This window comes from Paenibacillus allorhizosphaerae (assembly GCF_042659105.1).
Lineage (GTDB): Bacteria > Bacillota > Bacilli > Paenibacillales > NBRC-103111 > Paenibacillus_G > Paenibacillus_G allorhizosphaerae.
Genome location: NZ_JBHSRV010000001.1, coordinates 1671822 through 1729492, shown reverse-complemented (window position 1 = coordinate 1729492; position 57671 = coordinate 1671822). Strand labels below are relative to the sequence as shown.

General features: G+C 50.8%; 57 protein-coding genes and 1 other annotated feature (2 of these 58 cut by a window edge). Of the genes, 38 read left to right on the top strand and 19 right to left on the bottom strand.

Features of this window, described 5'->3' with window-relative positions:
• Window positions 1–1011 carry the 3' portion of a proline--tRNA ligase gene (locus ACFQI7_RS07600; protein ID WP_218098660.1) on the top strand. The gene continues 714 nt to the left of window position 1, outside the view, so the window shows 1011 of its 1725 coding nt (coding positions 715–1725); its start codon lies beyond the left edge, outside the window; the stop codon is at window positions 1009–1011.
• A 128-nt stretch (window positions 1012–1139) separates the two neighbouring features.
• On the opposite strand, the gene ACFQI7_RS07595 is transcribed toward ACFQI7_RS07600, so the two are convergent.
• On the bottom strand, window positions 1140–1997 hold the full coding sequence (locus tag ACFQI7_RS07595; protein ID WP_218098659.1) for a DUF3298 and DUF4163 domain-containing protein: 858 nt from the start codon (window positions 1995–1997) through the stop codon (window positions 1140–1142).
• A 1-nt stretch (window position 1998) separates the two neighbouring features.
• A complete protein-coding gene (locus ACFQI7_RS07590) occupies window positions 1999–2502 on the bottom strand; it encodes an RNA polymerase sigma factor (protein ID WP_218098658.1) in 504 nt (167 codons plus the stop codon).
• A gap of 664 nt (window positions 2503–3166) precedes the next feature.
• On the opposite strand from ACFQI7_RS07590, the gene ACFQI7_RS07585 reads away from it, so the two are divergent.
• Window positions 3167–4858 carry an ABC transporter ATP-binding protein gene (locus ACFQI7_RS07585; RefSeq protein ID WP_377516755.1) on the top strand — a complete coding sequence of 564 codons (1692 nt, stop codon included), beginning with the start codon at window positions 3167–3169 and terminating at the stop codon, window positions 4856–4858.
• 56 nt (window positions 4859–4914) lie between these two features.
• Here the strand turns inward: ACFQI7_RS07585 and ACFQI7_RS07580 are convergent, their stop codons facing one another.
• Window positions 4915–6198 (bottom strand): ABC transporter substrate-binding protein, encoded by a 1284-nt coding sequence (locus tag ACFQI7_RS07580; RefSeq protein WP_218098656.1) that lies wholly within the window; start codon window positions 6196–6198, stop codon window positions 4915–4917.
• Between the two features lie 635 nt (window positions 6199–6833).
• Between ACFQI7_RS07580 and ACFQI7_RS07575 the strand changes: the two genes are divergently transcribed.
• On the top strand, window positions 6834–7814 hold the full coding sequence (locus ACFQI7_RS07575) for an aldo/keto reductase (RefSeq protein ID WP_218098655.1): 981 nt from the start codon (window positions 6834–6836) through the stop codon (window positions 7812–7814).
• 112 nt (window positions 7815–7926) lie between these two features.
• On the opposite strand, the gene ACFQI7_RS07570 is transcribed toward ACFQI7_RS07575, so the two are convergent.
• The gene (locus tag ACFQI7_RS07570) at window positions 7927–8499 is read right to left on the bottom strand and encodes a peroxiredoxin family protein (protein WP_218098654.1); all 573 of its coding nucleotides are present in this window, start codon (window positions 8497–8499) and stop codon (window positions 7927–7929) included.
• Window positions 8500–8567: 68 nt separating this feature from the next.
• Window positions 8568–9167, bottom strand: coding sequence for a Crp/Fnr family transcriptional regulator (locus tag ACFQI7_RS07565; protein ID WP_218098653.1), 600 nt, complete (start codon window positions 9165–9167; stop codon window positions 8568–8570).
• Window positions 9168–9431: 264 nt separating this feature from the next.
• Between ACFQI7_RS07565 and ACFQI7_RS07560 the strand changes: the two genes are divergently transcribed.
• The 4 genes from ACFQI7_RS07560 to ACFQI7_RS07545 are packed head-to-tail and all read left to right on the top strand — an operon-like array spanning window position 9432 to window position 12290.
• The gene (locus tag ACFQI7_RS07560) at window positions 9432–9986 is read left to right on the top strand and encodes a GNAT family N-acetyltransferase (RefSeq protein WP_218098652.1); all 555 of its coding nucleotides are present in this window, start codon (window positions 9432–9434) and stop codon (window positions 9984–9986) included.
• Window positions 9987–10001: 15 nt separating this feature from the next.
• Entirely contained in the window at window positions 10002–10799 is a 798-nt protein-coding gene (locus ACFQI7_RS07555; protein ID WP_218098651.1) for a hypothetical protein, read from the top strand.
• A 25-nt stretch (window positions 10800–10824) separates the two neighbouring features.
• Window positions 10825–11907 carry a DUF5050 domain-containing protein gene (locus ACFQI7_RS07550; RefSeq protein ID WP_218098650.1) on the top strand — a complete coding sequence of 361 codons (1083 nt, stop codon included), beginning with the start codon at window positions 10825–10827 and terminating at the stop codon, window positions 11905–11907.
• Complete coding sequence (locus ACFQI7_RS07545; RefSeq protein ID WP_218098649.1) at window positions 11904–12290, top strand: DUF5050 domain-containing protein; 387 nt, start codon at window positions 11904–11906, stop codon at window positions 12288–12290. The genes ACFQI7_RS07550 and ACFQI7_RS07545 overlap by 4 nt, the downstream gene beginning before the upstream one ends.
• 268 nt (window positions 12291–12558) lie before the next feature.
• Here the strand turns inward: ACFQI7_RS07545 and ACFQI7_RS07540 are convergent, their stop codons facing one another.
• Window positions 12559–13578, bottom strand: coding sequence for an aldo/keto reductase (locus ACFQI7_RS07540; protein ID WP_218098648.1), 1020 nt, complete (start codon window positions 13576–13578; stop codon window positions 12559–12561).
• Window positions 13579–13768: 190 nt separating this feature from the next.
• Here ACFQI7_RS07540 and ACFQI7_RS07535 point away from each other — a divergent pair, with 190 nt between their 5' ends.
• The 7 genes from ACFQI7_RS07535 to ACFQI7_RS07505 all read left to right on the top strand — a co-directional run bounded on the left by ACFQI7_RS07535 (window position 13769) and on the right by ACFQI7_RS07505 (window position 18635).
• Window positions 13769–14620 (top strand): helix-turn-helix transcriptional regulator, encoded by an 852-nt coding sequence (locus ACFQI7_RS07535; RefSeq protein ID WP_218098647.1) that lies wholly within the window; start codon window positions 13769–13771, stop codon window positions 14618–14620.
• 48 nt (window positions 14621–14668) lie between these two features.
• Entirely contained in the window at window positions 14669–15118 is a 450-nt protein-coding gene (locus tag ACFQI7_RS07530) for an NUDIX hydrolase (RefSeq protein ID WP_218098646.1), read from the top strand.
• Complete coding sequence (locus ACFQI7_RS07525) at window positions 15118–15873, top strand: isochorismatase family cysteine hydrolase (protein WP_218098645.1); 756 nt, start codon at window positions 15118–15120, stop codon at window positions 15871–15873. Before ACFQI7_RS07530 ends, ACFQI7_RS07525 begins: the two co-directional genes overlap by 1 nt.
• 26 nt (window positions 15874–15899) lie before the next feature.
• Window positions 15900–16124 (top strand): GNAT family N-acetyltransferase, encoded by a 225-nt coding sequence (locus ACFQI7_RS07520; protein WP_218098718.1) that lies wholly within the window; start codon window positions 15900–15902, stop codon window positions 16122–16124.
• Window positions 16125–16284: 160 nt separating this feature from the next.
• On the top strand, window positions 16285–17163 hold the full coding sequence (locus ACFQI7_RS07515; protein ID WP_230414881.1) for a phosphotransferase enzyme family protein: 879 nt from the start codon (window positions 16285–16287) through the stop codon (window positions 17161–17163).
• A gap of 73 nt (window positions 17164–17236) precedes the next feature.
• Complete coding sequence (locus ACFQI7_RS07510; protein ID WP_230414865.1) at window positions 17237–17992, top strand: GNAT family N-acetyltransferase; 756 nt, start codon at window positions 17237–17239, stop codon at window positions 17990–17992.
• Window positions 17993–18137: 145 nt separating this feature from the next.
• Window positions 18138–18635: an effector binding domain-containing protein gene (locus ACFQI7_RS07505; protein WP_218098643.1), complete on the top strand. Its 498-nt coding sequence runs from the start codon at window positions 18138–18140 to the stop codon at window positions 18633–18635.
• Between the two features lie 105 nt (window positions 18636–18740).
• Here ACFQI7_RS07505 and ACFQI7_RS07500 read toward each other — a convergent pair whose 3' ends face one another.
• Window positions 18741–19526: a class I SAM-dependent methyltransferase gene (locus ACFQI7_RS07500; protein ID WP_218098642.1), complete on the bottom strand. Its 786-nt coding sequence runs from the start codon at window positions 19524–19526 to the stop codon at window positions 18741–18743.
• 211 nt (window positions 19527–19737) lie between these two features.
• Between ACFQI7_RS07500 and ACFQI7_RS07495 the strand changes: the two genes are divergently transcribed.
• Window positions 19738–20286 (top strand): GNAT family N-acetyltransferase, encoded by a 549-nt coding sequence (locus tag ACFQI7_RS07495; protein WP_218098641.1) that lies wholly within the window; start codon window positions 19738–19740, stop codon window positions 20284–20286.
• Between the two features lie 16 nt (window positions 20287–20302).
• Window positions 20303–20674, top strand: a complete 372-nt coding sequence (locus ACFQI7_RS07490) for a winged helix-turn-helix transcriptional regulator (RefSeq protein ID WP_218098640.1) — start codon at window positions 20303–20305, stop codon at window positions 20672–20674.
• Window positions 20675–20714: 40 nt separating this feature from the next.
• Here the strand turns inward: ACFQI7_RS07490 and ACFQI7_RS07485 are convergent, their stop codons facing one another.
• Complete coding sequence (locus tag ACFQI7_RS07485) at window positions 20715–21626, bottom strand: alpha/beta hydrolase (protein ID WP_218098639.1); 912 nt, start codon at window positions 21624–21626, stop codon at window positions 20715–20717.
• 92 nt (window positions 21627–21718) lie between these two features.
• On the opposite strand from ACFQI7_RS07485, the gene ACFQI7_RS07480 reads away from it, so the two are divergent.
• Entirely contained in the window at window positions 21719–22054 is a 336-nt protein-coding gene (locus ACFQI7_RS07480) for a hypothetical protein (protein ID WP_218098638.1), read from the top strand.
• 224 nt (window positions 22055–22278) lie between these two features.
• On the opposite strand, the gene ACFQI7_RS07475 is transcribed toward ACFQI7_RS07480, so the two are convergent.
• Complete coding sequence (locus tag ACFQI7_RS07475) at window positions 22279–22989, bottom strand: YwaF family protein (protein ID WP_218098637.1); 711 nt, start codon at window positions 22987–22989, stop codon at window positions 22279–22281.
• Window positions 22990–23162: 173 nt separating this feature from the next.
• Between ACFQI7_RS07475 and ACFQI7_RS07470 the strand changes: the two genes are divergently transcribed.
• Both ACFQI7_RS07470 and ACFQI7_RS07465 read left to right on the top strand, forming a co-directional pair.
• On the top strand, window positions 23163–23999 hold the full coding sequence (locus ACFQI7_RS07470) for a helix-turn-helix domain-containing protein (protein WP_218098636.1): 837 nt from the start codon (window positions 23163–23165) through the stop codon (window positions 23997–23999).
• Between the two features lie 178 nt (window positions 24000–24177).
• Window positions 24178–24921, top strand: a complete 744-nt coding sequence (locus tag ACFQI7_RS07465) for a phytanoyl-CoA dioxygenase family protein (protein ID WP_218098635.1) — start codon at window positions 24178–24180, stop codon at window positions 24919–24921.
• Between the two features lie 171 nt (window positions 24922–25092).
• Here ACFQI7_RS07465 and ACFQI7_RS07460 read toward each other — a convergent pair whose 3' ends face one another.
• Together ACFQI7_RS07460 and ACFQI7_RS07455 are read right to left on the bottom strand one after the other, a co-directional pair.
• The gene (locus ACFQI7_RS07460) at window positions 25093–26331 is read right to left on the bottom strand and encodes a Gfo/Idh/MocA family protein (protein WP_218098634.1); all 1239 of its coding nucleotides are present in this window, start codon (window positions 26329–26331) and stop codon (window positions 25093–25095) included.
• A 160-nt stretch (window positions 26332–26491) separates the two neighbouring features.
• A complete protein-coding gene (locus ACFQI7_RS07455; RefSeq protein ID WP_218098633.1) occupies window positions 26492–27376 on the bottom strand; it encodes a helix-turn-helix domain-containing protein in 885 nt (294 codons plus the stop codon).
• Window positions 27377–27534: 158 nt separating this feature from the next.
• Here ACFQI7_RS07455 and ACFQI7_RS07450 point away from each other — a divergent pair, with 158 nt between their 5' ends.
• The 5 genes from ACFQI7_RS07450 (at window position 27535) to ACFQI7_RS07430 (ending at window position 32555) form a co-directional block, all read left to right on the top strand.
• A complete protein-coding gene (locus ACFQI7_RS07450) occupies window positions 27535–28668 on the top strand; it encodes a fatty acid desaturase family protein (protein ID WP_218098632.1) in 1134 nt (377 codons plus the stop codon).
• A complete protein-coding gene (locus tag ACFQI7_RS07445; protein WP_218098631.1) occupies window positions 28658–28981 on the top strand; it encodes a MocE family 2Fe-2S type ferredoxin in 324 nt (107 codons plus the stop codon). The genes ACFQI7_RS07450 and ACFQI7_RS07445 overlap by 11 nt, the downstream gene beginning before the upstream one ends.
• Before the next feature lie 32 nt (window positions 28982–29013).
• On the top strand, window positions 29014–29991 hold the full coding sequence (locus tag ACFQI7_RS07440) for an aldose epimerase family protein (RefSeq protein ID WP_218098630.1): 978 nt from the start codon (window positions 29014–29016) through the stop codon (window positions 29989–29991).
• 131 nt (window positions 29992–30122) lie between these two features.
• On the top strand, window positions 30123–31445 hold the full coding sequence (locus tag ACFQI7_RS07435; RefSeq protein ID WP_218098629.1) for an ABC transporter substrate-binding protein: 1323 nt from the start codon (window positions 30123–30125) through the stop codon (window positions 31443–31445).
• Between the two features lie 177 nt (window positions 31446–31622).
• On the top strand, window positions 31623–32555 hold the full coding sequence (locus tag ACFQI7_RS07430; protein WP_218098628.1) for a methylenetetrahydrofolate reductase: 933 nt from the start codon (window positions 31623–31625) through the stop codon (window positions 32553–32555).
• Window positions 32556–32733: 178 nt separating this feature from the next.
• Here ACFQI7_RS07430 and ACFQI7_RS07425 read toward each other — a convergent pair whose 3' ends face one another.
• The 4 genes from ACFQI7_RS07425 to ACFQI7_RS07410 all read right to left on the bottom strand — a co-directional run bounded on the left by ACFQI7_RS07425 (window position 32734) and on the right by ACFQI7_RS07410 (window position 36453).
• Window positions 32734–33408, bottom strand: a complete 675-nt coding sequence (locus tag ACFQI7_RS07425; RefSeq protein ID WP_218098627.1) for a DUF3995 domain-containing protein — start codon at window positions 33406–33408, stop codon at window positions 32734–32736.
• Window positions 33386–33994: a hypothetical protein gene (locus tag ACFQI7_RS07420; protein ID WP_218098626.1), complete on the bottom strand. Its 609-nt coding sequence runs from the start codon at window positions 33992–33994 to the stop codon at window positions 33386–33388. The genes ACFQI7_RS07425 and ACFQI7_RS07420 overlap by 23 nt, the downstream gene beginning before the upstream one ends.
• A gap of 296 nt (window positions 33995–34290) precedes the next feature.
• Complete coding sequence (locus tag ACFQI7_RS07415; protein WP_218098625.1) at window positions 34291–34950, bottom strand: response regulator; 660 nt, start codon at window positions 34948–34950, stop codon at window positions 34291–34293.
• A gap of 42 nt (window positions 34951–34992) precedes the next feature.
• On the bottom strand, window positions 34993–36453 hold the full coding sequence (locus ACFQI7_RS07410; RefSeq protein WP_377516734.1) for a sensor histidine kinase: 1461 nt from the start codon (window positions 36451–36453) through the stop codon (window positions 34993–34995).
• A gap of 275 nt (window positions 36454–36728) precedes the next feature.
• Window positions 36729–36969, top strand: a binding site (T-box leader).
• Between the two features lie 42 nt (window positions 36970–37011).
• Here ACFQI7_RS07410 and ACFQI7_RS07405 point away from each other — a divergent pair.
• Entirely contained in the window at window positions 37012–38193 is a 1182-nt protein-coding gene (locus ACFQI7_RS07405; RefSeq protein ID WP_218098624.1) for an aminotransferase class I/II-fold pyridoxal phosphate-dependent enzyme, read from the top strand.
• Between the two features lie 29 nt (window positions 38194–38222).
• Entirely contained in the window at window positions 38223–39098 is an 876-nt protein-coding gene (locus ACFQI7_RS07400) for a GNAT family N-acetyltransferase (RefSeq protein WP_218098623.1), read from the top strand.
• 4 nt (window positions 39099–39102) lie between these two features.
• Here the strand turns inward: ACFQI7_RS07400 and ACFQI7_RS07395 are convergent, their stop codons facing one another.
• A complete protein-coding gene (locus ACFQI7_RS07395; protein ID WP_377516754.1) occupies window positions 39103–39537 on the bottom strand; it encodes a VanZ family protein in 435 nt (144 codons plus the stop codon).
• Between the two features lie 246 nt (window positions 39538–39783).
• Here ACFQI7_RS07395 and ACFQI7_RS07390 point away from each other — a divergent pair, with 246 nt between their 5' ends.
• From ACFQI7_RS07390 to ACFQI7_RS07345, 10 genes are all read left to right on the top strand, one after another.
• Window positions 39784–41997 (top strand): heavy metal translocating P-type ATPase, encoded by a 2214-nt coding sequence (locus tag ACFQI7_RS07390; protein WP_218098621.1) that lies wholly within the window; start codon window positions 39784–39786, stop codon window positions 41995–41997.
• Between the two features lie 320 nt (window positions 41998–42317).
• Window positions 42318–42578: a hypothetical protein gene (locus tag ACFQI7_RS07385; RefSeq protein ID WP_218098620.1), complete on the top strand. Its 261-nt coding sequence runs from the start codon at window positions 42318–42320 to the stop codon at window positions 42576–42578.
• A gap of 339 nt (window positions 42579–42917) precedes the next feature.
• Window positions 42918–43880, top strand: a complete 963-nt coding sequence (gene cyoA / locus ACFQI7_RS07380) for a ubiquinol oxidase subunit II (protein ID WP_218098619.1) — start codon at window positions 42918–42920, stop codon at window positions 43878–43880.
• A gap of 23 nt (window positions 43881–43903) precedes the next feature.
• Complete coding sequence (locus ACFQI7_RS07375) at window positions 43904–45874, top strand: cbb3-type cytochrome c oxidase subunit I (RefSeq protein ID WP_218098618.1); 1971 nt, start codon at window positions 43904–43906, stop codon at window positions 45872–45874.
• Window positions 45874–46497, top strand: a complete 624-nt coding sequence (cyoC, locus tag ACFQI7_RS07370; RefSeq protein ID WP_218098617.1) for a cytochrome o ubiquinol oxidase subunit III — start codon at window positions 45874–45876, stop codon at window positions 46495–46497. Before ACFQI7_RS07375 ends, cyoC begins: the two co-directional genes overlap by 1 nt.
• A gap of 1 nt (window position 46498) precedes the next feature.
• The gene (gene cyoD / locus ACFQI7_RS07365) at window positions 46499–46831 is read left to right on the top strand and encodes a cytochrome o ubiquinol oxidase subunit IV (RefSeq protein WP_218098616.1); all 333 of its coding nucleotides are present in this window, start codon (window positions 46499–46501) and stop codon (window positions 46829–46831) included.
• 155 nt (window positions 46832–46986) lie between these two features.
• The gene (locus tag ACFQI7_RS07360; RefSeq protein WP_218098615.1) at window positions 46987–47385 is read left to right on the top strand and encodes an RrF2 family transcriptional regulator; all 399 of its coding nucleotides are present in this window, start codon (window positions 46987–46989) and stop codon (window positions 47383–47385) included.
• A 115-nt stretch (window positions 47386–47500) separates the two neighbouring features.
• Window positions 47501–48406: an NAD(P)/FAD-dependent oxidoreductase gene (locus ACFQI7_RS07355; protein ID WP_218098614.1), complete on the top strand. Its 906-nt coding sequence runs from the start codon at window positions 47501–47503 to the stop codon at window positions 48404–48406.
• Window positions 48407–48752: 346 nt separating this feature from the next.
• Window positions 48753–51818 carry an immunoglobulin-like domain-containing protein gene (locus ACFQI7_RS07350; protein WP_218098613.1) on the top strand — a complete coding sequence of 1022 codons (3066 nt, stop codon included), beginning with the start codon at window positions 48753–48755 and terminating at the stop codon, window positions 51816–51818.
• Window positions 51819–51995: 177 nt separating this feature from the next.
• Complete coding sequence (locus ACFQI7_RS07345) at window positions 51996–52184, top strand: hypothetical protein (RefSeq protein ID WP_218098612.1); 189 nt, start codon at window positions 51996–51998, stop codon at window positions 52182–52184.
• A gap of 273 nt (window positions 52185–52457) precedes the next feature.
• On the opposite strand, the gene ACFQI7_RS07340 is transcribed toward ACFQI7_RS07345, so the two are convergent.
• Both ACFQI7_RS07340 and ACFQI7_RS07335 read right to left on the bottom strand, forming a co-directional pair.
• A complete protein-coding gene (locus ACFQI7_RS07340) occupies window positions 52458–52646 on the bottom strand; it encodes a hypothetical protein (protein WP_218098611.1) in 189 nt (62 codons plus the stop codon).
• A gap of 167 nt (window positions 52647–52813) precedes the next feature.
• Window positions 52814–54265 (bottom strand): SulP family inorganic anion transporter, encoded by a 1452-nt coding sequence (locus ACFQI7_RS07335; protein ID WP_218098716.1) that lies wholly within the window; start codon window positions 54263–54265, stop codon window positions 52814–52816.
• 408 nt (window positions 54266–54673) lie between these two features.
• Between ACFQI7_RS07335 and ACFQI7_RS07330 the strand changes: the two genes are divergently transcribed.
• Both ACFQI7_RS07330 and ACFQI7_RS07325 read left to right on the top strand, forming a co-directional pair.
• Complete coding sequence (locus tag ACFQI7_RS07330) at window positions 54674–55600, top strand: aromatic acid exporter family protein (RefSeq protein ID WP_218098610.1); 927 nt, start codon at window positions 54674–54676, stop codon at window positions 55598–55600.
• A gap of 193 nt (window positions 55601–55793) precedes the next feature.
• Entirely contained in the window at window positions 55794–57014 is a 1221-nt protein-coding gene (locus ACFQI7_RS07325; RefSeq protein WP_218098609.1) for a Bcr/CflA family multidrug efflux MFS transporter, read from the top strand.
• A gap of 41 nt (window positions 57015–57055) precedes the next feature.
• On the opposite strand, the gene ACFQI7_RS07320 is transcribed toward ACFQI7_RS07325, so the two are convergent.
• Window positions 57056–57671, bottom strand: partial view of a nitric oxide synthase oxygenase gene (locus ACFQI7_RS07320; protein WP_218098608.1) — the 3' portion only. The gene runs 473 nt beyond the window's last position; 616 of the gene's 1089 nt are visible here — the last part of the coding sequence; its start codon lies off the right edge, out of view — the gene reads right to left on this strand; the stop codon is at window positions 57056–57058.

Sequence of the window (57671 nt, the reverse complement as noted above, 5' to 3'; positions counted from 1 at the left end):
TCTCGTGCCGAGAGCCATACGTACACGGACGCTGAGAGAAACCGGATGGAGAAGATCCATACGCCGCATGTTCGTACCATTGAGCAATTGAAGCAGTATTTGCACGCGGAGCCTCGGGACATGATCAAAACGCTCATTTATATGGCCGATGGGAAGCCGCTGGCCGTATTGGTTCGCGGCGATCATGAAGTGAATGAGACGAAAGTGAAGAACGAAGTCGGCGCGCTGGAATTGGAGCTGGCCGATGCTCAGACGACCACAGCCGCTACCGGCGCACCCGTAGGATTTGCAGGGCCGGTAGGGCTGCAAATACCGGTTCTTGTCGATGCAGCCGTTGCGCAGATGCCATGCGCCATCGCCGGGGCGAACGAAGCGGACTATCACTGGAAGCATGTCGTGCCCGGCCGCGACTTTCCGGTCGAACGCGCAGGCGACTTCCGAAACGTGAACGAAGGCGACCGCTGTCCGCAGTGCGAAGACGGCTCGCTTCAATTGTTCAAGGGCATCGAAGTAGGTCATGTGTTCAAGCTCGGCACCAAATATAGCGAAGCTTTAGGCGCACGCTACTTGGATGCGAACGGCAAAGAGCAGCCTATCATTATGGGCTGTTACGGCATCGGCGTGTCCCGGATGCTGTCGGCGATCATCGAGCAAAATCATGATGAGCGGGGCATGATTTGGTCGCCGGCGATTGCGCCTTACCATGTGCATATCATTGCGGTATCGATCAAGGACGAAGTCCAGATGCGCCTTGCGGAAGAGCTATACGCCCGTTTGCGCGAGCGTGGAATCGAAGTGCTGCTCGACGATCGCGATGAACGAGCCGGCGTGAAATTTAACGATTCCGAGCTTATCGGCATCCCGATACGGGTGGTTGTCGGCAAGCATGCCGCGAATGGGAACGTGGAATATGCGGAGCGCAAAGACAACGAGAAGCAGCTCTTGTCCAAGGAGGAGGCATTCTCCCGGATTATGGAAACGTTAGAGCCGATATTGGCAAGGAGCAGGTAAGCAACTAGTGAAATACGACTTAGCAAGCGTTTGGCGACGAAAAAAGGAAGCGGTCTATATGATCGAATCAAGACCGCTTCCTCACAGGATTGTACCATTTTTTAAGAATGGTACGATGTACCGTTGAATTATTTTATATATTCCTTACTAACCAATGCGTCAGCAATTACATTCGTCGGTATGATAAATTCCAACACGCCCATTGCTCCGGGAGCGACTTCGTATTTATTAAAGGAGATGACCAGTTTGCCTTCGTTGTTGATATAAAAGCTTTGATCTTTGGCGATCGCTTCAAAGCCTCCGCTGCCCTCTAGCCAATAAACCTTATTAGGGTCCGCCTTCATCTGTTGTTTCATCTGTTCCTTAATATTTTCGCTAATCTGGCTTATATAGCGGTCATCCATAAATAGACTCGGTAAAGTAATCAAAATTTGATTTTTCTTGTCGATCGTGTCGTACTTGAATGTCGTCGAGGAAGAACCGACCGTGTTGACAACATACCTGCCTACGGCAAGGATCTGGTCGTTGTCGGTTTTGACGACATAACCACTGTTTACCCCCAGATGACCTCCGCCATTTTGTTTTAATTTGTCCATCTCAGCCGTGAAATCGTTGTATAGCTTTTTATTTTCTTCCAGGTATTTATTGTTCAGGGCGGCTTCCAGCGCTTTATTATCCATGTTCGTAATCGCCGGTACTTTAATATCCGCATTGGCCATTCCGTCATCTAATTTAAATTCTTTAAAAGTCAGCACCTTGATCACCGGGCCAACGAGCGGCACTTCGGATAACGCCTTTGCAAAGGTTGGACTCGTATTAATGCCCGCTACCAATACAATTGCCGCCGCTCCAATCCCGACAAGACGCTTTATCATCAAATGTCTTTGCTTTTTTTGCCGGAGAGCTTTCTTCACGACGAAATCTAATTCACCGGGAATCGGCACATTCTTATATATTTTTTTCAATTGTTCCAACTGTTCGTTCATTTTACTTTACCTCCTCCAATATTTCACTGCTCATTTGAATTCGAAGTTTACGCAGGGCTTGGTACAATCTTGTTTTTACTGTACTGATGTTTTCATTCAGCACTTCCGCAATTTCTTCAAGTTTTAAATCTTCAAAATATCGAAGTACAACCACGGTCCGAAAAGCATAGGGCAACTCCTCCAACGCCTTCTCTAGATCCACATCATGATAGGCGTCTTCAACAATGGGACCGCGCAATTCCAATGTTGTATCATCCACGAGCTGAATCCTCTTTTGTTTTCTGAGGAAGTCGAGCGATGTATTCACGACGATCCTGAAACACCAGGCCCTTATCGAGCCTTCGGATTTTATGCTTTCCAAGGATGTTAAAGCCTTATGGATCGAATCTTGAACGATATCCAGCGCATTTTCGGCATTCTTTACATAACTGAAAGCCAATCGGTACATATTCTCTTTGTTTTCCGTAATAAAACGAATAAGTAATTGTTCTGACTTGCTATTCATTTGAAGACTCTCCTTTGATACGCGCGTATCATTTTCTTGCTTTACTTAGGTATGACGTATGAGCTCCATAAAAAGTTTGTTAGGTGTTGGCGGATTCCCGCTAGGTAGCTCTTCGGTCGGATTATTTTCCATTGCAAGCACATTTTTCTGTTTTGCCCAATCCCGAAAGGGCTAGATAAAATACATAAGCTGAATGGAGGAGGGAGGCATAATCATGACCGATCACGGAAAGAGACCCGCAGTAATGAGCTGAGGGTCTTATTTTGGAAAGACGACTGTATCCGTGGAGAGCAACGTTAGCCGCAGGGCGTATTTACTCACATTGCCCGTTATTACGTTATGACGGATACGATTAAACGATCTGTTGAGCAGCTGCCCGAGGGCATAAAATACAGGGGAGGATCGGAAATTTTCAACCCAGGTTTCTATTGACATCATCCCGGGCTGCATGGTACTTTAGGTAAAAATTTACATAAAAAAGACTGGAGGACATTGCGGTGATTTGACGCGTTTGACCTAATGCTCGAGCCCCTCCTTCGAATATCGGATCTTTCGGGAACGATATCTAGGGAAGGGAAGAGAATACGTGGAATTCGTTTATATGTTTAAGCAGCTCTGGTTGTATGCGGACCGGGAACGCTGGAAAGTAGTCGTCTATTTATCGCTGCATACCGTTTCTTTGCTAGGCGAACTGGGCCAGCCGTTTGCGTTATCGATGATCATGAGCACACTGCAAAGCAATCGCGCCACGGTCATCGATGAGGTTATCCAGTGGGTTCTGTTCTATGTTCTCTGTTTCTCCGTCTTTGAAATGTTTCACCGCGGCGCTCGTAACATCGAACGATTCGTCTCATTCCGAAGCCGGAGAAGATTCGTCCTGGCGATGTACGATCATCTTCAATCGCTGCCGCTTCGCTGGCATACCGACAACCATTCGGGGGCGGTCATCGATCGGGTCAATAAAGCGGCTGACGGACTTCACAGCTTCTGCGTTTCGCAGTATACTTACGTAGCCTTTTTTATGAAGTTTTGGGGACCTTTGATCATCCTGTGGCAAATATCGCCGGCCGTATCCGCCATAACGGTGTGCAGCGGGATCCTTTCAGTTATGATTACAAAGCGATTATATCAATGGTCCGTGCCGGAATACCGGGCCCAGAATGATAAGTTTCATCAAGTAGCGGCCGCGCTTCACGATTATATCAGCAACATTCGAACGATAATTACGCTGCGATTGGGACCGTCAGCCAAAAAAGATTTGGAAGCGCGCGTCAACAAAGCTTTCCCGCATATCGTGAAAGAGCATCATATTACGCAGATCAAATGTTTTATTGCCGCATCTATTTTCATGCTTCTTGAAGTCGGGACGATCTTTTATTATATTGTATCGCAAAAACAAGCCGGACAACCGATTCTGATCGGATCCGTCACGGCGATTTTCTTTTATATCCGGCAATGCGTCTCTTCTTTTAAATTTTACACGTTCGATTACGAAGCCGTTATTCACCAAAAAAATGATTTTGAAGCCGTGCAGCCGATCTGTAGCGAAAGAGAAAGAAGCCATACGAAGCTTGAGGAGCGGACCGTGCTGGATCCGTGGAACCGGCTTCATGTCCAATCGCTATATTTCTCTTATGGCGATGAACGGTCCCGGTTGGATGACATCTCGCTCACGCTAACGAAAGGCCGCAAAATTGCTTTGGTCGGCGAGAGCGGTGCAGGAAAAAGCACGATGCTGCAGCTATTGCGCGGCTTGCTATCTCCTCAAGAAGGTACGCTGATAAGCGATGAGGGCAAGTCTCTGCCGCTTTCGTCGCTTGGCGGCATCACGACGCTCATTCCGCAGGAACCAGAAATATTCGAGAATACGATCCGCTACAATATAACGATGGGCATGCTGGCGACGGATGAGGATCTTCTATCGGCAATACGGATAGCCGGTTTCGGCGATGTCCTAGAGCGACTGCCCAATGGTCTTGAAAGCGACGTTCGCGAGAAAGGCGTTACGTTATCCGGCGGCGAGAAACAGCGGCTTGCGCTGGCCAGAGGCATATTTTCCATTCAAGACAGCGAAATCGTCCTGCTTGACGAGCCAACTTCCAACGTGGACCCGTCCAACGAGTGGAATATATTCGAAGCGTTATTCGAGCATTTATCAGGCAGGTGCGTCGTAAGCGTTCTGCATCGGCTGCATCTGGTGCAGCATTTCAATTACGTATACGTATTTAAAAAAGGAACCATCGTCGAGGAAGGCACGTTTGCCGACCTTTGCGGCCGCAACGGGGAGTTCACCCGCCTGTGGAATAAATACTTGGCTGACGGAGACGCACGGGATCGGAACGTTTCCGTCACGTAACGAGAAAGCCGGTTGCTTCCCGTGAAGCAGCCGGCTTTTTTGCGAACGGAGGATCGTTACTTCTTGACTTCCGCCGCCTTCTTTTCGTCGAGAAGCATATTGATCGTTTCCTCCGCATCTCTTAAGGCCGAATTGCTATCCTTGCCGCTGTCCCGAACCAGTGTGTACTGTTTATCCAGTAAACTGCGGGCGTCCAGATAGTATCTGGAGAACGCCGTGCCGGGAGAGGGTTGGCTTTTGAAAATCGATTGCATGTCGACCCCTTTGAGAAATTCGGAAGCATATGCTTTTTGAATATCCGGATTTTTGAGCGGCGACTGTTTGGCCAGCAATTTGGAGGCCATGAGCTGCACCTCGTCGGAAGTAAGCGTCTCAATCACCTTCATCGCGGCATCCTTGTTCTTGCTGCCTTTCGTCACGAAAATATAGTGGGCGTCGGCCATCCCGTACTTGTTAGGCAGTTCTTTATAGCTCGGATATTGGGCTACGCCTACGCTAAAGAGCTGCTCCTCGACCGCTTTTTTAATGCTGGCAAGCTGATCCCCGACCGTAGCGAACATCGCGACCTCGCCTTTGGCAAACGTTCGGTTCGGGCTGTTGCCGGGAATCGAATCGATCGTTTTGGCCAAATCGATAATTTTTTTCCACATTTCGTTGTTGACGTTGGCCCGTTCTTTTTTCTTATCCACGATGTCCGGCGACCAGGGGAAGGAAATGCGGGTCAAGTTCTCGTAGTTCAAGCCTTGAATTTGCGTGCCGTTGTCGAGTCGCGTCATTCGTTTGCCGAGTTCAATCGTCTCTTCCCATGTCATGCCGTCCCGCGGGTAAGCAACGCCGAATTTATCGAACAAATCTTTGTTGTAAAATAACGCGTTCAGCTGCGCGTAGTAAGGAATCGCATATAATTCGCCTTTATCGGCGTTCACTCGAATCGCGTCAAGGTAAACCGAATGGAACCGGCCGAGGTCAAAATTATGCCTTTTCAGCAGCGGTGCCATGTCTTCCACAAGATCGAAATTGACGTAGTTCGGCACGGCCCCGTTCCAATCCGTTATTAAATCCGGGACTTCTCCTGAGGATAAAAAATCCTCCAATTTTCCCTTTACCCTCTGCACGGTAATATTCGGATATTGCTTACTTACAGGATCTGTAATCAGCATTTGAAAGGCTTCGTCAGTCATCGAGGCGTTCCCAAGCACATTGATGGTCACTGGGCTTGTAATTTCAATACGGTTGCCTTCTTTGGCCGGAAGTCCCTCGGCGGCGGGTTTCGCGCATCCTGCAAGCGCTCCTGCGGGGAAGCTCAGCGTGAGCAACACGGTCATGGCTTTTCGAATCATAATTATTCCTCCTGCTCATATAGAGTTTATATGAAAGCGTTACCAATGAAGTCTAAAAAAACGGGTTTCTTCTTCATAACCTTCAATCGTGATTGTATTCATGAAATCGGGCTGTGTAGTGGGGTTTATCCGTAAACTTCAAGGAAAGCTTATGCAGGCAGGTAGGGCAAAGTTCGAGCAGAATATTCTAGGAGCTCTAATAAGAGGATATTAACCGTTGGAAAATAAATGACTTAAGAAAATATTACCATATCGCGAGATGGTATTATATGCAAAGAAATGACATAGGGACTGGGAAATTATGACATAAGATTCACTGCTTTCGAACAAAAGGGTTGTTGCACAAACCGTTCATGCTTATTTCTTATGAACGATCTGCACAGATCCGATTTCGTTCTTCGGGACTATTCGAGCATATATACCGGACGGAGCCGATTTCGAGGGTATTGGCATATCGCCGGATATCGCTGTCCGGAATGAACGGGAGCATATGTGCGAGAACCGGGATGCCATCTTGAATAAAGCGCTTGAACTGTTGTGAAATTGTCAGAAAAAAGTTGCTTCTTTTTGCGTCCATTTATATTTTTCGAACGTCTCCAATAATGTAAGAACAAACATCGGAGGAGGAGTTGGAATTGGAGTATACGTTTCTTGGAAAAACAGGGATGCGGGTAAGCCGGCTATGTTTGGGCACGATGAACTTCGGCGTCGATACGGACGAACGGACGGCATTTCGCATTATGGATGAAGCGCTCGACGTAGGCATTACTTTTTTCGATACGGCCAATATTTACGGCTGGGGCAAAAATGCCGGTCTGACGGAAGCCATCGTCGGACGATGGTTTGCGCAGGGAGGACAGCGAAGGGAGAAAGTTATTCTTGCTACGAAAGTGTATGAGCCGATGTCCGATACCTTAGACGGGCCTAACGATGCAAGGGGCTTGTCCTTATACAAAATCAGGCGCCACCTCGAAGGATCGCTGCGGAGATTGCAGACGGATCATGTGGAGCTGTACCAGATGCATCATATTGACAGACGGACGCCGTGGGAGGAATTGTGGGAAGCGTTCGAAACGCAGGTACGGTCGGGTAAAGTCGATTATATCGGGTCCAGCAACTTTGCAGGGTGGCACCTGGTGAAGGCGCAAGCAGCCGCGAAAGAGCGGCATTTCATGGGACTTGTAAGCGAGCAGCATAAGTACAACCTGCTGGAGCGGCTTCCCGAGATGGAAGTGCTGCCGGCGGCGCGCGACCTCGGGTTGGGCGTGATTGCGTGGAGTCCGCTGGCCGGAGGGCTGCTCGGAGGCTCCGCATTGAAAGCCGATGTCGGTACCCGCACCGCCAAGCGGCAGAAGCAGCTGGACAAGCATCGCGGGCAGTTGGAACGGTTTTCCGCTTTATGTGCAGAGTTTGGCGAGAAGGAAGCGAATGTAGCGCTGGCTTGGACACTAGCCAATCCGGACATAACCGCTCCAATCATTGGGCCGAGAACGGTGGAACAGTTGCAGGATGCGATCCGGGCGGTTGAAATTCGGCTGAGCGAGGACGTGCTGCGCGAGCTGAATGAGATTTTCCCCGGGCCGGGCGGCGAAACGCCTGAAGCGTATGCGTGGTAATGCGATGCAGCAGGTATGGAATCGGACAAAAGCATCGCGATACCTATATAAAGAGAGGGCTGCCGTTTTGGCAGCCCTTCGCTTTGCAAAGAAGACGATGCGTAACGATCCTTTAGTCGGCCGATTCGGAATGGCCCGAAGCAGCGAAACGATCGATTGCATCCAGGGGCAAATGATCCGTCACCAGTCGGCCGTAATGCGCCACTTGCACGATGCCGTTCTCGTCGATCAGAAATTCGGCCGGAATGCGGTGCATATTGGCTCCCTCCTCGGGAGTCAAGGCAAAGCCTTCGGCTTCAGCTTCGGATATGAACGTCTTCGTATTGGCATCGGCTATCGTCGCCTGTACTTTCTCTGCCGAAACTTCAACGCCGTACCTTTCATAGAGGTCTGCCCCTGCATCGGCAGCTAATGGGAATGGCGCTTCCTGCCGGCCGACATGTCGGGATATGCTGGATTGCGGCGATTCGAAGACCGCCACAATCTCCAAGCCTTGCCGCTGCCACTCGTCATAGCGACGAATGAAATGCCGCACCCGCAAGTTGCAAAGCGCGCAGGCGGCGTTGCGAAAGAACGCGATCAGCACCTTTCTTCCGCGAAGATCGGACAAACGAACGGGCGTGCCGTCGATGCCCGTGAATGTAAAATCAGGGGCGGCGTCCCCTGTAGTTAATGAAACTCTCATTGCGATAACCTCCCGATCAATAGTAGCATCTAAGTCTTATGGGACTGCGGTTACTATACCAAAGGAAGTTAACCTTCTTCTGTGACCTGGTCACCAACGAATGTTTCGAGCGCCTCGCGCTGGAGGATGGAAACGGATCCTCTCCCCGTTGAAATCCAGCCTTTTTTAAGCATACGGCTCAACTGGCGGCTGACGACTTCGCGAGCGGATCCTAGTTCGACGGCTAACTGCTGATGCGTGATCTTCACGCCCGGTTGTCGTTCGGAAGTCAGCTTGAGCAACGTGTCCGCTAACCGTATGTCTAACGGGAGCGACGATTTTTCGGTGAGAAGGCTGCCCATGCGAATCAAGCCGTCCAGTACGCTGCCGAATACCGCATGTCGCACAGGCTCATACATTTGGACCCAGCGCAAAAACGAGCTTTTCGCAACGTACAGTACGGTCACCTCGGTCTCGGCGGTGACGTTCCCCGGATATTCCCGACCGCTCAATCCGCTCAGCACCATCATGGAGCAAATATCGCCGGCTGATAAACGTACCGTTAGCGCTTCGCGGCCGTCCGCAGTTATGTTGGTAATCCCGGCCGTTCCGGAGAGCAGGAAAAAAGCGTATTTACCCGCCTCTTCGTTGTGAAATAGTGACGCCTGAGCGGGAATGGTTTTGATCATGGGCTGTGCAGCCTTCCATTCCTCGGCGGGGAGTGTTCGGAAGCAGGGAAATGTATCGAATAAAGTATGCAAATCAGGGAGGGCTTTCGTCATGACAGTTTCTCCGATCGGGTAATGTGGATAGCTTTATTTTACAAGCATGAGCGCACGGAGGCCAGTCAAATGAAGAATGGTTTATTTTTTCGACTGCAAGGGCCAATATTTTTTTTGAAAATTGCGCAACAATGATCATGTAATCCGAGTCGATATAGAAGGAATAATAAAATGAACAAAGAAGCAAGAATCTTATGCGAATTCGAGGGGATTGCGTTGGATAACCAAATTATAGTCGAACAACTGGAATCAATTGGTGAGCGGCTTGCTGAACTCGCGGAACTTTTAATGCTGGTCGTGGAGGACGGCGCGTCAATCGGCTTTTTGCCGCCATTGAAATATCCCGATGCTGCTGAATATTGGGGGACGGTATTAAGTCCGAATGTCGTTTTGTTTGCCGCCACCATAAACAAGAAGATCGTCGGGAGCGTACAGCTGCATTTAAGTTCAAAGCAGAACGGAGCGCATCGAGCCGAAATCGCCAAATTGATGGCGCATCCGCACTACCGGCGCCGAGGGATCGGACGTACTTTAATGAGCATGGCTGAAGAGAGAGCGAAGCAGGAAGGCCGTTCGCTATTAGTTCTCGATACGAGAGAAGGGGATCCCTCGAATCGCCTGTATGCATCTATCGGATTTATTGAGGCGGGGCGAATTCCCAACTATGCGAGATCGGCAAACGGTGAGCTTCATGCAACCATTTTTTACTATAAAGAGCTGCTGTGAAGAAGGAATGAAACTATGAATCGAAAAATGAACGGAGTTCTTATTGCAACAGTATGCTTGCTGGCGCTTACTGCCTGCCGCGGCGGGCCCGGCGTAACGGCTGTATCTTCCCCGGCTGCGGTTCAAAAAACGGTCATTACGCCTGCCCCTGCGGAAGGGAATGCCTCGCCCACCGCCCCGGTTCCCGCGCCGGTGACCGGGGAGCCGCAAAAGAAACAGGATGTGTCGGTCCGGGCGATCGGAGCGCATCCGAAGGGGCGTCTTATCGTCAAACCGGCAAGTCAAGCGAGCGTTATTCCATTGGGTGCGCCCAGCTGCTACGGACAGGAGGCCGATCTTAACTGGTCGGGAGACTATGAAGCGGTATGGGAAGCCAAATCGGGCGGCGAGCCGGGCAAAATATTTACTTTTCCGGTCGACTTCGAAATTATTCAGCCGGTCGATACGCCTGTCGAGCTGCAAAAGTTTACGTTGGGAGAAACGGATATATTCGTCTATGTTCCGCGTTACACCGATTGTCATGCGCTGGAGACGTATTTATTCGGAGTAAAAGACGGGAAAGCTTTCCCGATCACGTATGAGATGGAACCAGCTCGGGTTTTGACGAATATAGGCCAACTGCCGAACCGCCGTTTGAAGTCAAACGGAGAGGAACTCATCGTAACCGGGGGATACGGGGCGGGGCAGGACTTTATTGATGTGTATCACTTCCGTTACGATGCAAAGAAGCACTCCATGATTTTGCGTAGTACCGATAAAGTGAAGCCAAGTGATTTGCAGTATGATGAACAGAACGGCGGATTATATTTTTAATTTCCAGCGGAAAGGAGCCTATGTTATGTTTCGAACCATAGCCGTACGGGCTGCAGCAGTGATTATCTTCACAGGACTTGCATTCGCCTGGCCTGATTCTTCAGCTAAAGCGTCGTCAACGGAGTACCCAGCTGCGTATCCGACATTCCCGGTTACCGTCAATGGAATGGCTATCGATCAATTGCACAACCCATACCCCCTACTGCTTTACCGCAATATTACGTACTTTCCCATGACGTGGGACTATACGTCCGCACTCGGTTTGACGGTGACGTGGAATGAGCAAACCGGACTTTCGCTCGACAAGAACGAGATGTGCGCTCCTCTCAAACAAACACTATCAGCGCAGACCAACAACCGCAGCGATTCATTAGTAGCGATTCCCGTGCCGTTTCCAGTGAAAGTGAACGGCTCGCTCATTGATAATTCACAAGAACGTTATCCCGTTCTGTTGTACAACAATATTACTTATTTTCCGATGACATGGAGATTCACCAGTGAAGCGTTCAACTGGCAGACGACTTGGGACGATGTACGCGGCTATAGCATTCAATCGTGCGAGAGGCAGGCCAGGGAGGCATCGTTGCAAAGGGATGCATTGAATGCGGCGAATGGAGGCCAGCTTGCCATGAAGGACGAGTGGGTCTACATGAATCCATTGCGCAGCGGAGGCGGCTCCCACAGTCTGGTAAAAGCCAAATTGGACGGCTCCGATCGGATGGAGCTATCGGCGGATAATGCCCTGTCCATCAATGTCGTAGGAGACTGGTTGTACTATATCGTTTCGGAACCATCCAAACCGAATGAGATTTATAAAATCCGAACCGACGGGACCGGCAGAACGCTCGTATCGGATACGGACGGAGAGCAATTATGGGTGCTCGACGGGTATATGTACTTCCTGCGGTACGCGGGACGGCAACCGAGCGGAACGGGAGATACGGCCCAAGTCCAAGGACGTGTCGGGATTTTCAGGATGAGTATTGACGGTTCGAACGAGCAGCAGCTTCTTGCGGACCCGGCAGTGTTGGGTTTTTATATGTATGGCGGTCAAGTCTATTTCCGAACAATGGAAGACGGGAAAAACAAACTGTACGCGATGCGATGAACGCAGATGGGTCAGAGAAAGAGCTTTTAAGGGAAAATGTGACCTCATTTATTATCGTCGATGATTGGATTTACTACATGCAGGACCAAAGGCAGCTTCGCAAGATGAGCCTTGATGCATCGACGGATATTGATTTGAACGATTTTGAGATCCCGCGGGCTTCGATCAAGACCTATAATAACGGTTGGCTCTATGTTACCGTTGCCTTATCCGGCAGCATTGCCGGTTCGAATCCGATCGAACGGGTGAGGATGGACGGGACCGGCCGGGAAAAGATCGCGGAGGCCCGTCCGCTGGCTCTCTATATAGCCGGGGACGAAATGTATTTCGCCAACTGGGTTATGGGCGATCGCGTATTGGAACATTTCAAGCTTGAAAAGTGAACCAACGATCCGAGCCGTATAAGGTAAGCGCACAGGCACGTTGCTCGCGGGACGAAAGCATAAGAAAAGACGAGCCAATGAAAGAAGCGGGAGGGATCCCCTTCTTCCTTCAAATGCCAGCCGCGTCCCTGTCGACCAGAGCAATACCGACACCTGTAGCGGCAGCCCAAACATCTCTCATGTCCAAGGCTGCCGCTATAGTGTATTACTGTGCTGATCGCGTTATCGCCATGAACCTGGGCGACGATCGATCTGATCGTTGCTAGTTTTATTTTAACGCTTTCGCAACGACGGAATCGATCATCATGGCGCTAAACCAGTTCGGGTACAGCGGTGTTGGACGCGTCAACTGCTCCAGCAGCGCGACTTCTTCCGTCGTCAGCTTCAGCTCAGCCACTTTTAGGTTATCTTCAAGCTGAGCAATTTTGCTCGAGCCCACCAGCACGCTGCTTACATGAGACTGGGCCAGCAGCCATGCGAGCGAAACCTGCGCAGGTGTGGCGTTATGCGAATGCGCAATGTCTCGAACCGTATCCAGCACGCTGAATCCCCACTCCTTGTCATGCGGGAGAAGATCAAAGCCGCTCAGCCGGTTATCCGGATCCTTCAAGTTGTCGCGGGTGTACTTACCGCTTAGAAAGCCGCCAGCCAGCGGGCTCCACACCGTGAGTCCGACGCCGTTGTTGTTCATGAAAGGAACCGAATCATGCTCGATATCCCGGCCGATTAAAGAATAGTACATTTGCCCGTTGATAAACGTGGCCCATCCGCGTTCGCGCTGCAGCTGAACCGCCTGCGCAGCCATCCAGGCCGGCCAGTTGGAGTATCCGATATATCGAACTTTGCCCTGCCGAACGAGATCGTTAAGCGCCTCCAGCGTTTCCTGGAGCGGGGTGAACGGATCGGTTTTATGCACGATGTACAAATCGATATAATCGGTGTTCAATCGGGTTAAGCTTGCCTCGCACGCCGCGAACAAATGCTTGCGGGATAGTCCGGCCTGGACGAGGCCCTTGCCTACACGGAAACCTGCCTTGGTGGCGATAACCGTCTCCTGCCGGCGCGCTTTCAGCAGCCTGCCCAGCATTTCTTCGCTTTGTCCGTCGGCATAACCGTCCGCCGTATCGAAGAAATTAATTCCGGCGTCGATTGCGCGGTCAACCAGCTTTTGGGCCTGGTCCAGCTCTACTTTGTACACGCTAGGCACATTGCCCGAGCCGAATGTCATGGCCCCGAATGCCAGCTTGGATACGAGCAATCCGGAATTGCCCAATTGTGCGTATTTCATATTTTTTTTCAGCCTCCGTTTGTTATGTTCTTTCATTTCTCGAATCAAGTATATCGAACGCGACCCCATTGTATCTTGAATAAAACCATCACGTTATTGAACAAAACGCTCACGAATCTCCACAGCAGTATTGGTCATTATTGGAAGACTGCGGTAAAATAAGTAAAGGATGAAGAGGGGAGGATTCCTTTTGCCAGATTCGCCTGTTGTAACAAGCGACGACTTCGAATGGTCCGAATTGAAATTTTCGGGATGGGAGGGCGTATCTCCGCAAGAGGCATTCGAGCCTGAGTTGACCGGTCATTTAATCGTAATCCATACGACGCCGCAGCCGGTGCGGGTGTTTGAACGAGCGGACGGATACCATGCGGAAGGCGTGGCCATGCCGGGCAATATCAATATGTTCTCGGCCGGCGATATGTCGTTTTGCCGGTGGGAGAAGGAGCTTTCCTTTCTGCGTCTGGATCTGTCTACGCTGCTTGCCGACAAAGTGGCCGCAGAGCTGGAGCTGCCCATAGGGAGCGGTGCGGTTGAATTCGGAAGGCACATTCGGCTGCATGACGACCGGGTGGTGCAGATCGCCCAGTGGCTGTGTGAAGACTTGAAGCATGGCGGACTGGGAGGCAAAATATATGCCGATTCGCTCATTCGGATGCTGACGGTACATATGCTCCATCGTTACGGCACGGTCTCCGCACGGCAGGCGGCTTTGCCCAAGGCGCTCGCGAAGAAACAGTTGGACGGCGCGCTGCAGTATGTTCATGCCTATCTGGAGCATGAGATATCGCTGGACGATATTGCGGCTGCCGCACATGTCAGCTCGTCACATCTGGTGCGACTGTTTAAAGAGGCTACCGGATTGCCGCCTCACCGGTATATCATTCAAGAGCGTGTACGCAAAGCGCAGCGGCTGCTGCTCAGCGGACTTCCCGTCCATGAAGTCGCCGCCTCGCTCGGGTTCAGCGACCAGAGTCATTTTCACCGCCATTTTAAACGGATGCTTGGGGTGACGCCTCGCGAATTTGTCGTTCAATTTCGCTAGCGCCAAATGTCGAGGATCATTCGATCAATAGGGGAAAGAGGTGCGGAATTGATACGTAAAGCCGTAGGCGCAATCGTTCAATACAATGGCAAGTTTTTGCTGGTACATAAAGTGAAAGGTGCGCAAGGCAAAATAAGCGGCGTCTGGGACTTTCCCAAAGGCGGCTTAGAATCGCACGATGATCATTTGGAAGCTGCACTGCTAAGGGAGTTGAAGGAAGAAACGGGTTCGGCCATGTACGTAATTAAAAAGCAGTATGAAGCGAAAGTCAGCTTTGCTTTCGATGCGCCTACAAGACAAATCATCGGTTTTGAGAAGCAGGAAACGACCATGTTTCTCGTTGAATACACGGGAGATATGACGGACTTAAAGACCGAAGACGACGAGATCGACGGTGTTCGGTGGTTTACCAAGGAAGACGTGGTGCGACTGGTTTTTCCCGAGGCAAGACAGTTTTTCGAACAATATGTAGTACCGCAGGGAGAAACGCTAGTCTGATGGAATATTCGGGCGCGGTCGAAATGATCGTCGTAACAAGGCCGCCACGGCGGGACAGGGAGGGTTGTAACGAAATGACTCACTCGCTTCATTTGCCTGTTAGAAAATATAAAGTGGACCCTGGACTACAGATTGAATGGACCCCTCAAAAAACTGCATTCCTTTTAGTGGACTGTGATGAATCGAGTGGGAACCGCTCGGTTGTAGAAAATCCAATTTGTCATTCGCTTCGTTTGGCCCGTTCGTTGGGTATGCCGATTGTTTACTTGTATAATGCAATTCAAGGCGTAGGCGGTCCTCATGATGTTACCAGAAGAATTCACGGTCTTCATGAGCTGGACAATAGTTGGAAGCCGCTAAATCCCTCTTACAATCCCCTCATTGCCCCGCTGCCGGTTGAAGCGGTGATTCCCAAGTCCGGTAAAGACGGGTTTCATGGAACCGTGCTTGATTATTATTTGAAAACATGGGAAGTGGACACGATTATCGCCGTCGGGTTTCATCTTAAATCGTGCTTATTTCATACTTGTATGAGCGCCAGACATCATAATTACCGTGTCATCCTGTTGCGGGATTGTACCGATTCGTTCGAATTTCCCGATACGACCGATCCTCATAATGTTGAGGGAGGCTGGATGCGATTCGTTTTTTTGCGTTTGTTCGAAACCGATATCGGCTATACGTCGACCTCGACGGAATTCTTAAATAGCAAGCGGATGGAGGATGGAGGCTCACGGCAATACGACCTACAGTGAACGTGTGCCATTGATGAGACTATCGTATTATCCATTCCCAACGTCAAGGGATCGGGAAAGCGCTGATCCATACGATTTGCAATGCGGTTCGTGAGTTGAGCTCGAGCCGCGTTATTCTTTACACGCTAGGTCATGCCGGGAATGAAGCAACGCTGCAGTTTTATAGCAGTCTTGGTTTTGAAATGACGGAACGCGAGAAAGATTTTTTCAAACCCGGTTTTGATCGAATCGCATTCGTTAAAGAGCTTTGATCATCGACTATCGGACGAAGGGATGTGAACCTATTTGACCGTGAGCGCCTATTTCCCTACGCAAGCATCGATTTTATCCAATCAAGCTTTAGAGACGGTTTTCCGCTCAAATTATTCATTGGTCGCCGAGACCATTCATTGCCATTTATATCGCAAAGGAATGCACGATACTTATGTAGTCAAAGCGGGTTTAAAGCAGTATTATTTGAAAATTTATTACTGCGGCTTGCGTACATTGGAAGAGATCGAGGCGGAAGTCTCGTTACTCCATCATTTAAAAAAAGAAAGTATTCGCGTCGTCGATCCGGTAGTCCGCAACAATGGAAGCTATGTATTGGAATTGAAAGCCGTAGAAGGGATCAGATTTGGCGTTCTTTATGACGAAGTAGAAGGGGAAGAGGGCGGAACCGACGGGGAGATGATCGAGAAGCTTGGCACTTATATCGCTTCCATTCACAATGCTTTCGATAAAATCACCGTTCCCGTTCAACGCTGGCATCTTGATTGCGCCTCTCTGATCGATCATTCGATGCAATATTTAATGAAATATGCAAACACATATCCCTTTGATTTTGAGTTCCTGAATAGTATTGCTGCTGAAGCGAAAAGAAAAATCGAAGCTGATTTTACAAAAACGTTGCCGACCTATGGGCTTTGTCACGGGGACATTTATGGAGGCAATATACGATTTGATCACTCGGGAAATCCGATAATTTTCGATTTTGATTTAAGCGGGTACGGCTGGAGAGCTTATGATATTTCGCTGCTCGTGTGTCGCTACGGATGGGGCGTCGACCGTGAAGCAATGGAGAAAAGGGAGCGCAGAAAAGAAGCTTTTTTAAGCGGTTACACGAAAGATAGAAGCTTATCTGCGAAAGAACTGGACTCATTATACATATTTGCCGTTTTTCGCCGCATTTTTAATATGGGCAGTTTGTATGCCTTTTTTGCGGAAAGCTGGGGACATGATATTTTTTATAAAAACGTGCAGGAAGAAATTACGTTGCTTAAAGATTGGGTACGAGCATACAACATCTGAAAGAAAGAGTGATAACAAGAGATGTGAGCATTTCGTTTTGTGCCGTGAACGAAGCGAAAGGAATGGGTATACGATGATTATGACACAAGAAGAAATGATGTACATTGTGCAATCGCAACTTGCAATTGATCTGAATTGCACGATCGATGACCTGAATGGCGAAAAGGACAGCATTATTTTTGTCGAAGCTAAAGAAAATCCCGGACGCAGGCCATTTCGGAGGAATGCGCGTTTTTTTGAAATTGTATCTATGGGGAAATCAATTGTGGTATCGGCTACGCCGGAACGGTTGTTAATTGCCAAAACGCATATGCAAGGCAAAGACAGGGATACCGTATTCTCCTTGCCATTTATCAGAGGTCTTTACTTGCATTATCTGCCTGATCTGAAAAGAATAAAGCCTTTGTCACCACCGGGAAATTTTACATTTGTACTGATTGAGCGAGATGAAGTGGTCAATTTATTTGATGTTACAAGATTCAATAATGCAATTATATATGATACGAATCATCCCTGGCAGACTGATCTGGCTGTGCTTGCAAAGAAAGAAGGGGAAATTGTTGGTGTGGCAGGAGCAAGCAAAACCTGTGCAAAACTGTGGCAAATTGGCATAGACATATTACCCGAATACCGTAATTCGAGATTGGCGAGTTATCTTGTAAACAGGCTAACTTCTGAAATATTGGCACGTGGAGATGTACCGAGTTATGACGTAATCGCCAGTAATCTTGCTTCACAAAGAGTAGCTCAACGATCAGGTTATTTTCCCGCGTGGGTATCTGATTGGCGATGCAATTTTGAAGGGTTGGAAGCTTTACCGTTTAATTAACTGTCTTGTGCTGCTATCTCTGTAACTCAAGAATACATAAAATCGCCCCAGGTGAACGGATTTCATTTTGTTTTGTGCCGTGAGCGAAGCGAAAGGAATGCTTAATTAGCTCTACAACTTTTGAAGACATGGGAGGATGCATCAAATGAAAGAAACAACTTTTTTGCGGGACCTGGAGGCACAGGTGATTGAACATGACGAGTTGAAATTGATTGGCATTCCCTGTATTGGACTGAATGACATGCCAAGTAAATACCGTCTGGCAAAGGATAGTTTGCTCGGACTCGCAGCCCATATGCCCCAAATTGTCGACGCATCCGTTCAATACGGCATGTGGCCGCAAGTCCCTGGGCAAAACGTATCCGATACGCATGCCTATATATTATGTGTGGAGGTATCCACCTTCGATAGCGTGCCGGAGTGGTTCGTACGTATGACGGTTCCGGCACAACGCTGTGTTGTTGCAGCAAGCTACGAAGGCGATTTTGATCGGGCGGGACGAGTGATTGACGCGTATATCGCGGAGAAAGGGTTGACGGTAGGCAAGCAGGGGCGTCAATATACGATCTGCGAACGGTATCGTTACAATGCGGAAGGCTTCGCGCGCTATTCGCTGCCGATTGCTGACAGCAACGGTCGATAACCAATAGTTCATAAAGGCTCATGATAGTAAACAAATGGGATCGCTCCTGACATGGGGCCGATCCCATTTTCGTTTGTCATATTGATCTGCTTTCACCGCACCTAATCAACATTTGCGCGCTACAAGAAGTTCATTGAGATAACATTTACTCACTTTGCCATTGTACTGGTTATCAATTAGAGAGCTTACACATTCGAACAGCTGCCGGCGATTGGAAGCATCAAGCGTTCCATGAGTGGAGTACGTCGATAGCAGATCGATGTACTGTTCCGAGCTGTACGTTTCCTCCGTAACGTAATTTCGAACAATAGGCTTTTCAAACAACCCGCTGTCTTCAAGCGGCCCTGTATCCGGCTTCATGTCGGAAATTTGGGGAAGGCGGAGATTCGGCGGCGTTCCCGGCATATATTTTTCGTAACAAGACTGCACTTGTTCAAAAAACAGTTGATCGCCGCCGGCAACGTGAACGTAGTTGACGATCGCTAAGTAACCTCCTTGGCGCAGCAAAGAAGCAGGCTTGAGATAGCGCACCTCCGGGTCCAGCCAGTGGAACGCCGTTGCCGCAATGACAAGATCGAAAGGCTCAGACAACGGCGGGGTCCAGTCCTCAAAAGTGCCGACATGAATTTCCACATTCGGATAAGCGGCCAAATTGCGCCGCGCGACGGCGGTCATCTCGGCACCGAGCTCAACCGCTACAATGCGGCAGCCGCGTTTGGCAAGCTCGAGCGTGGCGATTCCGGTGCCCGGCCCGATTTCCAGTATTCGCGCTTGCGAAGTGAGCTGCGTCGCATCGAACAAATCGTCGAACAATTGCTCGGGATAACGATTGCGAACGCGGTCATACAGTTCGGCTACTTCGTTGAATGTAGCCCTTTTTTCTTGACGCATGTCCATTCCACCTCCACAAAGGATATTAATTCTATTGAACGCTGTCTTGTTCCTTCGACGCCAAAAATAATAACCGCTGCGGCGTCGGCCGACTCATGTCCATCCTCATCTCGGCCACTCGATCCTACTTTTCGAATACATGACAGATGTCCCCAGTTTATGCTACTATTTGTTTACTTTTCATGCAATCGAGGTAAAAGGGGTATTTTCAATGGCACTGCTGACAGGAAGTCGAATTTATTTACGCGAATTCAAATTTACGGATTGGGTCGACGTGCACGCCTATGCTTCCCAGGAAATCGTGTGCCGTTTCCAGCCTTGGGGACCTAATAATGAAGAACAAACACAAGCATTCGTAAAACAAATTATAGACGACGCCAACAAAGCGTCAAGAACGCGATTTGTGTTTGCGATCGTTGAGCTAGGCTCGGAAAAGCTGATCGGCGCGGGAGAGATCAACATAAGAAGCGCTTCTAACCGAAGCGGAGAAATTGCGTACATTGTTCATCCGGATTATTGGGGGAAAGGCATTGCTACCGAAGCCGTGGGATTATTAGTGAAATATGGATTCAGCGAATTTCGGTTGCATCGCATCTATGCTACGTGCGATCCCCGCAATATCGGGTCATCCCAAGTGCTGACCAATATCGGCATGACACAGGAAGGACGAATGCGCGATACGTTATTATTAAGGGACGGATGGCGCGATTCCCTTGTATTCAGCATTTTGGAACAGGAATGGGAGAGATTGTCTTCCTGAGAGAGGAGCGTTTGATATGAACGAGCAAGTTCCGTCACAAGATAACGAATCTCCGTGCCATTATCGTCGCGCGCTGGAAGTCGTCTCAAGCAAATGGACGGTCCTCGTCTTTTATGAGCTGGAGAACGGCAAGAAGCGTTACAGCGATTTGAAGAAAGCCATTGAAGGCGTAACGCAAAAGATGCTGACGCAGACGCTACGTCAACTGGAGAGAGACGGATTGGTAAGCCGCTGCGTTTATCCAACCGTCCCCCTTACCGTTGAGTACGAGTTAACGACGTTAGGCAAAACCTTAATTGAGCCGATGCGGATCCTGCACAAGTGGACCGATGCTCACTATGATTCCGTATTACAAGCGAGAAAAGCGTACGACAAGGAGAACGCGTAAGCTAGCATACCGGTAAAGATAGCGGCGGTGCGGATCGAGTTTAGTGCGCCTTTTGCAGTTCTTGGCGGATCAGATCATACACGTCGTTGCCGTCATCGAACACGTCCGTCATGGCATAAAACAAGTGGATCATCCCGGGATACCGTTTGGACGTCACTTTGACGCCGTTTTCGATCAGTTTTTGTCCGTACCGTTCCCCTTCGTCGCGGAGCGGGTCGTACTCGGCGGTAACGATCAAGGCCGGCGGCAATCCGGCGACGTCTCCCAAAAGGGGAGAGGCGAGCGGGTTACATTTATCGGCTTCATCGTTCAAATAATGGCCGGCGCAATAGTCAAGAAGGGCGCTGGTCAGAAAATAACCAGTGCCGTACGTACGCATCGATTCATGGTCGCCGGACCAGTCCGTCAGCGGACATAGCAGGATTTGCATCGTGATGGCCGGACCGCCTTGGTTGCGGGCAAGCTGCGCGACCACGGCCGCCAGATTTGCTCCCACGCTTTCGCCCGCAACGGATAGGTTGCCCGGGTCCAGCCCCAGCGAAGCGGCGTTCTCATGTACCCATTTGGCGGCAAACATCGCTTCATCGACCGGAACGGGAAATTTATGCTCCGGCGCCAGATGATAATCGACGGACACGACGGCATAGCCGGTTGCCGCCGCCAGTTTGCTGCACATCGGGTCGAAATGCTCCATTCGGTTGAATACGAAGCCGCCTCCGTGAAAAAACAAAATTACGGGAAGCTTCTTCTCGTCGGTCGGCCGGTAAATTCTTACGGCGAATGCGCCGTGCGGACCTTGCAGCTGTCTATCTTCCGTGCCCGCCAGCTCGAAATTGTCTGAAATGGCCGTCGCAACGACGACTTTTCTGATTTCTTCCGGCGATAAAAGATGAAGCGGCGGAAACCCCGAAATATCCTCCAGAAATTTTCTTGTTTGCTCATGCATGCTCATATGCTTTACCTTCCTTTTCTTTATTTGAGTTATTTGAATTTGTAATTCAACATTAATCCATCGTCCGGTTTTTGTTAAGAAGGCACTTTAAAGTGGCTTGCGCTCAAAAAAGTGCCTTGGATATGGGAGCTTTTTTAGCAACTGAAACTGGAATATGCAAGCAGCACTCAGCCTTAGGGTTGGTAATGTTGCATTATTGTTTTCCGTACCAAGGACTGGAGATTGAAAGTTTCGATAAGCTGAGCCATTCGCTTTCCTTGCCCTTCGTTGACCCGAAAACCAACAAGACTCTCGGACGAGGTTCAACTGGAGCTCGCAAAATCCGCGTTGCTTATTCCGGCGTTAAGCGCAAATATTTTCAAGAGCAAGCCTGCGCCTTTTGTGGCACAATCGGTTTATACCGAGAAAGTCCGAACCATCTTCGATAAAAAGTACAAGGAATTCCTCAGAGGGAAGGATATCAACACGACGATCCGCGAGATCAATGAGGAGGGAGATCGATGGATCGAAGCCGCGAAGTAAGCGGCATTACGCCCGGACAATGGCTTATTGAAGGAAAGAATACGTTCATTCGATTCGAAAATATATCCCTTACTAAGTAAAGTGAAACCGGCTGCTATTCCTTTGGGAATGCAGCCGGTTTATGGTTCAATCAGGGTTCGCGCTTGCGGCGCACAAAAGGCAAATACAGCAAAACGAATATAACCGCGGCTACCGCTTCAAGCGAAAGCAAGTACCAAGGCCATGGCCCCAAATAATCGAGCAACGATTGGCCGGGCGGCTTTTCGGCGACGAACAAATAATTACCTCCCGTGAGCCGATTGATAGGCACGATGACGGCAAGAAGCACATTGAGGATCAGCAGCACCCTCCAAATCGAACGCCATGTAGGACGATAGCCGTGAACCCAGGTCATATACAGCGCAACCCATACGATGGCGCCGTGGCCGACAAAGAAGTAAAAATACGTGAAATGCGGGAACCCGGACAAAATCGCTGCCGGCGTTAACAGTGCCTGAAGCGCACCGCCGATCCCTGCGAAGTATAAAAACTCATACAACCGATACGAGGGAAACAGCAGCACGATAATCGTCAAAATGTAGCTGATGCTGCATAGCTGTAGAGGAAGAGATTCCTCAAGCGAAAACCGCGCGTAATAAAAATACCAACCATACAGCAGCGCTTCAAACACAATGAGGATGAAACTCAGAGCAATCCGGATCGTTCGCACAGAGACGTCCCGTTGAAGTGGTCTTCGGTACAGGTACAGCAGCAGGATGAGCAGCGCAATGCCGGCTAGCGGAATGATATGCTGCGGAGTAAACATCATAAACGGGTAGCCGGTCTCGGAGAACCAGTCCATGTAGAACCCCCCTCCTTATAAAAGGAAAAATATGTTGCGTAACCGCCTTTTTACGCCAATCATTGCTGCTTATTCTTCATCCGGGCGGCACAAAGTAATGGTACACTAATCATAGTGGATGCGAGATCACCTTTCAACGCTCAATTGGAAGAAATGTGGAAAGGACGTTACCGATGCCTTACCAACCGTACATAGCGGCCGAGACACCCGCTCCGCCACCGGGGGCGCTTGTTTCCAGCCATAACCGCAGTCCGTTCGGCTATTCGTGCTGGCGTTCCTCGGGAACGAAAGATTGGCTTTTGATGTACACGATCTCAGGCGAAGGGTGCGTGAAAGAACAACGATACGAGCAGTTATGCCACTCCGGCGATATGATCGTGCTTCCGCCCGGAACGCCACACGATTATTTCACGACGCGAGGAAATGTGTGGAACATGATGTGGGTTCATTTCATCCCCAGACCGACGTGGGCCGCCTGGCTGCAATTGCCCAAAGTTTCGAAGAGCTTGTTGTTCCTGCACATCGAGGATGCCGCCGTACGCAGCCGCATCGAGTCCACCTTCACGAGCCTGATCGCGGATAACAAGGCAGTAATGAATCCGCTGTTCGAGGAACTCGCGCTCAATTCGCTGGAGGAAATTTTGCTCCTCGCTTCCAGCTTCCATTACAAGAAATCGTCGCATACGCTCGATCCGAGAATCCATGACGTGCTCGATCTGCTGTCTCACAACATTAAAGAGCCTGTTAGCGTGCCCGACTTGGCGAAAAGAGTGAACTTATCTCCATCCCGGCTGGCGCATTTGTTCAAAGAGCAAACGGGGGATTCCATTATAGAGACATTGCTGAAAATACGCCTGAAGCAAGCGGCTAGGCTGCTGGAGCTCACCTCTCGCCAGATTACGGAAATTGCCGAGGACGTCGGTTTTCAATCGCCCGACTACTTCACGAGCAAGTTCAAGCAGTACTTCGGCGTCAATCCCAGAACGTTCCGGAAAAATATGCAGAAATAGCAGAATCGTGAGGATTTACAGCCGGAATGGCAATTACGAATTTCGTCCCGTTTCCCTACAATGAAGGTAACATTTTTCTTGCTTTTGGCAGGAAGATGCCAGCTCTTAATGGCAGTACCGATAGGGTACGGGTTGGCTTGGGAGCGCATTGAAGTTGCCCAGATGAGGAGGATGAAAGATGTTATCGTACAAACAGGTTATGGATTATGAGCGTGACGGCTACGTGACGGTCGAAGGGGTATTCAGCCAAGAAGACGTCGATAAAATGATCGACGCCGTAGAAAACGGAGACCGGGTGGCGAGAACAGTAATGACGGGGCAGGCGGACGTATCCGGCAAAAACTCCAACTTGGCCATATGGCATGAGCTGGGAAGCGACATCTGGTCGGCGGCTTCTACGGCGCCTCGCGTCGTCAACTCGGTCCGCATTTTGCTCGGAGAGGATGCGGCCTTCTTTCACGGCAAAGTGATGCTGAAGGAGGCGAGAACCGGCGGGGCGTGGGAATGGCATCAAGATTACGGGTATTGGTATAATCAAGGATTCATATTCCCGAACATGATCAGCGCCTTCGTCGCACTCGATGAGGCAACGATAGAGAACGGCTGCTTGCAAGTATTGAGAGGGTCTCATCTGCTTGGCCGTCTCGATCACGGGAAGGTAGGCTCGCAAGTCGGCGTCGAACCGAGACGGCTTGCCCAGGTCGAATCGATGTTCGAGCGGGTGCATTGCGAGCTGAAGCCGGGCTCGGTGCTGTTCTTCCACAGCAATTTGCTGCACGCTTCCGCAGCGAACGAATCCGAGCGGCACCGCAGATCGTTCATCATGTGCTACACCGCCGTGTCGAATCCGCAAATTACGAAGAACGGCACCGTTTGGCGGACGTCATGCCCGATCAGCGCGGAGGGAGCCATTTTGGCCTGATCCTGCGACAGGCAGGGGCCGAAGCTTTCAGATGGTTGACCGCGCTTATTCCATGGCCTATCGCCAAGCTTCGCATAAGCGTTTCAAGACAATGGGTCCATTCCCCACGAGGGAAATGGACCCATTGTCTTGCATATCGAAAGAGACGTTTCTCGAACGCCGACCTTCCCGTTATTCGATCTGAGCGACAAAAGAATCGGGATCGAGCAGGCTCCAAGCGGCAGGAGGCTCTCCAAAATCCGGCACATCGAGCATTTCCCCGTCCCGTTTGGACGATTCATGGGCGATGAGCCCCGGCACCATATAATCGGCAGCTCTCCATGCATGGTTCGGAGGCAGCCGGTTCGTATGGACCGCCTTGGCGAAGTCGTCGGCCAAAAATTGATGCGATCCCAGATGTCCGTTCGGCATCCCGTTGTAGGAATCGGGAAGACGATAATGATGGTGCACCTTCGCCAGCGACGCATTGAAATCATGTGCTAACGTTTGGTGGACACCTTGTTCATCCAGTCGAACGCGTATGTTTTGGCATTGGAGCTGCGGGGTCAAATCTTCCACGGCCCCCCATTTCAAGCTGGTCCAGGCCGAGCCGCCGGCATGCTCCTCGTAGCTGCCTTGCGTGCCGAACATGCTCATGTATACGCTGTTTCGTCCGCCCCAGCCTACGCGACGAAACTCGTTAAGGCGCATCATCCCGCCGTCGGAGGTGCGTACGAGCGCGCTTTGGTTGCTGAATTCGTTGTCCCACAAATTGGCGCCTTTGCGGAATATTTCATCCTCGTGCTCGTCTTTATATCCGAGGCAGGACACCTTCGTCGCTTTGGCGCCTGTAACCGAAAGCACCATGCTGACCGAGTGCGTCGGGTAATGCATGGGCGGGATACCGGCTACCTTCTTCCAATCGGAGCCTCCGGAATATTGGAAAGCATTGTAAAATCCGTGCGACATATCATGTAAATATTGCGCTTCCCCGTACACGAATCCGCCGAATTTCCCTGTCTGGAACTGATCCCGGCAATATACAGTGCTAGGATAGTAGTAGCTCGTCTCACCGGTCATGTAGATGAGTCCGGTACGGTTCACTTCATCAATGATTTGCCCGATTTCCTCCAAGCTTTGGGCCATCGGTACGGCGCAATACACGTGCTTGCCGGACCGCAGCGCTTGGATCGCTTGGGGACCGTGAAGATGCCGCTGCGTGAATAAAGCCACCGCATCCACGTCGCTGCTCAGCAGCTCGTCGAGCGAAGCGTATGTGCGCTCCAGTCGAAACGCTTTGGCGAACTGCTCCCGCCGATCGGTCTGCAGCTCGGCGAGAGCCACTTCCTCGATATAAGGATGCGCCTGAAATAAAGGGATGAAGCATTTCGAAAATTGACCCGCTCCGACAACGCCCAGTTTAAATCCCACTTCGTAACCACTCCTTTGCATTCGCTATAGCATAAAATGATGTTTTTCGCGAAATGACGGTGACGCTCGCCTAACATGTTTCCTCTTTTATTGTAAGGAGCCGTGCGTCCAATGTATTTGGTTCAAACCTATAAATTTGTAACCAAAATCACAACGAGGATCAATTGTCTGGCGTATCCTTGAATAACGAAGCGCAAAACTCGGAGAGGCTCATGCCCGTTTTACGTTTGAATATTTTTCCGAAGGCGTGAATGTTGACATACCCGACCTCGCTTGCGATTTCGCTGAACGAGAGGCCGGACTGAAGCGCAAGCTCTTTGGCTTTCTCCAGCCGAATCCAGATGAGGTACTGCGTCGGAGACATCCCGAACGTTTTGCGGAATTGAACGATAATGTAATTGCGGCTCCAACCCGTCAGCTTCTCCAAATCGCGGTGGCCAAATCCTTCGCGGAAGTGGCTCGCTATATAATTGCGCACGAGAATAAGCTTCGCTTTATTGGCATCTTCCTTTTTGCTTGCCACAGGGTCGAGGGCGTTGCTCGCCGCGGACAGATGGAGCAAAATTTGCATGAGCAAATTTTGGCAGTGAAGCTGATGGTACAGCCCTGATTGGCGATAATGAAGCACGAGCTCGGACAGCTTGTTCTCCAAGGCGTGATTGGCGAAGTTGCCCATGTGGTGGTTAGCATCCGCGGAATCTGAACGGAGCAGGTCATGGATCGGAAAGGATGTGCTGCCGAAGTGGAAGACGATGGAAATGCATACGTAAGGCGTACCCGGCATCGTGCGGACATAGTGCTGCTCGTTCGGTCCGTGAAGCAGCAAATCGCCGCGATTCGTCACGTAGGACCGGTCCTGAATTACGTATTCCGCCGATCCCTCCAATACGTATTGCAGCTGGTATTGTTTGAGCCGTCTCGGTTTCAAACTCCATCCGTCCGGAGCGTGGAACATATGCGCAAGCGTCAAATAGGGAGGAAAATAATAGTCTTGCAGCTGCTCCAGCGTATCGTTAGGCTCGAGAAAATACAGTTTCTTGGACATGGCTTCCACCTCTGCCTCTATTGTACGTGCATTACGGGTCATATCCAAGATGAATATGATTTTGGTTACGACATTGTTACTTTGAACCAAATACTTTCGGGGAGAAGTTCTCTACAATGAATAATCGAAAGCGATGAAGGAGGAGGGGGAGGATCCGAATGTCATTGGCAGCGGAACGAAGAAATTACAGCCTTGCCGGGCCGGAGAACAAGCTTGCGCAGCAGAAAGGTCTTGCCGATGCGCACTGGTACACAAGCCCGGTGCCCAGATCGAGGCTGAAGCAGCTGATGAAGCGAAAAGACGGGCCGGCCATCCGAGATACGATGATCTGGTTTGCGTCACTGTTCGCCGCAGGCGTATGGGCGTATAACGCTTGGGGAACATGGTGGGCCGTCCCCGCATTTGCGCTTTACGGCATCCTTTACGCCACACCGGCCGACTCCAGGTGGCACGAGTGCGGGCACGGAACCGCATTCAAGACGGCATGGATGAACGAAGCGGTGTACCAGATCGCGTCATTTATGGTATTAAGGTCGGCTACGCCCTGGAGATGGAGCCACGCCCGGCATCATAGCGATACGTACATTGTCGGCCGTGACCCGGAAATTCTTACGGAGCGACCGCCGATTTGGAAAATCATGTTAATGCAAATATTCCACCTGTACGGAGGGCCGTTGGAAATCAAACGCTTCGTCCTCCATTGCTTCGGGAAAGTGGACAAGGAAGAGAACGAATATATACCCGAATCGGAGCGGCGCAAGGCATATCGGGAAGCGCGCATCTACTTGCTGATCCTTTTGTCGGTTGTCGCCTGGTCGGTGTATATTCAAAGTTTGCTGCCGCTCCTGTTGATCGGATTGCCTTCGTTCTACGGCAGCATCGTCGTGCTGCTCTTCGGAATGACGCAGCATTTGGGCTTATACGAAGACGTGCTCGATCATAGGTTAAACACACGCACCGTCTATATGAACCCCGTTCTCCGGTTCCTTTACTGGAACATGAACTATCATATCGAGCATCATATGTTTCCGATGGTTCCTTACCATGCCTTGCCCCAATTGCATGAGGAAATGAAAGCGGACTGCCCGCCTGCGTGCCGCAGCTTCATGTCCGCGCTCTTCGAGGTGGTGACTGCGCTTGTGAAACAAGGGAAAGACCCCGCGTTTACGCTGGTGCGTCCGCTGCCGGGCACGGCGCGCCCTTACAAGTACGGGCTGGAACACGATACAGCGCCGGAACAAACGGTAACGGCCCAACCGGCGGCGACGGGAGGACTCACGCATGGAATTTGACGGATGGATCGAAGCTTGCTCCGCCGATGACATCGCACTCGAGGATGTCATTCGGTTTGATTATGGCAACCGGTCCTTTGCCATATACCGTACGGCGAACAACGAATATTTCGCCACCGACGGGTACTGCACGCATCAAAAAGTTCATTTGGAGGGAGGTTTGGTCATGGGACGGCTCATCGAGTGTCCCAAACACAACGGCAGGTTCGATCTATCGACCGGCGAGGCGAAGCGGGCGCCTGCTTGCACCGCCTTGCGATCCTATCCTGTCAAGGTCGCTTCGGGCAGTGTCTATCTAAAGCTCAACGATTAACATGAGAGCAGAGGAGAAGGAGGGGGAATTCCGTGAGCGAACCGTACGGCCGAATTCGGGAAACCGTCCATCGGGGCTTACCCTCGGTGGAGATGGAATCAAGCGAGGTGAAGCTGATCATGATCCCCGAGCTGGGGGGCAAAATCGTCTCGCTCCAGTATAAGCCGGGAGCAAAAGAATGGCTGGTCGACTCGGGGACGAGGGCATTGCAGCCGGCCGCCTACGGCTCCGAGTTTGTCGCGGCGGACATGAGCGGCTGGGACGAATGCTTCCCGACCATCGTCGCCTGCGCCTATCCGGCCGAAGGAGCTTTCAAAGGAACGATGCTGCCCGATCACGGGGAGCTGTGGTCCGTCCCATGGCGAGCGCATATGGAGAACGGGAAGCTTGTATGCAGCGCGGCGGGAAGAGCGCTTCCCTATGCGTTCAAACGCACGATGCATTTTCTCGATGAACGAACGCTGCGCTTCGATTACAAGGCGGCCAACTTGGGTGACGAGACGCTTTCGGTGCTGTGGGCGGCCCATCCGCAGTTTCTTTGCACGGAACACACGCGTATTGTTTTGCCGGTAGGGACGGAGAAGCTGCTCTGCGTCGACGGCGGCCGGACGCTGGAAACCGGACGATCTTACTGCTGGCCGACAGACAGAGGCATGCTGGACGCAACGTTCATCCGAGTAGGCCAGGCGTCGTTAAAAGATTGCCGCAAATATTATGTGGAAGGCCTGGTGCCCAAGGGATCGATTGGGCTCTACGAGCGGCAAAGCGGCAACTACATCGAGCTGGAATGGCAACCGGAAGCCGTTCCTTATGTCGGCGTGTGGATCGATGAGGGCGCGTTCAATGATCAGCCGGTTTGTGCTTTGGAGCCGAGCAATGGATATTATGACGCATTAAGCGATGCTTACCGGAGAGGAACGCTGCTTCGGATCGGCGCCGGACAGACGTCGAAATGGCATCTTGACATACGGTTGGGGTGCGAGGCCGATTTTGTTAACGACATTTTGTAAGCGCTTTATAACTGGCTGTTATTTATCCAGGCAGCAGTATGTTTAGGGTTTGCGTTTCTTCATCGTGTCTATGCTCTCAAATAGTGAAGGCTCAGCGGTGGACAGCACCGTCATAATGGGAGGTATATCGCATGAATCAGAAGAACGGTTGGATCATGGCAGCCATCCTGCTTACTTTGTCCATGACAGCGGGGTGCAGCAGTAGTCAAGCGGCGGTTGAGAAAGGAACGGGAGGGAAAGGAGCGGAGGGGACAAATAAAGAAAACTCCGGTCCGCCTGCGGTAAGCACGGAACCTGTTACCTTGAACATCCTGGCTTCGGCGTATCAAGTGGATTTTGAAACGATGCTGATCGATCCGGTGAAGAAAAAATATCCGAACATTACATTGAACGTGATGGCGACGGGGACAGGGAAGAACATCCAGGACCTGGTCGCAGCCGGGAATACGCCGGATTTATTCGCTGGATACACCGGCATGATGCCGGCGCTCAAACAGCTGGACGTACTCGACAACCTCGAACCGCTTGTCAAGAAGTTCCGAGTCGATCTGGACCGGTACGAGCCCGCTGTCATCGACGCGATCAAGGTATCGGGCAACAACAATGAATTGTCCGGATTGCCTTTTAACCTACAGTTGAACGCGCTTTATTACAACAAAGATATTTTCGATCGATTCGGCGTTCCCTATCCGAAGGACGGCATGACGTGGGACGATGCGATCGAGCTTGCCAGAAAATTGACCCGGACCGAGGGCGGCGTAGCGTACCGCGGGCTGGACCCGGAAAGCTTTACGCGCATTTTTTATCCCAGGTCCGTCAACATTGTAGACCCTAAGACGAATAAGGCGGCGGTGAATAACGAGCAGTGGAAGACCGTCTTCGATCTGGGGAAAAGAATCCTTTCGATTCCCGGAAACGAGCGGAAGGAATCGAGTCCGATCAATGAATTTCGCAAATCAAAAACGCTAGCGATGCTGCCGAGCTACAACTTTTTTAGCGATATGAAAGAAGCGAGTGAATCTGGGTTGAACTGGGACGTGGCGCAGTATCCGAGCTACAAGGACCGGCCGAATATTTACGGGATGGTCGACCCGTGGATCATGTTCGTAGCGAAGACAAGCAAGCATAAGGACGCTGCCATGCAGGTGCTCGAAGTGCTGACCTCGAATGAGGTGATGCTGCAGATGGCGAAAAATACCGCAAAGCTCCCACCGCTGAAAAATCCGGAAATGAAAAAAGCACTGGGCGAGAACATGCCGTTCCTGAAAGGCAAAAGCATTGTATCGGTATTCAAGAGCCGTCCCGCACCTAACCCTTCGTTCACCAAATACGATACGGAAGCACAGAAATGGCTGGAAGCTTCGTTTTGGGATTACATCAGGGACAAGAAAGATATCAATACGGCGCTCAGGGACGCCGAGGAACAAATCAATCAGATCATAAGAGAATATTAAAATCGGCTGCTTTCACTCCTTGATATAGCTTGCGGCTATAACTGGATATAGTATAATTGATTGACACTATATCAAATGATCATGGTATCTTTAAAGAGGGATTCCGCAATGCAGAGCGAATAACTAAGGATACATGATCCATAGCCGAGTTATACTAAGTCGAGGATGTGGCACACAATGCTAAGAGATAAAATCGTGAACAAACAAGCCGGCATTTTAACATATGGCATGACGCCGCCAAAGGAATCGAATCCGCCGGAGAAAGTGGCTGAAATCTCGCAAAAGCAATGCGAAAGACTCAAAAATCTTGATATTGACGCATTGATTCTGTACGACGTGCAGGAAGAAGCGGACCGGGTCGAGCAAGAAAGACCGTTCCCGTATTCGCCGATGATCGATCCAACGGTATACAGCCATTACCTGGAACAATTAAACGTTCCGAAAATATTGTATCGCTGCGTCGGAAAATACACGGAGCCGCAATTGACCGATTGGATTCAAGCGGACCGCGGCCAAGACCGGTATTCCGTATTTGTCGGCGCTTCATCCGGCAAGCAAGAGGTAACGCTCCGTTTATCCGATGCTTACCGTCTTAGCAGACAACTGAATAACCGTATGCTTTTTGGCGGAGTCGTCATCCCCGAGCGCCATATGAAGAAAAATGACGAGCATATCCGCGTGGTGGATAAAATAAAAAGCGGCTGCGATTTCTTCGTTTCGCAGGCGACTTACGACGTTGAGGCGACCAAAGACTTCTTGTCCGACTATTATTATTATTCCAAGGAAAGCGGGCTGGAGATGGTGCCGATCATTATCAATATCGCGCCCTGCGGTTCGCAAAAAACGTTGGAGTTCATGAAGTGGCTCGGAATTAGCATTCCGAAATGGCTGGAAAACGACCTGAAGTATTCCCATGACGTCCTGGACCAGTCCATCCGGCTGTCTCAAAAAATATTCGAAGAAATACTGGATTTCGGACTGGAAAAAGGAATCCCGGTCGGGTGCAGTGTAGAGAGCGTATCGACGAGAAAAGTCGAAATCGAAGCATCCATTCAGTTGGTGAAAGATATTAAATCCATAATCGATAAGAAGCTGCTTGTCGCACTGTAATGATGAACAGGCATGGCTTCATTTACAGACAAGGGCTGCCGAATTGATCGGCGGCCTTTTTGAATATAACCATTTTCCCTGTTCACACGAAATCCACCAGACCGAACCGGAACTTGTCGTCTCTGCGATCAGCGAATTGTTGTACGGAGGATGCTGATGTTCTCTGGGTGGAGATCGATCAAAAGCTTATTTTATCTACGAAATCAAAGACGATAGAGGACGTAAGAAACATAGTCAGGAGAAGGATAACAATCAAATAAAGCACCGTGCTACGTCTGAAAGCGGATAATGGCGCATCGGAAGCATGCGCATAATGAGCCGCCGTTAAGCCGGACAGAATGCCCATGATGAGAAACCATGGTTCGTAAAACAACAGATCCCATAAAGCAAAGCGGTTCGTATCGACAATCCAGCCAGGCAGGTTAATGGTGATCACGCCTGCTAATAAAAGAGCCTTTGTAATCATGCCGGTTAGTCCGTGCGCAATTAAGAAGGCGGTACATAAAAGGGTAGGGACTAATATGACAAGACGCTGAATTTTTCGGCCTCCGATCAACGGCACCCATACAGGAACAACCTTGCCCCATGGCTTGACGAGCCCTATCAAGACGAATCCGCATAATAGGATTACAACACCCGCAATATAGCTTGCCATGCTAAATGACTCCGGGTCATCAGGTTGACCGAAACCGCCGATAAAACCGTCGACGGCTTCATAGAATCGGACAAATACGGCATACATAAGCGCCCAGAAACAACCGGCGTAAGCAGGCCAAGCGGATGTCTTTGTAAAACGTTCAAAGGCATTCAAAATTTGTGATGACGGCGTATCATTCATTGTCATTTTGGACATTTTTACATGCTCCTTTCTTCTTTCGGGGACTGCAACCGGAAGGCGGCGCAATACGGCTCACTCTAATTTGGTAGGCCAAAGCGGCCAGGCTAATCGTGATCCCCCATGTGAAAAATCCTCCATATACAGGAATCAGTACCCATGGCTCAAAATCCGTGAAGTCGGAAAAGCGAATAGAACCCATAATAATTTTGTAAAATGTCACCATGCTGATGGTTGTGAATAACAATCCTCCGAGCCAAGCGGGGATGAGTGGCAACCAGCAAGGAACCTTCCGTCCGCCAACGAGCGGCAACCCTTGAGGGATCATCCGTCCCCAAGGTCGAACCAGCGCGAGCGCGAGCAGAGAGGCGATGATAGCTAAAATGGCGGTGATGTCGATTCCGTAGGAATACAGCAAACCGCTGACCGGATCGGCGACGGTTCTCATGGATGCGTGCAATTCCTCTATGCCTTTCTCGGATACGAGTAGAGGGACTCCAGTCGCCCAAACCGTCTTTAATAGGGCATAGGGAATGAGGGCGACGGATGCGGCGTATCCCCATTTTTTAGACAACAGCGATTTACTGCATGATTTTCGTTTCATGTTATCGTCCTCCAGCAATGATGCATCCTTCTCTGATTCGTTCTCTTGATGTTACATCAGAGCCGTCGGTTTGAAACGCGTCTGCAGATCTGTTCCAACACGCGTCCGGAGATGTGTTATTGGCAGGAAAGAACCGGTGGAGACGACGACAGAAAACTCTAGGGCGATGAATGTGTGTCTTAAATGGAGAGGGATTACGTTGGAAAGCGCTATGAACTCAATCAATCACGAGGTTTCGAGGCTGAGGAGATAGAGGCGGTGAAGTCGAGAAGAGAAGAAGCGATCTCGCTTCCTCCCTAATCCGGACGCATAAGTCCTTTCTCCCAAGCAAAAACTGCTGCTTTGGTACGGTCCAGCATATGCAGCTTGCTTAATATATTGCTGACGTGGCCTTTAACGGTCTTTTCGCTGATGATTAATTGCGCGGCGATCTCTGCGTTGGAAAGTCCGCCGGCAATTAGACGCAGCACTTCGAGTTCACGTTCGCTCAGTTCGGCGAATGGATTGGAATCCGTCCGTTTCGTGACTCGAATCTCCTGAACAACACGCGCGGCTACGCGCGGATGCATCATCGATTCGCCGAGTACGGCTCTTCGCACCGTTTCAACCAATTGACCGGGATCGATATCTTTCAGCACATAGGAAATCGCCCCTGCGCGCAGCGCCGGAAAGATGTGCTGATCTTCGTGAAACGAAGTCAGCACGATCACTTGCGAGCGCGGACTGACTTGTTTCACGCGCTGCGTAGCCTCTACGCCATCGATACCGGGCATCACCAAATCCATGATCACGATATCGGGCACAAGTTCGGCAGCCATGTGCACGGCGTGCTCTCCCGAATCGGCCTCGCCGACCACAAGGAAGTCAGGTTGAAGCTTGAATAGCGCGTGCAGGCCTTGTCTTACAATCGCGTGATCGTCAACAATCAGAATCGTGATCGGTTCCATTTTTGTCATTCTCGCTCACCCCATGAATGAAGAATTCCACCTTGTTCATTTTTAATTACGATCTTGAAGCCCATTTTGTGTGCAGTGTACCGTTATGATCGTGCCGTTGCCCTTCTCGCTGCGGATATCGATATGCCCACCCAGAGCCTGTACACGTTCGCGCATGGAGGACAACCCAATGCCTTGCCGATCTTCATTCTCGGCATCAAAGCCGCAGCCGTTATCTCTGATGGAAAGCGCCATCGTCTCAGCGCATTCCAGATGCAGCCTTACAGCGCTTGCCCCGCTGTGACGGGCCGTATTGGACAACGCCTCCTGCGTGATTCGGAACAAGGCTTCTTCGATCATTGGGGAGATCGGATGTTCGCCCACTACTTTTAGATCTGCAGAAATTCCGGTTTGCTCTTGCCACGTATGCACATAATCTTCAAGAGCGCGCGTTAAACTTTTACCTTGCATGGCAACCGGCCGCAATTCCGATATGAGTGCGCTCAGTTCCCGCTGCATGTGGCTGATCAAATGCTCCGCCTCTGCCAAATGCGATCGTGCGGCCTCCCCGTCTTGTCCGATCAAGGATTTTCCGGTATTTACCCAGATCGAGAGCGCAAACATCTGCTGTTTGATGCTATCGTGCAGTTCCCGGGCCAAACGGTTGCGCTCCTCCATCGTGGCCAGATCGTGTCTCGTCCTCAGCAGCTGCTTCAGCTGTTCCGCCATTTGATTGAGCCGATGTACCAATTGCCCCAATTCGTCACCGGAAGGATCGTTTATGAAAGTAGTAAAATCTCCTTGGCTCCATCGATTCGCAGAGGTCAATATCTTTTGAATCCGGCGAACAAGACTTCGCGAAGTGACAATTCCAAAAGCGAGACCGACAATCGCCGCCCCTATAAAAAAGCCGATTAAACTAATGCCAAAAAACTGAAAGGCTTTGGGCATAAAATCCCGGAATTTTTGAGAAGAAAAACGTATATGCTCCGCTTTCACCACCAAGGCTCCCCTAATCGCCAATTTATTGGCAATCGGAGCAACAATATAGACAGCCTCTTTTTCCTTATATGTGTATGTTGCTGCCGCTTCAACCGCGGAATGATCAAGTGACAATACGGTCCGTATGTGTTGCTCTACGCTTGTGGGAAGACCAAACCTTGTCTTATCTTCAGAAGAGGCATCGTCGGCAATGGCGATCAGTCGGCCGTCAGAATCGACGGCCGCGGAATATCCTTGAAATTCTGTGCCCATTTCGAGCGGCCAATCTTTTAAAGCTTGATATAGCTTGTCTTGGTTAATGAACGGTCCGCTAAAGTTAACCGCTGCATTTTGCGCTACCGAGCCTACCTGAGTGGCAAGCATTCGATGTGTATTAAAGTTCATATAGCCGTAAAAACCAAGGACGACCATCATTTCGAGCAGGAGCATGACAATAATCGTGGTAAGAATATAATATAGCGTTAATTTCCATTGCAATCGATGGAATCGCTTAGAATAATCGGGTGGCACGTCGATTTCCATTCCTTCCTTATCTCAAATTGCTCGACTACGGTCTTTGCGTTCGGGTACTGAAAGACCGAAATCTTGTTATGAATCCAGTTGATTCTGACGTAAGCTCCCATATTTCGTTGCTTCCTGCTAAGGTTCTCATAAAATACTGTAGCATAAAAGCGCTCGAATGACGAAGGGCGGGAATTGTCCGGGTAAATGGACCGCGGCGGCGAATTATACGGTTAATTTGGGTATTGCTTTCCATTTGCCGTTTGGATATAATGACTTTTATCTTAATAAGTCAACGAAATTCGATGAAGAGAAAGAGTACGTTATCCGATTGTTCTACAGAGAGTTGGGTCAGGTGAAAGCCAACGTTCAAGCGATAACCGAAAGCCATCTCCGAGAAGCAGGCTGAAATCGAGTAGGTGCTGCCGCATGTCCAGCGTTAACGGGAACGCGTATTGATGGATACGTGAACGGAGTGTCGCTTCGCGATGAAGCGGAACTAGGGTGGTAACACGGGTATATAAACTCGTCCCTTTTGGGGCGGGTTTTTTTGTTTTTTAACAAAAGGAGGAAAATAAGATGACGCAAACGCAATTATCCATATCGGACCTATTGTCCCCGGCCGTACGCGAAATGCAGCCTTCCGGCATTCGCAAATTTTTTGACTTTGCGGTAAATCGAAAGGATGTCATTTCGCTCGGCATCGGCGAGCCGGATTTCGTAACGCCGAAGCGAATTCGAGATGCCTGCGTCCAGGCGCTCGAGAAAGGAATGACCTCGTACACGACGAATGCGGGACTTCCCGAGCTTCGAGAGGCGATTGCCGATTATTTGCACACCGGTTTTCAGGTACAATACGATCCGAACTGCGAAGTGCTGGTCACGGTAGGCAGCAGCGAGTCGATCGACCTTGCCTTGCGCGCCTTGATCACGGAAGGTGATGAAATTTTGATCCCTACACCCTGCTATGTGCCGTATTCGCCGATCGCGTTTCTCGAAGGAGGGAAACCGGTCCATGTGGAGACGTACGCGCAAGACCAGTTCAAGCTCAAGGCGGAAGCGCTGGCTGCGAAAGTGACACCCCGCTCCAAAGTGCTTGTGCTCTGCTATCCGAACAATCCGACCGGGGCGACCATGACGTACGAGGACTGGCTCCCTATCGCGAAAATCGCGGAGGAGCATAATTTGATCGTGATCTCGGATGAAATTTACGCCGAGCTGACGTATGGCGAGAAGCATGTAAGCATTGCCTCCCTTCCCGGCATGAAGGAGCGAACGCTATTGGTCAGCGGCTTTTCCAAAGCTTTTGCCATGACCGGCTGGAGGATCGGTTACGTATGCGGCCACCAAGAGCTGATTTCGGCGATGCTGAAAATACATCAGTACACAGTCATGTGTGCGCCGGTTCTGGGGCAAGTGGCCGCGCTCGAATCGCTGAGACATGGAATGGAGGAGAAGGATCGGATGATTGAGGTGTATAACCGGCGCCGCCAGGCATTCGTTCGCGGACTGAGCCAGATCGGATTGACCTGTCATGAGCCGTTGGGTTCGTTTTACGCCTTTCCCTCCATTGCGCGGACCGGGCTAAGCTCGGAACAATTCGCTCAGCGGTTGCTGCAGGAGGCGGGCGTCGTCACGGTTCCCGGTCATGTATTCGGTCCGGGCGGCGAAGGGCATGTCCGCTGCTCCTATGCCACGTCGCAGGAGCAGCTGGATCGCGCCTTGGAACGAATGGATACGTTCATGAAGCAATATGTTTAGAGGAAAGAGCCGTAAAGGAGGCTTGACGGATGAGGGAAACGATCATAAAAAGATTGTCCGAATGTACGCTGGTAGAAGCGCTGGAAGCGTGGAACAAAGGCTTTGAAGGGTATTTCATCGATGCGACGATGACGCTGGACGCGTTTCTTGCGCGGATGGTGAATGAAGGATTGTCCCCGGCGCTATCGGTCGTCGCATTCGTCGACGGCAAGCCTGCGGGTATCGTGCTGAACGGAGTCCGGACGATTCGCGGCGACAAAATCGCCTGGAACGGAGGAACCGGGGTCGCTCAGGCGTATCGAGGGCAAGGGATCGGCAAAAAACTGATGCAAGCGTCACTCGATATATATCGAGAGGAAAAAGTGAACATTGCGACGTTGGAAGCGATTCGGGCAAATGCGCCCGCGATCGAGCTGTACAAACGGATGGGCTACAGCATCGTCGACCGCTTGGCGGTGCTCCAGCATAAGGGAATGTACGAGTCATCTGCGGAACAAAAGGCCTACTACGTCGCAGTAACAGGAAGGACGCAGGAGGCGGCGCGCCTTCCCTTTTACGAAGCGATGACCGCCTGGCAAACGCAGTGGCCGAGCATTCGCGACGGGGAGTTGCTGGTCTTGACCGATACCGATGGGCAGGAGGCGGCGTACTGCCTATACCGTCACGGCTTTGACTCCTCTGGTGCGCATGTGTCGGCGACCTTATTTCAATGCGTGGTAAAGCCGGGCCGCCCGGACCGGGATAAGCTGGTGCGCTGCGCGCTGGCCCATACCTTCGGCTCGCCCCGCGAGTTGACGCGAAGAGCGTTCAATCTTCCGCTTGATCATGACGCGGTTCGCCTGCTGCTCAGCGCAGGCTTTGAGTTGACGTCGGAGCAGGTGATGATGACGAGGATGTTGGAGTAACGCGTCAGGTAGACGTCGAGGAGGCGGAACCCATTCCAAAAGGAAACAGCGGCGGCGAGGACTTTAAGATAATATTTAGGCTACCGCTGTTTTTTCTTTCGCTATCACTCTCCGTTCTTTCAAAGATAATATCGTCAACATCGAGACTCCCTACTCTTAAAACAAACTGTAGGGACTCTATGCCTATTGATGTCATACACGAGAATAATAATATTCTCGTCATTGAATTAAATTTTCGAAAGAGTAAAGGCAAAAAGAATCCTAAAGGCATCAAAATGATCACATTTCCAAAAAGGTTATTAAACCAAGTATGAAAAAACGGAACGAAGTTGACTTGGAAAAAACGACATTCTTTTGGGATAATGACTCTTCCCAAGAAGAAGATTTTTATAGAATAGAGGGTATAAACGATAAAAAGTATACTAGTGAAAATGCGCATCACGCGATTTTGCAATTGCAAATCTCCGTCTTTAACTACCTCCAAGTCTAAACCGTCTCTGATTCTACCATTATACAATATATGGATTTTATGTTTATGACCTATTTGCAAATGCTCCCGTTTCACCAATCACGTCACCATGCGAGCTCGTTCGTCGCATCCGTTCATGAAAAATCCACTGTCCCCATATATTGAGTTAAGAGGACAGGCGTCACCGAACGCTGAAGCTGAATGAGGTGTAATCACATGGCGATGAGAATGGATATCGATCCGTTAATTCTGGATATTACCGGGATGACGTGCGCTGCGTGCTCCGCCCGTATTGAGAAAGTCGTCGGGCGGATGGACGGTGTGGAGGAGGTCGGCGTCAACCTTGCACTGCAGCGCGCTCGGATCGTATACGACGAAAGTAGGGTCGGCCCCGCGCAAATCGAAGATAAAATTCGCGGTCTTGGGTACGGCGTACTCAAGAAGGAGGCGAACACACCATCGCGCGAAGAGGCCAGAGCGCAGGAAGCGGGCAAGTTGAAAGCAAGATTGCTATGGTCGGCGCTGCTGACTTTACCGTTCTTGTGGGCGATGGCCGGCCATCATGCGGCGACATCGTTCATTTGGGTTCCTGAGCTGCTGGTCAACCCGTGGTTTCAGCTCGCGCTGGCAACGCCGGTGCAGTTTGTGATCGGGTACCCGTTCTATTACCGCGCGTATCAGGCGCTGCGAAGCAAAACCGCGAACATGGACGTACTCGTCGTGATGGGAACGACAGCGGCTTACTTGTACAGCCACTACCTGATCTTTCACCCGAGCAAGATCGAGTCGGTCCATCACGGAATCCCGCTGTACTTTGACAGCAGCGCGATGATCATCACCATCGTACTGTTCGGCAAATGGCTGGAAGCGAGCGCGAGGAAGCATACCGACAGCAGCCTGAGACAGCTGGAGCGGCTTCAAGTGAAGACGGCGCGGGTCGTGCAGGGCGCTCACGAAATCGAAGTGCCGATCGATCGCGTCTCGGCCAGCGATGTGCTGCGCATCCGTCCCGGCGAGGTGATCCCGGTAGACGGCGTCGTTACCGAAGGGCAGGCGGCTGTCGATGAATCGGCCGTTACCGGCGAGAGTTTGCCGGCGAGCAAAAGTGTCGGCGATTCGGTCGTCAGCGGCACCGTCAATACGGATGGGGTGCTGATCGTAAAAGCGACCCGGACGGGAGGCGAGACGACGATTGCCGGCATGCTGCGGCTGCTCGAAGAGGCGCAAGAGACGAAGCCGCCGATTCAGCGTCTTGCCGACCGGCTGTCCGGCATTTTCGTTCCGGTCGTCGTCTGCATCGCCGCCGCCGCATTTCTACTCAGCTATTACGCGCTGAAACCGGGGGCACTCGGCGAAGCGCTCGTGACGGCAATAGCCGTGCTCGTCATCGCCTGTCCGTGCGCACTTGGACTCGCAACGCCGATCTCTATCTGGGTCGGAACGGGAAGAGCCGCATTGTCCGGCGTATTGTTCAAGAACGGCGCCCATCTGGAGCAGTTGAATCACGCCGATACGCTGCTGATCGATAAGACCGGCACCTTGACGGAAGGCAGGCCTGCCATTACGGCCATTCACCCGGCGAGCGGTTCGGAGCATGCGCTGCTGCAAATCGCCGCCGCCGCCGAGCAATTTTCCGAGCATCCGTATGGCGTCGCCGTTGTTGCGGAAGCCCGGCGAAGAGGACTAACCGTTCCGGCATGCTCCGCGTTTCAAGCGGTTCCCGGCAGCGGGATCCGGGCGGAGGTGGGAGGGCGGCAAGTGATGGTCGGTTCGATGAAATGGTTCGGGGAGCAGGGACTTCGCATTGGCGTTCCTGGAGGATCGCCGCCGCTGCTTGGGCAAGAACGATCCGTCTTGTGCGTCGCCGTCAACGGGAAGTGGGCGGGCGCGATATCGCTTGCCGATCCGCTGAAGCTCACCTCAAGATCGGCCGTCAAGCAGCTGCGTAAGCTGGGGCTGCGAATCCTGATGGTAACGGGTGACCGCAAAGAAACGGCAAGAGCCGTCGCCGTACAGACGGGCATTCAGGAAGTATACGCGGAGATGCTGCCCGAGGATAAGCTTCAGCTCGTGAAACGGCTGCAGGAGAAAGGAAAAATCGTAATGATGGCCGGGGACGGGATGAACGACGCTCCCGCGATGGCCGCCGCCAATATCGGTGTAGCGATGGGATCGGGAACCGATTTGACGAAAGCATCGGCTGATCTGTATTTGATGAAAAATGACCTGCGCGGTATCGCGCAGGCGATGCGAATCAGTCGGCTGACGATCAATAACATCCGCCAAAATCTGGCCCTCTCGCTGTTGTATAACGCGATCGCGATTCCGTTTGCCGTCATGGGGCGGCTGGAGCCCTGGATGGCCTGCACGGCGATGGCGTTCAGCTCCGTCACCGTCATCGTCAACGCCTTGAGGCTAAGGCGGGCGTAAGTCATACTGGCTTCGTTTCCATCAGCTTGTGCAGCAGAAGCGTGCGGTTCGTTACATCGAATTTGTGAAACATCGATTTCATCTCAGTGCAGCAAAAAATGGACTCGGTTCACGAAGCGATGTCGAACATATCCCATATTTTGAAATGGGTACAGGAGGTTTCGGCCCAGACGCAGATGCTGTCGCTCAATGCGGCCCCCTTTTTGCAATTGTGTAATTTATTTGTAGAAAATGTGAATGATTTTTGAACAAAATCCGATTGTTTGTGGTATACTCTAGATAAGGAAAGCATTTTCATTCAAGTCTGGAGTGATTTTATCATGACAACCAAAACGGTATCGGACAACAGCATGGCTCATGCGAAGCAGGATGTAAATCGGCTGATTGCGATCATGACGGCGGCGGCGTGGATTTTTCTCGGCATCGGCTTGCTGCTCAGTCTTTTTAATATGAACCACTTTAGCGATCGCAATGCTTCGCTGATGGTAGGAATCGGTTTTATGGTCGGCAGCGTTCATATTTATGTCATCCGCACGGCGATTCACCTCGTCCACTCGCGTTCGGAATCGGAAGACAAGTAACGCGTACAGTCGTCTGCTGTTCCATTTTCGGATCATTCAAGGAACATTGCCTTTATAAAGTGTCGGTATATTAGAGGACTTCGGCACCGCCATTTTCTATGAATATGTTCTGCACAACCCCTTGTTGGCTTACGCTAATAAGGGGTTTTCTTTGTTTTGACGCTAATTTCGTCTAACTCGTGTCGAAAATATTGCAAGAAAAAGGCGATCGTTTGACGTATTTGTTAACACCGGCGAAACCTTCGAACAAATCTGCTATGTTAAGGTTAATCAACAACTTGAGTTTGCAGAGGCGAGGTGGAATATATGTTTCGCATCGCACAATTGGGGAGGATCGCCATGCAAAAACCGAAGAACGCATTTCGGATCGCAGTTCCGCTGCTTATGATGTTCATGTTATTCCTGCTGGCGGGTTGTGAACAAATTATTGTTCTTGACCCGAAAGGGCCGATCGGCTCCAGCCAAAAAGATTTGATTCTGATCTCGTCCATCCTGTGCGGAATCATTCTCGTTCCGGTCCTCATCCTGACTTTCTTCATCGTGTGGCGCTACCGCGACAAGCCGGGCAACAAAGCGGCTTATCGACCGAATTGGTCGCACAGCACGACGATGGAGACCGTATGGTGGGGGATTCCGATTCTTGTCATTATTATACTGGGCGTTGTGACGGTCCGTTATACTTACGCGCTCGAGCCGTCCAAACCGATCGAATCGGCGCATAAACCGGTTACGATCCAAGCGACGTCGCTGGACTGGAAATGGTTGTTCACCTATCCGGATCAGGGCATTGCCACCGTCAATTACTTGCAAATTCCGGAAGGGGTGCCGATCAAGTTCGAGCTGTCGTCGGACGCGCCGATGAACTCGTTCTGGATTCCGCAGTTGGGCGGGCAAATGTACACGATGTCCGGCATGGTGATGACGCTGTTCTTGCAGGCCGATCATCCGGGCACGTATTACGGCTCCGGGGCTAATTTCAGCGGCGAGCATTTTGCCGATATGCGGTTTGACGTGAAAGCGACGTCCCAAAAGGAATTCGACGCGTGGGTACAAGAAGTGAAAAAGTCGCCTTCGTCCTTGACGATGGAAAATTACGAGCAATTGGCGAAGCCGGGCAAGTCGGATAAACTTTCCTTCTCCTCGTTCGAGGATGGCTTGTTCCACAAAGTAGCTTTCAAATATGCGGTTGACGGACAAGGTCACGGATCTCACGGGGCGCCGCAAAGCGCCGTAGAGCCGAAGGCCGTGCAGCCTCCGCAGACGAAACCTCAGCAGGCGGGTCATGAGCATGCCGGCCATTAAAATTATGGAAAGGAAGTCCGCTTATGCTGGATACAATAAAGCAGTTCGCTTCTGAGTTTTTCGTTACCGGCGACCCGATGATTCTTGGTGCGCAGGTCAGCATTGCCATCGCGATGGTAGCGATCGTGTTCGTGCTATCCTACTTTCGAAAGTGGGGATGGCTTTGGCGCGAATGGCTCACCAGCGTCGATCACAAGAAGATCGGCATCATGTATATCATTTGTTCCATCTTGATGCTGTTCCGCGGCGGCGTCGATGCGCTGCTTATGCGGCTGCAGCTGGCGATGCCGAATACCGAGTTTTTACATGCCGAACACTACAATCAGATTTTCACGACGCATGGCGTCATTATGATTTTGTTCATGGCAATGCCGCTCATGTTCGGTTTGTTCAACATCGTCGTGCCGCTGCAAATCGGCGCGCGCGACGTAGCGTATCCGTTCCTGAACTCGCTCAGCTTCTGGATGTTTTTTTGGGGCGCGATGCTGTTCAACGTATCGTTTATTATCGGCGGTTCGCCGGATGCGGGATGGCTCGCTTATCCGCCGCTGTCGGGACTGGAGTATAGTCCGGGCGTCGGGCAAAACTTTTATATCTGGGGGATTCAAATTTCCGGGATCGGGAGCCTTGCGACAGGCATTAACTTTATCGTCACGATTTTGAAAATGCGTGCGCCGGGCATGAAGCTGATGAAAATGCCGATGTTCACCTGGTCCGTATTTTCCAGCTGCATCATTATTATATTCGCGTTCCCGATCTTGACGGTGACGCTGGCGCTGTTGTTCCTTGACCGCTTCTTCGGTGCGCATTTCTTCACGCTCGACGGCGGGGGCAACCCGATGATGTATATCAACTTGATCTGGATGTGGGGACACCCCGAGGTATACATTGTCGTACTGCCTGCGTTCGGGATTTTCTCGGAGATTGTCGCTACGTTCTCCAAAAAGAAATTGTTCGGGTACAGTTCCATGGTCTTTGCCATGTTGATCATTAGCGTACTGTCGTTCTTCACTTGGGCTCACCATTTCTTCACGATGGGTTCCGGTGCGGACGTCAACGCCTTCTTCGCCTTAACGACGATGGCCATCGCGATACCGACCGGGGTGAAAGTGTTCAACTGGCTGTTTACGATGTTCCGCGGCCGAATTAAGTTCGCGACGCCGATGATGTGGACCATCGCCTTTATCCCGTGCTTTGTCGTGGGCGGGATGACCGGGGTGCTGCTGTCCGTGGCTCCGGCCGACTTTCAGTTCCATAACAGCTACTTCCTGATCGCTCACTTTCACCAAGTGCTGATCGGGGGCGTCGTGTTCGGTTACTTTGCCGGATTATACTACTGGTGGCCGAAGATGTTCGGCTTCAAGCTGAACGAGCATCTGGGCAAATGGGCGTTCTGGTTCTGGAATATCGGGTTCTATGTATGCTTTATGCCGCAATATTTCCTTGGACTGATGGGGATGACCCGCCGGATGTACACCTACGATTTCGATATGGGCTGGGGACCGCTCAACATGATTTCGACGATCGGCGGCTTCCTGATGGGGATCGCGTTTATATTCCAAGTATGGCAAATCGCCTACAGCATCAAGCATCATGAGCGCGACGTCACCGGCGATGCATGGGGCGGCCGTACGCTGGAATGGTCGATTCCGTCTCCGGCGCCGCTGTACAACTTTGCCGTTCTTCCGCAGGTGGAAGCTACCGACGACTGGTGGGAGACGAAAGAGAAGCTCGCCAAAGGAATTAAGCCTGCTCCCCAGCCGCTAGAGCCGATTCATATGCCGAAAAACTCCGCGATTCCGTTCATCAAATCGGCGCTTTGGTTTTTCGTCGGCTTCGGATTCGTGTGGGGTTGGCTATGGATGGCGATTCCGGCGCTCGCAGGGGTCGGCATATGCATGCTGGCGCGTTCGTTCTCTTACGATACCGACTATTATATTCCTGTCGATGAAGTCAAGCGGACGGAGTCCAAGTTGAGGGGGGTGAACGTCTAATGGCACATACCGCAGCGGTACATTCCGGTCATGAACATGAGCATGACCACCATGATCACCACGATCATGAATCGATCAAAACGTTCGGGTTCTGGCTGTTTCTGATCACGGACTGCATCTTGTTCGGCACGCTGTTCGCGACCTATGTCGTGCTTCACGGCAATACGAACGGCGGGCCGACCCCGCATGAATTATTCAAAATGCCGGGGATTATCGCAGAGACGTTCATCCTGCTTACCAGCAGCTTTACGAGCGGATTGGCCGTGCTTGCGATGCATCGCGGCAACAAAAAAGGACTCATCGGCTGGCTCGCCGTCACAGCGCTGCTCGGCGCTTCCTTTATCGCGCTGGAAGTGACGGAGTTCGTCACGATGGTGCTGCATGAAGGTGCGACCATCAGCACGAGCGCATTCCTGTCTTCCTTCTACGCATTGGTCGGGACGCACGGTTTGCACGTTTCGCTCGGGTTGATCTGGATGGTTGGACTGATGCTCCAGCTTCGCAAAAGAGGAATTACCGCCGTAACGAAACGGAAAGTGGAAGTGATCAGCTTATACTGGCACTTCCTGGACGTAGTATGGATCTTCGTCTTTACGGTCGTTTATTTGATGGGGGTGATGTAAGATGGAACATAACGCACATTCCGTGTCGCATGACCATCAAGGGGGACATGGTTCCCTGAAATCTTACGTGATCGGCTTCATCCTGTCGATCGTGCTTACGATCATCCCGCTCGTCGTCGTTTTGAACGGCCTGATGAGCAAGACCGGGACGCTGGTGCTCATCCTTGTGATGGCCATCCTGCAGTTTGCCGTACAGCTTGTCTTCTTCATGCATTTGAAGGAAGGTAAAGACTCCAAGTGGAATATGATGGCGCTGCTCCTCGGCATCATTATACTGCTGACGATCGTAGCCGGATCGATCTGGATTATGACGTACAACCAAGTGGCGCACTAGCCGAAAATAAATGAGACTCTTGCCTTCTAAAATGGGCGGGAGTCTTGTTTGTGTTATGGACACTTCCTATGCCATACCGCTGACGGGAACGCCTTGACAATTTGAACATTTAGAGGATATTATAGATATATTAACTCTGTAATTGAGGTGCAGCCATGAGATTTTCAAAAGCGACCAATTATGCTCTGCATACGATGCTCATGCTTGTCGACGCTTCCACGGTTAAGCCTGTAGGCGTCCAGCAGTTGGCGGAATCCCAGGGCGTTTCCCCGACGTATCTTTCCAAAATTTTAACGAGGCTCGTGAAAGCGGGAATGATCGAATCGGTTTCCGGGGTAAACGGAGGCTACCGGCTATCCCGTACAAAAGACGACATTACGTTTTTGGATATTATCCACGCCATAGAAGGCACAGCCTCTTTATTTGAATGCGATTTTGTCCACGGCACCGAATGTTCGATTCAAGCGGTCATGAAGGAAGCGGAAGAGAAAATGGAGCGGCATCTTCAACAAACGAAATTGGCGGACCTGGCTCAAAAGCAAACGCAAGTGTAAGGCGAGCCTCAGTCAGAAATTGACATTTGGCTTGCTACGTAGGAGCAGCGTGTTTTTTTATATTAATTATAGATATCATGAGTCTTTAATATCTAATGCATAGGAGCTGATCGACATGATTTACGATTGCGCCATTATTGGCGGCGGACCCGCCGGGTTGAATGCCGCCCTTGTGCTTGGGAGGGCAAGGAGAAGCGTCGCTCTGATCGACAACAATCGGCCCAGAAATGCCGTAACGCATGCGTCTCACGGCTTTATTACGAGAGACGGCGTCACGCCGGCCGAGTTCCGTCGCGTGGCTTATGAGGAGGTGCTGCGTTATCCGTCTGTACATCATCTGCAAACCGAGGTCGTATCCGTCAGCAAACTCGAATCCGGATTTGAGCTGTTTGATACGTCAGGTCAATGCGTTCAAGCGCGGAAGCTGATCTTGGCGACCGGCGTAAAGGAGATCTTTCCCCATATCGAAGGTTTTTATCCGCTGTACGGGAAAAGTTTGTTTAATTGCCCCTATTGCGACGGATGGGAGCTGAGGGATCAGCCGCTTATCCTTGTATCCGAACACCCAACCGTTTATCATACGGCCAAACTGCTCTTCAATTGGAGCAAAGATTTGATCGTATGCACGAACGGTCGGACGTCCCTGTCGCAGGAACAAACAAAAAAGCTTCAATCCAAGGGAATCGTCGTGACGGAGCAGCCTGTTGCGGCTTTCATCGGTCAGCAAGGGCAGCTTGAGCATGTTCGCTTTGCGGATGGGTCTGAGGTGCCGAGAAGCGGCGGCTTCGTGTCTCCCCGATTTGTGCCAAGCACACCGTTCGCAGAGCAGCTGGGTTGTGAAAGGACGGAATCGGGAGGGATCACGACGGATGAAATAGGAAGAACCTCGATACCCGGGTTATATGCCGCAGGGGATGCCTCGTACTTTATGCCTTCCCAATTGGTTTATGCCGCGGCGGACGGCAGCCGGACGGCGATGAGCGTAAATATGGATTTAACGGAGGAAGATTTTGAAAAATGAGCCGGCGATCTCATCCGGCTTCACGAGTTGTTTTCATACGAATGAATAGTAAAAGCTTGAGCTCATCAGGCTTTTTCTTTTTTATACGTAGAAACGTTGAAGCCGCGCGCGCCCAATCACACAATCGTTCGTTCTTTGCCGTCGATGGCACGGCTCCGATGGTGGAATGTTAAAAAAAATTTATCAAACGGAAATACAGATTTCAATAATTTGCATGGATGGCATCTCGAATCAGGTATAATCTTATTCGTCGTCCTAGTGGTCCTTAGGTCATATTACCTAGAGACTGTGGGATTCACGGGACATTGGACACATTAAATATACATAGATACGGGAGAGATGTGGTTTGAAGCTGTTCCAAAAAAGTCGCCGCAAAATCAGCGCAATCCTCGCTTCATCGGTGCTCTTGAGCGCCATGATGCCGGTGCTCACGCATGGAGCCTCGGTTGAGCTCAAAGATATTGCGGACTCCTACGCGGGTTCCGAGATTCAGAGTCTGGTCGATGCGGGCATCATTTCCGGATATGAGGATCATACATTCGGACCGCACAAAGCGATGACTCGTGCTGAATTGGCCAAAATGATCGTTCTAACGATGGGGTTGAAGGAAGATGCAGCCAAGGCGAGTGGATTCCAAGACGTCGATCCGTCAAGCTGGTACAGCGATTATGTGGGCGCTCTGGTCGGTTCAGGCATTACGCAAGGTTCTTCGGAAACGACCTTTTCTCCCGATGCGAGCATCACGCGAGAAGAACTCGTCGTATTCTTCATTCGCGCCCTTGGACTGGAGAACGTAGCCAAGACGCTTCCTGTCGACGCGGAACTGGCCGATTTATCGGAAGTATCCGTTTGGGCCAAGCCGCATGTATCGATGGCGTTCAATATCGGTTTCGTGAACGGCATCCAAGAGGCCGGCGGCAGACTGAAGTTCAGCCCCAAAGCCGGAGCGGAACGGCAGGCGCTTGCTCGTCTGGCTTATGAATTCAAGGCGAATAAATCGAAGTACACAGAGAAGGCGCAAGCGCTCGCTGCAAAAACGGAAAACAAGCCGCCGAAGAACGATGAGCCGGCAGTACCCGGAAGCGCCACGGCGGTCGTGGGCGGAGGCGGCGAAGACAATTCAGGAAGCGGCGGAAACGACGAGAATGGGACCTCTACTCCAACCGTTTCAGTAGCTGAACTACTGAGAAGCGGCACGGTGCTGGACAGCATATCGATCAATGAAACCGGATTGTACGGTCCTGAAGATAGCGCCAGCCGTACGACAATTACAGGAACATTGACGGTTGACCCGGGCCCTGACGGGACCGTTACCCTTCAAAATATCGTTATGGGACCGGAATCCGATCTGGAAGTATTGTCCGGCGACATCCATTCGATCAAGCTGCAGCAAACCGTGATCAAACAATTAAGAGTCAACGCGGTGAACAATGCCGGGAGAGACGTCCGGATTGAAGTGAAAGACGGTGCAGAAGTAGAAAGCACACAGGTTCAATCCCAAGCTGTACTGGAATCGTCTTCGCAAACCGGCAAGTTGGGCACAATTACGCTCTCTTCCGGTGCGGCAAGCAAGACGCTTACGCTTAAGGGCAACATAAACAGCGAGGTTTCCGTTGATGCTCCTGACTCCAAAATTGAATTGGCGCCGCCGTCAGCGGGAAATCCGATGAACACAAAGATTCAAACGTTATTGGTGAGAGCGAATACTACCATTTTCGCAGGAACCGGCACCTCCTTGTCGTCTGTACAGGTTTCGGGTCCGAACACCACCGTTGGGATCAGCGGACAAGGGGCCGTGAATAGCGTAAACGTGGACAGCACCGCGACAGGGACCACATTGAATATCGGCGTGGGAGCCAGCATTAAAAGCTTGCGACTCGACAGCCCCGTCGTCTTGAAAGGCGACGCGGAAGCGATCACCAAACTACCGGCCAGCACGGGCAGCGGCACGGTTTCGATAGATGATTCGGTCAAAGCGGATGTGAAGGCTGCAGCGATAAAAACGATTGTTGAAGCAATCGACGACATCGGCGAGATTAAAGCTTATTCCGAAGCTTTGGAGAACCGCATTAACGAAGTGACAGCCAAGGTGGAATCGGCTAGAACATTGTATGATATCAAAGATACCGATATTTCCAACCTTTCCGTTCTTGATCGAGCACGTAACGAAATTATTTTGTATAAGGACTTATCTTTACTCGAAATCGAATTTGCTAGTGGAGACAACGATTCGTCTATTACCAAAAACATCGGTTTGAAAAAGGAAGGATCCGCTTCGACAGCCATCTCTTGGACTTCCGATAAACCGGCTTTTATCCAAAATGACGGAACCGTCACTCGTCCGGCAGCGGGCAGCCCTGACGAAATGGTTTCACTCACTGCGACCTTGTCTCGTCACTTTCAGTACACGGTCACCAAAACATTTGTCGTGACGGTAAAGGCTGAAAGGAAGCCGTCCGGAGAAAAGCCCGATACGGATGCTCCAGAACAAGTGACGGGATTGAGAGTGCAAGAGACGCTTGAGAATCAAGTAACCCTGGCGTGGAATGCAGCGAAGGACAACGTGGCTACCGTAGGCTATAGCGTATACGTAAATGACATGAAATATCGTGACGTCAGCTCGGAAAACGGCATTGTGTTGGGCTTATCGCCAAATACACCATATTCGTTCAAGGTACGGGCATTCGATAAAGCCGGCAACGCGGGGCCGTTCTCTGCCGCGCTTGTAGTTTCTACGAAAGAGGCTTCGATCGCGGCTCCGGGATCGGTAACGAATCTTGTTTATTCTGCACGCTCTACTACTATGAACCTGAAATGGGTCGCACCCGCGAATGCAATGGGAACGGTAAGTTATGCGGTCTACAAAGACGGCGCGTTTCTAGTAAATACGTCGGCAACGAATATCGACATTATCGGATTGCTTCCCGGAACATTGTATCAATTCGAGGTAAGGGCGTTTAATGAAGCAGGCTATTCCGTTGCGGCTGCCCTATCGGCAAGAACGGTTCCTAAGTTAACGGTTTACAGTGTCCGTCTATATAACTCCCAAACCGGGAAACTATCCGGGAATGTCCCTAAGCTTAGCGATGGGAGATTTTTAGTCCTTTCCTCGGGTATCAGGGATGCGGATGCCTTGATCGTTACGTTTAGTGATTCAACCACCGGCAATTCATTATCGGGAACCATCGATTATCAAAATGCCGCCGTTTACCGCAACGCGGACCCCGTCAAGGTGGCTTCCGGCGTGTATAATGATGCGGTAAGCGGTGCCGTTTACTATCAGTTTTCATTAAACGATGCGAAGAGTTCTTCATCGACTCAGTCCAGCGTTACGATTTACGGCCTTCAATATGAGATTTCGTCCGCTTTTTATCAAGTGGATCCCATTACTGTTACGATGTTGGGACTTTAATACAGTGCCGTCCGGAAATAAAACACCGGACGGTTTTTTTTGTTGTTTTCCGCACTATCGTAACATCGAGTATTAAAGTTAGTTGATATCCTTAACAAGTTGATAAAAAATGACATAACCTCGTTTGGAAAATTATATATAATGCTAGGTATACTTCAATATAAGGAGGCGTTGACCTTGGCCGAGAATGCCAGGAAGCGAATCGGAATTCACCAACTCGAGTTAAAAGGATCAGAGGCGTACAAACCGTTCGTCCTTCCCAATGCAATAAAAGTGATAAAAGGCAATCTTACAACAGCGGAAGAGGCGGTCGAGGAGATGACGTCCATTACCACCCTATGCCGTCATTCACAAGAGTTTATCTGACGATGCAAAGGATCTTTATGGAGTTTGGAACGAAGGATGGGAGCGACAGCGTGCGGGTTATACGTACGAATACTTTTACGAAAGTATGTTTGAGTATAATGAGAGACTGAATGGCAATGAGCAAGCTTTTGAAATGGATCTCTGCATACCGATCAAATAATCGACGGTTGGCGAAGCACCAATAGAAGGCGGGGAGTGCCATGTGCTCCCGACCGTCTGATGTGAATCTCCGAAGTGCGACTAGCGCTGCGCTAACAGGCTAGACTTTCGCGATCAAAAGTTGAAAAACCGGGTGATCATCCCGATTACCAGCAGGATGAGGGGGCCAATCACAGTAACCCCTAATATCACTGCGATAAATTTAAGAGGGGTCGATAACCCTCTGTGCTGATCCATGGTATCCAATTTATCATTTATTTTTTTCAACTCTTCAAGTATTTCCTTATTCAATTGTTCCGACATAGCCTTCTCATTCCTCCTTTTAAAACCCGACTTCCATTATACTCCATTTATTCAAATTAAGGCAGAGAAACAAAGCGAGAACTCGTCCTGGATGTTAATTCGACACAATGAGTCGTCGAATATAAATAAAAAAGCACATTTGGCATTCAGCCAATGTGCTTCTTTTTTCAGTGCCCTGATGGGGCAGCGAGACCTACCTGCTCAATAAGCTTTTTGCTTTCTTCGTTCAAGCCGATTATCGTTACTTTTTTATCGATTTGCTGATACTTGAGCAGCACTTTTGCAATAGCGGTTACCGCCGAATGGTCCCAAACGTGGGAGGCACTAAAGTCAATAATGACGGCTTGCGGGTCGTTCCTGTAAGCAAACAGATCTACAAAGTGCGACATTGTGCCAAAAAAGAGCTGACCGGAAATATGGTATACTTTCGTTCCGTTCATTTGTATCGTTTCATGTGCTTTAATTTTCGCCGATCTCCAACCAAAGATAAGAGCGCTTAAAATGACGCCTGAGATAACCCCAATGGCCAGGTCCGATGTTGCGACGACAATGGCGACCGTGATGACCATGACGAGCGCATCGCTGCGCGGAATTTTCGCGATTGTTTGTAGGGAGCCCCAGTCAAATGTGCCGATGGAGACCATGATCATAACGCCGACGAGCGCCGGCATAGGAATTTGTTTGACCACATTTCCCATTACCAAGATTAAGAATAGGAGAAACACGCCCGATACAAAGGTCGATAGGCGCGTTCTGCCCCCGGATTTTACGTTGATGACCGTTTGTCCGATCATGGCGCAGCCGGCCATGCCGCCAAAAAAGCCCGAAACGACGTTGGCGATCCCTTGCCCTTTGACTTCTTTATTCTTATCGCTTTTGGTTTCCGTCATTTCATCAACGATCGTTGCGGTCATCAGGGATTCGGTAATGCCCACGATAGCAAGCGCAAACGAAAGCGGCAATAGGGTCCAGAGGACCTCGAAAGATAGCGAAACATCAGGAATATGAAAAAAAGGCAAGGCTTGCGTGATTTCACCCATATCGCCAACGGTACGAAGGTCAAGATGCAAGGTGATTGAAATGATCGTCATGATAATAATCGCAACAAGCGCGGAAGGCACGGCTTTCGTAAGAAGCGGAAGCAGGTAAATGATCGCAAGCGTACCTGCAACCATGGCATACATTTGCCAGTTTGCGCCGCGGAAGTTTGGCAGCTGAGCCATGAAAATAATGATGGCAAGCGCATTTACAAAAGCGGTAACTACGGAATGAGGGATAAATGTAATGAATTTCCCGAATTTCAGAACGCCCATGAGATACTGAATGATGCCCGTCATGATCGTTGCGGCGAAAAGATACTCGATTCCATGTTTGACGATGAACGGTCCCATCAACGATGCCATGGCTCCTGTCGCGGCGGAAATCATGCCCATTCGTCCACCGACTATAGAGATCGTCACCGCAATGCAAAAGGATGCGTACAATCCGACCATCGGGTCTACTCCTGCCAAAATAGAGAAGGCGATCGCTTCTGGAATCAACGCTAAGGCTACCGTCATCCCGGAAAGCAAATCTTTCCGGACGTTACTGAACCAACCGATTTTCAATTTTTGGTACAACAAATAAACTTCCACTCCTTATATGTCATTTGGACTTTTCAGTCTCAGAAAAGTCGCGGTCCGCTCGATTAGTGACAAATGCTTTAAAACAAAAGACTTTCCACTCTCAGAAAAGTCGGTTCCGATAATCAACGCATTTCATTATACACATTTATTTCGTATATCTCTACCCCTGATTCGAGTCGGTTCAGATTGACTGGAAACGTCTTGATGCGATGGTATGTGTGATATAACCTTACATGGAATATCGTTTTATGCACGAATAATAGTTTTTTCGATGTGAAAAGACGAAAATATGACGATTTCAATAAGAACTATTTCTATATATCGTCATTTTATGTTAACTATATTTACATAACACCTTGCCGGGTGTACAATGAAACCCAAAAACATAAGCGGGTGAGCGCGATGAAGATTGGTTTCCGGACGATCAAAACCGCCGTCGGCGTCAGTATTTCCATCCTGCTGGCGCAAACGCTTCAGCTTGAGTATTATTCCGCGGCGGGGATATTAACGCTTCTATGTATTCAAAAATCGCGAAAGCAGTCCGTTCATGCCGTTGTCAGCCGATTTTTCGCTTGTTTGGCCGGTCTTGTCGCTTCCACGATACTCTTTCAGTTGATCGGCTATCAGCCCTATGCGTTTCTAGTATTTTTGCTGCTGTTTATTCCGCTTTGCGTCCGTTTGCGCATTCAGGAAGGGATCGCCAGCAGCTCCGTCATCGTGATGCACGTTTATATGCATCGGACGGCGAATCTTGATTTTTTTGTGAACGAAGTGTTCGTTATTGTGATCGGTCTTGGCGTGGCGCTCTTAATCAATTGGTATATGCCCAGCATCGATAAGGAATTAAACCGCTGCAAGGAAGAGGTCGATCGGCTCATTTCCGCCATTCTCAATGAAATGGCGCTCTATTTGAAGGAAGGGAGCACGCTCTGGGACGGGAAAGAACTGCTTTTGCTGGCGGACGCCCTGCAGAAGGCCAAGCGGCTCGTGCTGCTGGACTTGGAAAACAACCCTTTGCGCAGATATAATCCGTACGAGCAGTATTTTGAACTCAAACGAAAGCAGTTTGAAATTCTCGAGCGCATGCTCCCGGCGATCTCGCTGATTAACGCTAAGATGGAGCAAGGCATCCGGATTGGTGATTTCGTCCAGCAGCTCAGCCGAAATTTGAATAATCACGACGGCATGGACGATTTTAGCCAAGTGCTTCGCATCATCAGGGAGTACCATAAGAAGCTGCCGCTGCCGGAATCGAGAAGCGAGTTTGAGAACAGAGCCAATCTGTACGCCGTAGCCAATGAGCTGCAGCGTTTCGTGAATACGATATGAACGCATTTTTACGATAAGATTCCGAATTGCGATAAGGCTGCCGACACGGTAGTCTTATTTTTTTGCCGCAAGCGCCGCTCCAACGGGTCCAGTGCACGCCAATTGACAATAAAAAGATTCGGCAGTATACTTACTTTTTTTAAGTAGGATGCCTCATTTCATCTTATAAACAGAACGGTTTGGAGTGATTGCCATGAGCAACCGGCCAGATGTAACAGAACCACCCTCCGGGCCATTCGCCCGTTTCCGCCGCACCCGATTGGTCATCGTGTTGGGTTTGCTGTCGGCGTTCGGCCCGCTTTCGCTGGATATGTACCTTCCGGCCTTGCCTGCACTGGCGGGCGATCTGCAAACCGGCACGTCGCAGGCGCAGCTGAGCCTTACCTTTTGTTTGCTCGGCCTCGCGCTCGGTCAACTGCTGAGCGGCCCGATGAGCGATGTGCGGGGGCGACGCTATCCGCTATTTATCGGACTTACCGTATATACCGTCTCCTCGCTGCTATGCGCGTACAGCCCGAACGTATGGGTGTTTATTGCACTACGTTTTATACAAGGGCTGGCCGGAGCGGCAGGCATCGTGTTGTCGCGCGCGATTGTCAGGGATTTGTATTCGGGCCCGGAACTGACCCGATTTTTCTCGCTCCTGATGTTAGTGAACGGCGCGGCGCCGATCCTCGCCCCTATATTCGGCGGACAGCTGCTGCAATGGACGTCGTGGCGGGGCGTATTCGTCGTCCTTTGCTGTATCGGAGCGGTTATGCTGGCCGCCGTCCGGTTCGGTCTTCCGGAGACGCTGCCCGCGGATCGCCGTTCCAAGGGCGGCATTCGCAACACGCTGGCGACGTTCCGCAAGCTGGCGGGCGACCGCAGCTTTATCGGCTTTGCGCTCGCGCAGGGGCTGGTGACTGCCGGCATGTTTGCTTATATTGCCGGCTCGCCGTTCGTCTTGCAGGACATTTTCGGCGTATCGCCGCAAATGTTCAGCGTCATCTTCGCCATGAACGGACTCGGCATTATAGCCGCGGGCCAAATGACGGGCCGACTGGCAGGGAAGGTCGGTGAGATCAGACTGCTGACCAGCGGTCTCGGGATCGCGTTTATCGGGGGCGTTTGTCTCCTAATAGCCATTCTGGCGGGGGCCGGATTGCCGCTCATTTTGCCTTCACTGTTCCTGGTCGTATCGAGCGTAGGGATCGTCTCGACGTCCGGCACGTCGTTGGCGCTGCAAAAGTACGGTCAATCCGCAGGGAGCGCCTCCGCGCTGCTCGGCCTGCTGTCGTTCATTATCGGCGGTGTGGTCAGCCCGCTCGTCGGACTTGGCGGCAGCGGAACCGCCGTGCCGATGGGCATCGTTATCGCCGTCGCGGAAACGGGAGCGGTCTTATGCTATTTGTTGTTGGCAAGAGGAAAGTAGAAACGGGGGACGGAGGAGAGACGGCTACATGGTGCGTGTCGTTATTCGAACGGTCGGTTCTGATACGAAAAGTTAGGCGAAAGCCTTTCATCATTGTACGATTTGTGGAAAATATGAGTCGTCGCGGGAGAAACGGGCGGAATCAGCCACGTCCAATCTCCGGTGACCTCGCGTCCGCATGCCCGCTCGTTCTCTTCGAACCTTTTCAATTGCGCCGCTGCGGTATGATGGTCTACGATCGTCACGCCGGCCGTTTTAAACGAATGAAGGACGGCGATGTTCAGCTCCACCAAAGCCTTATCTTTCCAGAGCGTAATATTCTTCTCCGTATCGAGCCCCAGCAGCGATGCCACCTTTGGCAGCATATTATAACGAAACGGATCCGCGAAATTTCTTGCCCCGATCTCCGTCCCCATGTACCAGCCATTAAAAGGCGCCGCCGTATATTCGATCCCTCCGATTTCAAGCATCATATCCGAAATGATCGGCACGGCATACCATTTTAGCTGCAAACCGGCAAAAGACGGAAATTCCGGATGCTCGATCGGCACTTCCAGCACGACGTCCTCGTGCAGGTTGTACCATCTGGGAGCATTCTGTTTCGTTTGGATGACCAGCGGCAACAGATCGAACGGGGTTCTTGTGCCTATCCACCCC

Coding starts and splice junctions, on each gene's coding strand:
- ACFQI7_RS07385 (WP_218098620.1), top strand. CDS start 42,318: ATGACAACCAAAACGGTATCGGACAACAGCATGGCTCATGCGAAGCAG.
- ACFQI7_RS07330 (WP_218098610.1), top strand. CDS start 54,674: ATGAAGATTGGTTTCCGGACGATCAAAACCGCCGTCGGCGTCAGTATT.
- ACFQI7_RS07340 (WP_218098611.1), bottom strand. CDS start 52,646: ATGTCGGAACAATTGAATAAGGAAATACTTGAAGAGTTGAAAAAAATA.
- ACFQI7_RS07445 (WP_218098631.1), top strand. CDS start 28,658: ATGGAATTTGACGGATGGATCGAAGCTTGCTCCGCCGATGACATCGCA.
- ACFQI7_RS07450 (WP_218098632.1), top strand. CDS start 27,535: ATGTCATTGGCAGCGGAACGAAGAAATTACAGCCTTGCCGGGCCGGAG.
- ACFQI7_RS07455 (WP_218098633.1), bottom strand. CDS start 27,376: ATGTCCAAGAAACTGTATTTTCTCGAGCCTAACGATACGCTGGAGCAG.
- ACFQI7_RS07410 (WP_377516734.1), bottom strand. CDS start 36,453: ATGGAAATCGACGTGCCACCCGATTATTCTAAGCGATTCCATCGATTG.
- ACFQI7_RS07500 (WP_218098642.1), bottom strand. CDS start 19,526: ATGCGTCAAGAAAAAAGGGCTACATTCAACGAAGTAGCCGAACTGTAT.
- ACFQI7_RS07555 (WP_218098651.1), top strand. CDS start 10,002: ATGAATCGAAAAATGAACGGAGTTCTTATTGCAACAGTATGCTTGCTG.
- ACFQI7_RS07595 (WP_218098659.1), bottom strand. CDS start 1,997: ATGAACGAACAGTTGGAACAATTGAAAAAAATATATAAGAATGTGCCG.
- ACFQI7_RS07375 (WP_218098618.1), top strand. CDS start 43,904: ATGCTGGATACAATAAAGCAGTTCGCTTCTGAGTTTTTCGTTACCGGC.
- cyoA (WP_218098619.1), top strand. CDS start 42,918: ATGCAAAAACCGAAGAACGCATTTCGGATCGCAGTTCCGCTGCTTATG.
- cyoD (WP_218098616.1), top strand. CDS start 46,499: ATGGAACATAACGCACATTCCGTGTCGCATGACCATCAAGGGGGACAT.
- ACFQI7_RS07435 (WP_218098629.1), top strand. CDS start 30,123: ATGAATCAGAAGAACGGTTGGATCATGGCAGCCATCCTGCTTACTTTG.
- ACFQI7_RS07490 (WP_218098640.1), top strand. CDS start 20,303: ATGAACGAGCAAGTTCCGTCACAAGATAACGAATCTCCGTGCCATTAT.
- ACFQI7_RS07540 (WP_218098648.1), bottom strand. CDS start 13,578: ATGAAATACGCACAATTGGGCAATTCCGGATTGCTCGTATCCAAGCTG.
- ACFQI7_RS07360 (WP_218098615.1), top strand. CDS start 46,987: ATGAGATTTTCAAAAGCGACCAATTATGCTCTGCATACGATGCTCATG.
- ACFQI7_RS07570 (WP_218098654.1), bottom strand. CDS start 8,499: ATGAGAGTTTCATTAACTACAGGGGACGCCGCCCCTGATTTTACATTC.
- ACFQI7_RS07395 (WP_377516754.1), bottom strand. CDS start 39,537: ATGCGCATTTTCACTAGTATACTTTTTATCGTTTATACCCTCTATTCT.
- ACFQI7_RS07420 (WP_218098626.1), bottom strand. CDS start 33,994: ATGAAACGAAAATCATGCAGTAAATCGCTGTTGTCTAAAAAATGGGGA.
- ACFQI7_RS07550 (WP_218098650.1), top strand. CDS start 10,825: ATGTTTCGAACCATAGCCGTACGGGCTGCAGCAGTGATTATCTTCACA.
- ACFQI7_RS07475 (WP_218098637.1), bottom strand. CDS start 22,989: ATGGACTGGTTCTCCGAGACCGGCTACCCGTTTATGATGTTTACTCCG.
- ACFQI7_RS07390 (WP_218098621.1), top strand. CDS start 39,784: ATGGCGATGAGAATGGATATCGATCCGTTAATTCTGGATATTACCGGG.
- ACFQI7_RS07430 (WP_218098628.1), top strand. CDS start 31,623: ATGCTAAGAGATAAAATCGTGAACAAACAAGCCGGCATTTTAACATAT.
- ACFQI7_RS07525 (WP_218098645.1), top strand. CDS start 15,118: ATGGAATATTCGGGCGCGGTCGAAATGATCGTCGTAACAAGGCCGCCA.
- ACFQI7_RS07590 (WP_218098658.1), bottom strand. CDS start 2,502: ATGAATAGCAAGTCAGAACAATTACTTATTCGTTTTATTACGGAAAAC.
- ACFQI7_RS07545 (WP_218098649.1), top strand. CDS start 11,904: ATGAACGCAGATGGGTCAGAGAAAGAGCTTTTAAGGGAAAATGTGACC.
- ACFQI7_RS07560 (WP_218098652.1), top strand. CDS start 9,432: ATGAACAAAGAAGCAAGAATCTTATGCGAATTCGAGGGGATTGCGTTG.
- ACFQI7_RS07415 (WP_218098625.1), bottom strand. CDS start 34,950: ATGACAAAAATGGAACCGATCACGATTCTGATTGTTGACGATCACGCG.
- ACFQI7_RS07510 (WP_230414865.1), top strand. CDS start 17,237: ATGATTATGACACAAGAAGAAATGATGTACATTGTGCAATCGCAACTT.
- ACFQI7_RS07515 (WP_230414881.1), top strand. CDS start 16,285: ATGCACGATACTTATGTAGTCAAAGCGGGTTTAAAGCAGTATTATTTG.
- ACFQI7_RS07355 (WP_218098614.1), top strand. CDS start 47,501: ATGATTTACGATTGCGCCATTATTGGCGGCGGACCCGCCGGGTTGAAT.
- ACFQI7_RS07400 (WP_218098623.1), top strand. CDS start 38,223: ATGAGGGAAACGATCATAAAAAGATTGTCCGAATGTACGCTGGTAGAA.
- ACFQI7_RS07565 (WP_218098653.1), bottom strand. CDS start 9,167: ATGATCAAAACCATTCCCGCTCAGGCGTCACTATTTCACAACGAAGAG.
- ACFQI7_RS07580 (WP_218098656.1), bottom strand. CDS start 6,198: ATGATTCGAAAAGCCATGACCGTGTTGCTCACGCTGAGCTTCCCCGCA.
- ACFQI7_RS07405 (WP_218098624.1), top strand. CDS start 37,012: ATGACGCAAACGCAATTATCCATATCGGACCTATTGTCCCCGGCCGTA.
- ACFQI7_RS07505 (WP_218098643.1), top strand. CDS start 18,138: ATGAAAGAAACAACTTTTTTGCGGGACCTGGAGGCACAGGTGATTGAA.
- ACFQI7_RS07470 (WP_218098636.1), top strand. CDS start 23,163: ATGCCTTACCAACCGTACATAGCGGCCGAGACACCCGCTCCGCCACCG.
- ACFQI7_RS07495 (WP_218098641.1), top strand. CDS start 19,738: ATGGCACTGCTGACAGGAAGTCGAATTTATTTACGCGAATTCAAATTT.
- cyoC (WP_218098617.1), top strand. CDS start 45,874: ATGGCACATACCGCAGCGGTACATTCCGGTCATGAACATGAGCATGAC.
- ACFQI7_RS07485 (WP_218098639.1), bottom strand. CDS start 21,626: ATGAGCATGCATGAGCAAACAAGAAAATTTCTGGAGGATATTTCGGGG.
- ACFQI7_RS07425 (WP_218098627.1), bottom strand. CDS start 33,408: ATGTCCAAAATGACAATGAATGATACGCCGTCATCACAAATTTTGAAT.
- ACFQI7_RS07325 (WP_218098609.1), top strand. CDS start 55,794: ATGAGCAACCGGCCAGATGTAACAGAACCACCCTCCGGGCCATTCGCC.
- ACFQI7_RS07465 (WP_218098635.1), top strand. CDS start 24,178: ATGTTATCGTACAAACAGGTTATGGATTATGAGCGTGACGGCTACGTG.